This window comes from Micromonospora sp. NPDC049044 (assembly GCF_040649215.1).
Lineage (GTDB): Bacteria > Actinomycetota > Actinomycetes > Mycobacteriales > Micromonosporaceae > Micromonospora.
The window spans coordinates 60332-118002 of sequence record NZ_JBEZFA010000015.1; the positions used below are offsets into that span (position 1 = coordinate 60332).

General features: G+C 69.9%; 52 protein-coding genes and 1 pseudogene (1 of these 53 cut by a window edge). 24 read left to right on the top strand and 29 right to left on the bottom strand.

The genetic code is table 11. The features are described from left to right. The 3 genes and pseudogenes from AB0B85_RS15105 to AB0B85_RS15115 all read right to left on the bottom strand — a co-directional run. Positions 1-1038 (bottom strand): annotated as a pseudogene (locus tag AB0B85_RS15105) (hypothetical protein); the annotation flags it as partial. A 91-nt stretch (positions 1039-1129) separates the two neighbouring features. Further along, on the bottom strand, positions 1130-2485 hold the full coding sequence (locus tag AB0B85_RS15110; protein WP_357407478.1) for an FG-GAP-like repeat-containing protein: 1356 nt from the start codon (positions 2483-2485) through the stop codon (positions 1130-1132). Between the two features lie 796 nt (positions 2486-3281). After that, the gene (locus AB0B85_RS15115) at positions 3282-3578 is read right to left on the bottom strand and encodes a hypothetical protein (protein WP_357407480.1); all 297 of its coding nucleotides are present in this window, start codon (positions 3576-3578) and stop codon (positions 3282-3284) included. A gap of 16 nt (positions 3579-3594) precedes the next feature. On the opposite strand from AB0B85_RS15115, the gene AB0B85_RS15120 reads away from it, so the two are divergent. The 7 genes from AB0B85_RS15120 to AB0B85_RS15150 all read left to right on the top strand — a co-directional run bounded on the left by AB0B85_RS15120 (position 3595) and on the right by AB0B85_RS15150 (position 7844). After that, positions 3595-3783 carry a hypothetical protein gene (locus AB0B85_RS15120; RefSeq protein ID WP_357407482.1) on the top strand — a complete coding sequence of 63 codons (189 nt, stop codon included), beginning with the start codon at positions 3595-3597 and terminating at the stop codon, positions 3781-3783. Positions 3784-4042: 259 nt separating this feature from the next. Next, the gene (locus AB0B85_RS15125) at positions 4043-4420 is read left to right on the top strand and encodes a DUF2089 domain-containing protein (protein ID WP_357407484.1); all 378 of its coding nucleotides are present in this window, start codon (positions 4043-4045) and stop codon (positions 4418-4420) included. Continuing rightward, the gene (locus AB0B85_RS15130) at positions 4420-4677 is read left to right on the top strand and encodes a hypothetical protein (protein ID WP_357407486.1); all 258 of its coding nucleotides are present in this window, start codon (positions 4420-4422) and stop codon (positions 4675-4677) included. The genes AB0B85_RS15125 and AB0B85_RS15130 overlap by 1 nt, the downstream gene beginning before the upstream one ends. 11 nt (positions 4678-4688) lie before the next feature. Next, on the top strand, positions 4689-5111 hold the full coding sequence (locus AB0B85_RS15135) for a hypothetical protein (protein ID WP_357407488.1): 423 nt from the start codon (positions 4689-4691) through the stop codon (positions 5109-5111). A 260-nt stretch (positions 5112-5371) separates the two neighbouring features. Further along, complete coding sequence (locus tag AB0B85_RS15140) at positions 5372-6043, top strand: hypothetical protein (RefSeq protein WP_357407490.1); 672 nt, start codon at positions 5372-5374, stop codon at positions 6041-6043. A 70-nt stretch (positions 6044-6113) separates the two neighbouring features. Next, positions 6114-7394 (top strand): MFS transporter, encoded by a 1281-nt coding sequence (locus AB0B85_RS15145; protein WP_357407492.1) that lies wholly within the window; start codon positions 6114-6116, stop codon positions 7392-7394. A 60-nt stretch (positions 7395-7454) separates the two neighbouring features. Continuing rightward, entirely contained in the window at positions 7455-7844 is a 390-nt protein-coding gene (locus AB0B85_RS15150) for a hypothetical protein (protein WP_357407494.1), read from the top strand. Positions 7845-7873: 29 nt separating this feature from the next. On the opposite strand, the gene AB0B85_RS15155 is transcribed toward AB0B85_RS15150, so the two are convergent. The 4 genes from AB0B85_RS15155 to AB0B85_RS15170 form a co-directional block, all read right to left on the bottom strand. Beyond that, on the bottom strand, positions 7874-8074 hold the full coding sequence (locus tag AB0B85_RS15155; protein ID WP_357407496.1) for a hypothetical protein: 201 nt from the start codon (positions 8072-8074) through the stop codon (positions 7874-7876). Positions 8075-8735: 661 nt separating this feature from the next. Then, complete coding sequence (locus AB0B85_RS15160) at positions 8736-9515, bottom strand: DUF6518 family protein (RefSeq protein WP_357407498.1); 780 nt, start codon at positions 9513-9515, stop codon at positions 8736-8738. A gap of 110 nt (positions 9516-9625) precedes the next feature. Next, positions 9626-9748: a hypothetical protein gene (locus AB0B85_RS15165; protein ID WP_357407499.1), complete on the bottom strand. Its 123-nt coding sequence runs from the start codon at positions 9746-9748 to the stop codon at positions 9626-9628. 47 nt (positions 9749-9795) lie between these two features. Beyond that, the gene (locus tag AB0B85_RS15170; protein WP_357407501.1) at positions 9796-10377 is read right to left on the bottom strand and encodes a TetR family transcriptional regulator; all 582 of its coding nucleotides are present in this window, start codon (positions 10375-10377) and stop codon (positions 9796-9798) included. A gap of 80 nt (positions 10378-10457) precedes the next feature. On the opposite strand from AB0B85_RS15170, the gene AB0B85_RS15175 reads away from it, so the two are divergent. The 3 genes from AB0B85_RS15175 (at position 10458) to AB0B85_RS15185 (ending at position 13060) form a co-directional block, all read left to right on the top strand. Beyond that, complete coding sequence (locus AB0B85_RS15175; protein ID WP_357407503.1) at positions 10458-11231, top strand: oxidoreductase; 774 nt, start codon at positions 10458-10460, stop codon at positions 11229-11231. Position 11232: 1 nt separating this feature from the next. Beyond that, positions 11233-11601 (top strand): VOC family protein, encoded by a 369-nt coding sequence (locus AB0B85_RS15180; RefSeq protein WP_357407505.1) that lies wholly within the window; start codon positions 11233-11235, stop codon positions 11599-11601. Positions 11602-12022: 421 nt separating this feature from the next. Next, a complete protein-coding gene (locus AB0B85_RS15185) occupies positions 12023-13060 on the top strand; it encodes an acyl-CoA desaturase (protein WP_357407507.1) in 1038 nt (345 codons plus the stop codon). Between the two features lie 111 nt (positions 13061-13171). Here the strand turns inward: AB0B85_RS15185 and AB0B85_RS15190 are convergent, their stop codons facing one another. The 3 genes from AB0B85_RS15190 to AB0B85_RS15200 all read right to left on the bottom strand — a co-directional run bounded on the left by AB0B85_RS15190 (position 13172) and on the right by AB0B85_RS15200 (position 14881). Continuing rightward, the gene (locus AB0B85_RS15190) at positions 13172-13897 is read right to left on the bottom strand and encodes an alpha/beta hydrolase (RefSeq protein WP_357407509.1); all 726 of its coding nucleotides are present in this window, start codon (positions 13895-13897) and stop codon (positions 13172-13174) included. A 265-nt stretch (positions 13898-14162) separates the two neighbouring features. Then, positions 14163-14546, bottom strand: coding sequence for a hypothetical protein (locus AB0B85_RS15195; RefSeq protein WP_357407511.1), 384 nt, complete (start codon positions 14544-14546; stop codon positions 14163-14165). Positions 14547-14695: 149 nt separating this feature from the next. After that, complete coding sequence (locus tag AB0B85_RS15200) at positions 14696-14881, bottom strand: hypothetical protein (RefSeq protein ID WP_357407513.1); 186 nt, start codon at positions 14879-14881, stop codon at positions 14696-14698. Positions 14882-14946: 65 nt separating this feature from the next. On the opposite strand from AB0B85_RS15200, the gene AB0B85_RS15205 reads away from it, so the two are divergent. Beyond that, a complete protein-coding gene (locus AB0B85_RS15205; protein ID WP_357407515.1) occupies positions 14947-15309 on the top strand; it encodes a nuclear transport factor 2 family protein in 363 nt (120 codons plus the stop codon). 235 nt (positions 15310-15544) lie between these two features. Here AB0B85_RS15205 and AB0B85_RS15210 read toward each other — a convergent pair whose 3' ends face one another. Further along, entirely contained in the window at positions 15545-15937 is a 393-nt protein-coding gene (locus tag AB0B85_RS15210) for a hypothetical protein (RefSeq protein ID WP_357407517.1), read from the bottom strand. A 798-nt stretch (positions 15938-16735) separates the two neighbouring features. On the opposite strand from AB0B85_RS15210, the gene AB0B85_RS15215 reads away from it, so the two are divergent. Beyond that, positions 16736-21043 (top strand): fibronectin type III domain-containing protein, encoded by a 4308-nt coding sequence (locus tag AB0B85_RS15215; RefSeq protein WP_357407518.1) that lies wholly within the window; start codon positions 16736-16738, stop codon positions 21041-21043. Positions 21044-21164: 121 nt separating this feature from the next. On the opposite strand, the gene AB0B85_RS15220 is transcribed toward AB0B85_RS15215, so the two are convergent. Further along, positions 21165-22406: a helix-turn-helix domain-containing protein gene (locus AB0B85_RS15220; RefSeq protein WP_357407520.1), complete on the bottom strand. Its 1242-nt coding sequence runs from the start codon at positions 22404-22406 to the stop codon at positions 21165-21167. Between the two features lie 372 nt (positions 22407-22778). Between AB0B85_RS15220 and AB0B85_RS15225 the strand changes: the two genes are divergently transcribed. The 4 genes from AB0B85_RS15225 (at position 22779) to AB0B85_RS15240 (ending at position 26396) form a co-directional block, all read left to right on the top strand. After that, positions 22779-24137 (top strand): hypothetical protein, encoded by a 1359-nt coding sequence (locus AB0B85_RS15225; protein ID WP_357407522.1) that lies wholly within the window; start codon positions 22779-22781, stop codon positions 24135-24137. Positions 24138-24177: 40 nt separating this feature from the next. Then, positions 24178-24714 carry an NUDIX hydrolase gene (locus AB0B85_RS15230; protein WP_357407524.1) on the top strand — a complete coding sequence of 179 codons (537 nt, stop codon included), beginning with the start codon at positions 24178-24180 and terminating at the stop codon, positions 24712-24714. A 493-nt stretch (positions 24715-25207) separates the two neighbouring features. After that, on the top strand, positions 25208-25750 hold the full coding sequence (locus tag AB0B85_RS15235) for a PIN domain-containing protein (RefSeq protein ID WP_357407652.1): 543 nt from the start codon (positions 25208-25210) through the stop codon (positions 25748-25750). Continuing rightward, entirely contained in the window at positions 25743-26396 is a 654-nt protein-coding gene (locus tag AB0B85_RS15240) for a hypothetical protein (protein ID WP_357407526.1), read from the top strand. The genes AB0B85_RS15235 and AB0B85_RS15240 overlap by 8 nt, the downstream gene beginning before the upstream one ends. A 32-nt stretch (positions 26397-26428) precedes the next feature. Here AB0B85_RS15240 and treZ read toward each other — a convergent pair whose 3' ends face one another. From treZ to glgX, 3 genes are read right to left on the bottom strand one after another with little or no spacing between them, the layout of a single operon-like run. Continuing rightward, positions 26429-28153: a malto-oligosyltrehalose trehalohydrolase gene (treZ, locus tag AB0B85_RS15245; protein WP_357407528.1), complete on the bottom strand. Its 1725-nt coding sequence runs from the start codon at positions 28151-28153 to the stop codon at positions 26429-26431. Continuing rightward, the gene (gene treY / locus AB0B85_RS15250) at positions 28150-30456 is read right to left on the bottom strand and encodes a malto-oligosyltrehalose synthase (RefSeq protein WP_357407530.1); all 2307 of its coding nucleotides are present in this window, start codon (positions 30454-30456) and stop codon (positions 28150-28152) included. Before treY ends, treZ begins: the two co-directional genes overlap by 4 nt. A 1-nt stretch (position 30457) precedes the next feature. Next, positions 30458-32575: a glycogen debranching protein GlgX gene (glgX, locus tag AB0B85_RS15255; RefSeq protein ID WP_357407532.1), complete on the bottom strand. Its 2118-nt coding sequence runs from the start codon at positions 32573-32575 to the stop codon at positions 30458-30460. Between the two features lie 501 nt (positions 32576-33076). Here glgX and AB0B85_RS15260 point away from each other — a divergent pair. Beyond that, positions 33077-34348, top strand: coding sequence for a glycosyltransferase family 4 protein (locus tag AB0B85_RS15260; protein ID WP_357407654.1), 1272 nt, complete (start codon positions 33077-33079; stop codon positions 34346-34348). 433 nt (positions 34349-34781) lie between these two features. Continuing rightward, positions 34782-35426 (top strand): maleylpyruvate isomerase N-terminal domain-containing protein, encoded by a 645-nt coding sequence (locus AB0B85_RS15265; protein WP_357407534.1) that lies wholly within the window; start codon positions 34782-34784, stop codon positions 35424-35426. A 309-nt stretch (positions 35427-35735) separates the two neighbouring features. On the opposite strand, the gene AB0B85_RS15270 is transcribed toward AB0B85_RS15265, so the two are convergent. The 5 genes from AB0B85_RS15270 to AB0B85_RS15290 form a co-directional block, all read right to left on the bottom strand. Next, complete coding sequence (locus tag AB0B85_RS15270) at positions 35736-37019, bottom strand: citrate synthase (RefSeq protein WP_357407537.1); 1284 nt, start codon at positions 37017-37019, stop codon at positions 35736-35738. A 251-nt stretch (positions 37020-37270) separates the two neighbouring features. Further along, positions 37271-39367, bottom strand: a complete 2097-nt coding sequence (locus tag AB0B85_RS15275) for a sulfatase-like hydrolase/transferase (RefSeq protein ID WP_357407539.1) — start codon at positions 39365-39367, stop codon at positions 37271-37273. Then, the gene (locus AB0B85_RS15280; RefSeq protein WP_357407541.1) at positions 39360-40790 is read right to left on the bottom strand and encodes a class I SAM-dependent methyltransferase; all 1431 of its coding nucleotides are present in this window, start codon (positions 40788-40790) and stop codon (positions 39360-39362) included. Before AB0B85_RS15280 ends, AB0B85_RS15275 begins: the two co-directional genes overlap by 8 nt. Before the next feature lie 16 nt (positions 40791-40806). Continuing rightward, on the bottom strand, positions 40807-40956 hold the full coding sequence (locus AB0B85_RS15285) for a hypothetical protein (RefSeq protein WP_007459587.1): 150 nt from the start codon (positions 40954-40956) through the stop codon (positions 40807-40809). 152 nt (positions 40957-41108) lie between these two features. Next, positions 41109-42917 carry a glycoside hydrolase family 15 protein gene (locus AB0B85_RS15290; RefSeq protein ID WP_357407543.1) on the bottom strand — a complete coding sequence of 603 codons (1809 nt, stop codon included), beginning with the start codon at positions 42915-42917 and terminating at the stop codon, positions 41109-41111. A 119-nt stretch (positions 42918-43036) separates the two neighbouring features. Here AB0B85_RS15290 and AB0B85_RS15295 point away from each other — a divergent pair, with 119 nt between their 5' ends. The 3 genes from AB0B85_RS15295 to AB0B85_RS15305 are packed head-to-tail and all read left to right on the top strand — an operon-like array spanning position 43037 to position 45780. Beyond that, positions 43037-44251, top strand: a complete 1215-nt coding sequence (locus tag AB0B85_RS15295) for a D-arabinono-1,4-lactone oxidase (RefSeq protein ID WP_357407545.1) — start codon at positions 43037-43039, stop codon at positions 44249-44251. Next, positions 44251-44625, top strand: a complete 375-nt coding sequence (locus tag AB0B85_RS15300) for a sensory rhodopsin transducer (protein ID WP_357407547.1) — start codon at positions 44251-44253, stop codon at positions 44623-44625. The genes AB0B85_RS15295 and AB0B85_RS15300 overlap by 1 nt, the downstream gene beginning before the upstream one ends. A gap of 36 nt (positions 44626-44661) precedes the next feature. Beyond that, positions 44662-45780: an FUSC family protein gene (locus tag AB0B85_RS15305; RefSeq protein WP_357407549.1), complete on the top strand. Its 1119-nt coding sequence runs from the start codon at positions 44662-44664 to the stop codon at positions 45778-45780. A gap of 10 nt (positions 45781-45790) precedes the next feature. Here the strand turns inward: AB0B85_RS15305 and AB0B85_RS15310 are convergent, their stop codons facing one another. The 5 genes from AB0B85_RS15310 to AB0B85_RS15330 all read right to left on the bottom strand — a co-directional run bounded on the left by AB0B85_RS15310 (position 45791) and on the right by AB0B85_RS15330 (position 51827). Continuing rightward, a complete protein-coding gene (locus tag AB0B85_RS15310) occupies positions 45791-47044 on the bottom strand; it encodes a dolichyl-phosphate beta-glucosyltransferase (protein WP_357407551.1) in 1254 nt (417 codons plus the stop codon). Then, positions 47041-49209 carry a glycosyltransferase family 39 protein gene (locus AB0B85_RS15315; protein WP_357407553.1) on the bottom strand — a complete coding sequence of 723 codons (2169 nt, stop codon included), beginning with the start codon at positions 49207-49209 and terminating at the stop codon, positions 47041-47043. Before AB0B85_RS15315 ends, AB0B85_RS15310 begins: the two co-directional genes overlap by 4 nt. Before the next feature lie 44 nt (positions 49210-49253). Continuing rightward, the gene (locus AB0B85_RS15320; RefSeq protein ID WP_357407555.1) at positions 49254-50759 is read right to left on the bottom strand and encodes a HAMP domain-containing sensor histidine kinase; all 1506 of its coding nucleotides are present in this window, start codon (positions 50757-50759) and stop codon (positions 49254-49256) included. Then, entirely contained in the window at positions 50737-51483 is a 747-nt protein-coding gene (locus AB0B85_RS15325) for a response regulator transcription factor (protein WP_357407557.1), read from the bottom strand. The genes AB0B85_RS15320 and AB0B85_RS15325 overlap by 23 nt, the downstream gene beginning before the upstream one ends. Positions 51484-51596: 113 nt before the next feature. Continuing rightward, positions 51597-51827 carry a hypothetical protein gene (locus AB0B85_RS15330; protein ID WP_357407559.1) on the bottom strand — a complete coding sequence of 77 codons (231 nt, stop codon included), beginning with the start codon at positions 51825-51827 and terminating at the stop codon, positions 51597-51599. A gap of 198 nt (positions 51828-52025) precedes the next feature. Between AB0B85_RS15330 and AB0B85_RS15335 the strand changes: the two genes are divergently transcribed. From AB0B85_RS15335 to AB0B85_RS15345, 3 genes are all read left to right on the top strand, one after another. Next, on the top strand, positions 52026-52973 hold the full coding sequence (locus tag AB0B85_RS15335; RefSeq protein ID WP_357407561.1) for a serine/threonine-protein kinase: 948 nt from the start codon (positions 52026-52028) through the stop codon (positions 52971-52973). 70 nt (positions 52974-53043) lie between these two features. Beyond that, complete coding sequence (locus AB0B85_RS15340) at positions 53044-53469, top strand: OsmC family protein (protein ID WP_355033508.1); 426 nt, start codon at positions 53044-53046, stop codon at positions 53467-53469. Between the two features lie 302 nt (positions 53470-53771). Beyond that, positions 53772-54626 carry a hypothetical protein gene (locus tag AB0B85_RS15345; RefSeq protein WP_357407563.1) on the top strand — a complete coding sequence of 285 codons (855 nt, stop codon included), beginning with the start codon at positions 53772-53774 and terminating at the stop codon, positions 54624-54626. A 55-nt stretch (positions 54627-54681) separates the two neighbouring features. On the opposite strand, the gene AB0B85_RS15350 is transcribed toward AB0B85_RS15345, so the two are convergent. The 4 genes from AB0B85_RS15350 to AB0B85_RS15365 all read right to left on the bottom strand — a co-directional run. After that, positions 54682-55128: a response regulator gene (locus tag AB0B85_RS15350; protein WP_145782537.1), complete on the bottom strand. Its 447-nt coding sequence runs from the start codon at positions 55126-55128 to the stop codon at positions 54682-54684. Positions 55129-55197: 69 nt separating this feature from the next. Continuing rightward, positions 55198-55545: an STAS domain-containing protein gene (locus tag AB0B85_RS15355; protein WP_357407566.1), complete on the bottom strand. Its 348-nt coding sequence runs from the start codon at positions 55543-55545 to the stop codon at positions 55198-55200. A gap of 115 nt (positions 55546-55660) precedes the next feature. Next, the gene (locus tag AB0B85_RS15360; RefSeq protein WP_357407568.1) at positions 55661-56698 is read right to left on the bottom strand and encodes a cobalamin-dependent protein; all 1038 of its coding nucleotides are present in this window, start codon (positions 56696-56698) and stop codon (positions 55661-55663) included. After that, on the bottom strand, positions 56695-57671 hold the 3' portion of the coding sequence (locus tag AB0B85_RS15365; RefSeq protein WP_357407570.1) for a SpoIIE family protein phosphatase. The gene runs 805 nt beyond the window's last position; only the last 977 of its 1782 coding nucleotides appear in the window; its start codon lies off the right edge, out of view; it ends in the stop codon at positions 56695-56697. Before AB0B85_RS15365 ends, AB0B85_RS15360 begins: the two co-directional genes overlap by 4 nt.

Genomic DNA, 57671 nt, shown 5'->3' on the forward strand with positions numbered 1-57671 from the left:
TCCCGCGTTGGAGTCCATGTTGTTCGGGTAGTACACCATCGTCCCGTCCGGCCGGATACCCAACGCGTCCGCGTGACCGTCACCCGACACGTCCGCAGCCATCACCTTGTCGAACTGCTGCCACTGCGTGCCGATCGGAGTCCCCTCGGTGAAGGGCTTGTTACCCGCGTTGGAGTCCATGTTGTTCGGGTAGTACACCATCGTCCCGTCCGGCCGGATACCCAACGCGTCCGCGTGACCGTCACCCGACACGTCCGCGGACATCACCTTGTCGAACTGCTGCCACTGGGTGCCGACCGGAGTTCCGGTGGTGAAGGGCTTACCACCCGCATTGGAATCCATGTTGTTCGGGTAGTACACCATCGTGCCGTCCGGCCGGATGCCCAACGCGTCCGCGTGACCGTCACCGCTGACGTCGCCGACGGTGCCGCCGATCGTCGGGGGCAGCGGCGCGACCGTCCACCAGCTCGTCTGCTTCTTGGCGCCGGCCCAGCTGAAGCTGAAGTGGATGTGATTGGTGTGGCAGCCGCTGGCCGAACCATCGCAGGAATAGCTCTGCCAGCCCGCCGAGGACTCGTACGACTTCCAGATCTGCCGGTTCCAGATCAGGTACATGATCCCGAGCCGCCGCGCGTTGGCGTGCTTGTTGCCGTACTTGTCCGTGGCGAGGAGCCAGTTCAAGATGTCGTTCGCCTGGGCCTTTTGCGTGGAATTGTTGATGTCCAGCATGTAGTCCAGCGCGCGCCCTTCCTTGTGCTCGCTGGTTCCGCCGACATCGCACGCCCGACCGATCCCGTACGAGTGCGCCTTGTACGTCGCGTTCAGCAGGTTCTTGAAGGCGACGACGCCCGGCTTCGGCGTCGGGTCACAGGTGTCCTGGCCGTCGTACGAGGCGTAGCCGTCGATCGACTTGCCGAAGTCGGGCGTGGACGGAGCAGCGGAGACCGCTGCGGCGTTGCCCAGCACAGCGGCGAGCATTACCGAGGCCGCCAAGCTCGCCGCGGCGAGCGTGGAAGTCTTCTTCCTAAAGAGACGCATCTCCCGGATTCCTTTCGGATTTTTCTCTGATGGGGGTCGCACTACCGTCGGCGGTCAAGATGCCACCGACATAAGAGGAGCTGCGAATCGGCTAGGCGATACGGTTGTAGATCTGCCAGCCGTTTCCGATCTGCTTGCCGTTGATGAACGGCATACCACCCGCGTTGCTGTCCATGTTGTTCGGGTAATACCACAGCGACCCGTCAGGCTTCGTCGCCACGACATCAGCATGACCATCACCGCTGATGTCGCTGGCGACAATCCGATTGAAGTCCCGCCAACCCGGCCCGACCAATGTGCCGTCGGTGAACGGCATACCACCGGCATTGCTGTCCATGTTGTTCGGGTACCACCACATCGTTCCGTCGGGCTTCGTCGCCACGATGTCGGCATGCCCGTCACCACTGACGTCGGCCGCGACAACCCGGTCGAAGTCCTGCCAACCCCGCCCGATCTGCTGACCATTGACGAACGGCACGCCACCGGCATTGCTGTCCATGTTGTTCGGGTAGTACCACAGCGTCCCGTCGGGTTTCGTGGCCAGCACATCAGCATGACCATCACCACTGACGTCGGCCGCGACGACCCGATTGAAGTCCTGCCAACCCCGCCCGGTCTGCTTACCGTTCACGAAGGGCAGCCCACCGGCATTGCTGTCCATGTTGTTCGGGTACCACCACAGGGTCCCGTCGGGCTTGGTCGCGACGACATCAGCATGACCATCACCACTGACGTCGGCCGAGGCCACACGATCGAAGTCCTGCCAACCCTTACCGATTTGCTTGGCGTCGACGAACGGCAGGCCACTCGCATTGCTGTCCATATTGTTCGGGTAGTACCACAGCGTCCCGTCAGGCTTGAAACCCAACAGGTCCGAGTGGCCGTCACCACTGACATCGCCCACGCTGCCGCCCGGTGATCGTGCCTGCTGACCCCACAGCACGCTCGAGATGATGTCTCCGTCCCTGGCCTGCGGCTGATAGGCGTAGGGCGTTCCCGAGACCTGCACGGCCTGACAGACCTCACCGATGGGATCGGTCATCCAGGTGCCAGGTCTCACCCTGAGCATCTTGTCGAGGAAGCTGTTCGTCGCGTACACCGGATTCATGATCTGTTCCACGGTGCCCCACCCGGCCGACGGGCGTTGCTGATACAACCCGACGCTGTCGCGGTCGCCGTACGTCAGATTGCGAATGTCGCTCTCCACGATGGTCGTGGTGATGGCAATCGTCGCGGCCCGCCGCGCCATCCCCCGACTCTTGACCCTCGCGACTATGACGCGGGCACACGACACCTGGTATGCCGTTATCGAGTGGGCCAACTTACCGGTGAGGCGACCGTTCAACGCGGTCGCGGTCTGGCCGTCGGCAGCGGTAGGTCCGGCCGGATCGCAGGCCGCCGTGTCGGCGGCGAATGCGGGAGCGGGCACCGCGGTGAACGCTCCCATTACTAGTAGTGCGGATAATGGCACCGAAAGGACTCGGTGTAATGCTGCACTTCGCATAACTGTCCTAAATTCAACCTGAGCAGTCGACACACGTCCGCCGGGTGCCCTGTTTCCAGCAGACGCGTCCAAGGGTTCCGTCCGCCCCCGCGCAGACGGGCCGCCAGATCTCCAATCCGGGCAATAGGCTCGAGGGATGCACCACGACATCAGCCACGCCGACCTGCGACGTCTCCTGCCGTAAACTTCGGCTTATGGAAACGCCGTCGACGTAAGCTGGCGTTTATGGCGGACCTCAGCATCACCGCGACGGTCCATCGAGTCAACGGAATGTCAACTTCATGACGCAACGATGAAAAACTCCCCGAAACCCGCTCTCGGGGCAGCAATCGTCGACTCGCTGTGCTATCGGCCCGTCTGCGGGCCGCGCCTCGCCGACACCTTGACGGCTGGTCCTGGTAGGACGACTGTGGTTCGACAGTCCCGGCTGGCGCTCGCGTCAACGCGGCCGGACACCCCGGAGGACGGTGACACCCCGGTCAGTGCCGAGTCCGAGCACCAGGACGCCTCGCGTCCGGGGACGAGGCACCGGAGGTGCGGGTGGAACACGTCGGGCGGCAGGCCGGGCAGTGGTCGACCGGTTCGCCGTGCTGCTGGCGGGGTGATCGGCACGGCGATGGTGCCGGCACGGCGATGGTGCCGGCACGGCGATGGTGGCCGGCGACGGCATCGCCCGACTGTCGCCGCCGCCGACCACCACGACGCCCGTCCCACGCTGACAGCGGTGAGACGCTCGTGATCAGAGAGCCAGTTTGACTCCGGCTGCCGCGCACACGGCGGTGAGGTCCTGGCCGGCCTTCAGGTAGGCCGGGTTGTCGGCGGCGGACGCCGGGTCTGCCGCCGCCGCGGCCTTGGTCGCCTCGGCGCCGAACGGCCGGAGGGCGGCGGCGACCTTGCTCTCACCGCCGGTCGAGGCCAACGCGGTCACCTGCTTCCCCAACTCCGTCAGGATCTTCTTGAAGTCCGCCGCCGACGGCCCACCGGCCGTGGCGATCTTCACCAGTTCGGCCTTGAGGTCGTCGCTTACCTTCTTCATCGACGTGCAGAGTGCCTTGTCGCTCGCGGTGCCCGTCGCTGCTGACGTCGCCGGCGCGGCGGTCGGGGAGGCAGGCGCCGAGGTGGCGGCGGACGTGCTGGCCGACGGCGTCGATCCGGCGGTCGTCGCCGTATCGGGGTCACCGCAGGCGACCAGAGCGGTGGCAGCGGCAAGGATCAACGCTGCGGAAGCAATTCGGGAGTGATTCACGGAGCGCACGCTAGCCGACGTGGCGTACACCCTGCAGGCGCACGGCCGGGCCGTCGTGGTCGGTGAGACGACACGGGGTGGCGCACATCCGACGGCCCGCCACCCGGTCACCGCGCACATCCTGGTGACAGTGCCGACCGCCCTCCATCCCGCGTGGCCCCGGGAGACCCACCGTCCGCCACCCACGGCCCAATCTTAAGAAAGTTAAGATCCCACTCTTGGAAGTTGGGGATTCTTAAGATACAAATTCAGGTATGACAGAACAGGCGATGGACTGGCAAGAGTTGACCAGCCTGACGCGAGGGCAGCCGTTCGTCATCGAGCGGGTCCGCCTGGCGAGCAACGGCGTCGCGATCGAGGGCGAGTTCGAGCTGCCGCAGCTGGCTCAGCTCAACGTCGAGGACCAGGTCTTCGTCACCGCGTTCGTGCGCTGCCACGGCTCGATCAAGGAGATGGAACGCATCTTCGGGGTGAGCTACCCGACGATCAAGTCGCGCCTCAACCGGATCACCCAGATGCTCGACTTCGTCGAGACCGACCCGGCGCCGTCGCGGGCCGACGTCATCGACAGGTTGCGCCGCGGTGAGATCACCGCACAGCAGGCGTTGGCCGAGCTGGACGACCAGCCGTGATGCCGCAGTTGGTGACCGTCACCGTCGACCGCCCGGACCGCCGGCCGCTGCGCTTCTGGGTTCCGGTGCTCCCGGTGACGCTCCTGCTCTTCCCGGTCGTGGTCCTGGTCGTGCTCGCGGCGATCGTGGCCTGCCTGGTGTTCCGCATCGGTGTGGTGCGGGCCCTCGGCGCCGGTTGGCGCGTCGTTTCCGCGCTGCCCGGCTCCCACTTCGACATCGAGCAGGGCCGCACGGCCGTGCTCGTGGCCATCCGATAGGAGAGGTTCGAATGACCGAACAACGTAGGGACATCCTCGACATGCTGGCCGCCGGCAAGATCACCGCGGAGGAGGCGGAGCAGCTCATCGCCGCGCTCGAACGGGGCCAGGCACCGACGGCGGCCGGTCACGACGTCCGACCGAAGGGCAAGGTGAAGTACCTGCGGGTGGTGGTGGACGCCACCGACAACGGCGAGCCGTCGCGGGTCAACGTGCGGGTGCCACTGCAACTGCTGCGCGCCGGCGTCCGGCTGGCGGCGCTGGTCCCGCCGCAGGCCCTGGTCAAGGCCAACGCCTCACTCAGCGCCTCGGGCGTGCCGATCGACCTGACGCAGCTCAAGCCCGAGCAGTTGGAGGCGCTCGTGGAGCACCTCGACGACATGACAGTGGAGGTGGACTCCCCCGATGCCACGGTGCGGGTCTTCTGCGAGTAGGCGTCGTCCGATCGGACGGCCCCTCGGAAGGGTGCGGGAACACCCTCCCGAGGTCTGCGCCCGCCGCAGCAGAGCACAGGTGAACTGCCAACCCGAAGTCTAGCCACGCACCGGCAACCAGCGGAGGGACCACTCGTCACGGGTGGTCCCTCCGCCGCGTCGCGCCGGACGGACGCATGTCGGCAATCCGTCGTTGTCCGGGCGTCGGGGCAATCCGTAGCGTCGCGGCTACGCACCGATGCCCAGCGGAAGGACTCCTCGTGATCGAACTCGTCGCTCCGCAGCTCGTCGTGAACAGCAGAATGATCTACTTCGGCTGGCTGCCGGCCAACCCGGACGCGGTGGCCGCCCTGGTCCCCGACGGGCTCACGCCGGCACCCAACCACCAGGTCTTCATGAACCAGTACGTCGTCGACGACGACGGGCAGACCTCCGGCTTCGGCGCGTACTCCCTGACGTACATCGGGCCGGACCTCTCCGGACTCGACGCACCCGACGGCGTCACGCCCGGCCGCTGGTGGACCCACTACGTCAATTCCAGCCCGGTCGTCCGGGCCTACGCCGCCGCCCGGGGCGTGCCGGCGACCCCGGGAAAAACCACAATCGAGGTACGCGGGCAGCGGCTGATCGCGACCACCGAGGCCGACGGCGTACCCGTGATCAGGACGACGGCCCGCGTCGGCCGCACCGGCGACGCCGTCAACCGGGGCCAACTGCGCTACCTGACCCGGCTTGACGGCCGGCTGCACAGCGGCAACTACCCGTTCGTCGCGGAGCCGGTCGACCCGTTCGCTGTCGAGTCGCTGGAGTTTCTCGAACCCGACCATCCGGTGTACACGCTGCGCCCGGCCGATCCGCTGAAGATCGTCTGGGGTTTCTACTCGCCACGCGCGTCGTTCGCCTACCCGGGCGGCGAGTCGGTGCTCGACTGAGCCGTCAACCGGTCGCGGACCTCTCCCCGCCATCGTGTGACAGAGGGCTGCTGGTGGGTAGCGTTCCACAATGGGAACTGCGTCGCCGCACCGACAACTGGTCACTGCCACGTACCTCGCGTCGGTCGTCTTCGGGGCCTTCTGGGGCACCTGGGGCTCGGCCGTGCCCCGTGTCCGCGACCAGGCCGGTCTCGACGACGCCCGGCTGGGCGCCGCGCTGCTGTTCATCAGCGCGGGCGCGCTGCCGGCGATGCTCCTGACCGGTCGCGCACTGGACCGCTGGGGGTTGCGGTGCACGGCCCTGACGGTGGTCGCCCTCGGCGGCGCGGGGCTCGCCGCCTCCGTCACAGCCGGCGGGCTCGTCGGGTTGTGCGCCGGGCTGACCACCGTGGGTGTCGCCAGTGGCGCGGTCGACGTCGCCATGCACTCCGTCGGCGGACGCGCCGAGCAGCGCTCCGGCCGACCGATCATCACCCGGACCGGCGCGGTGTTCTCCACAACCGTCGTCGTGTCCAGCCTCGGCACCGGCGCCTCGTACGCCCTCGGGGCGCCCACCTGGGTTCCGTTCGCGGCCGTACTGCTGGTGTCGGTGCTGGCCGGTGCCGCCATCCACCGCACGCTGCCCGCGGACATGTCCCGCCCGGAGCCGGTCACGCCGAGCACCACGAGCGGCTTCCGGATGCCTGTCGTACCCCTGCTCCTGGTGGGTGTCCTCGGTGCGCTCGCGTTCGCCAGCGAGAACGCCCACCAGAGCTGGGGTGCCGTCTTCATGGAGGACGTCCTTGGCACCGGGCCCGGCCTCAGCGCGATAGCACCTGCGGCGTTCGCCGCCGTCGTGGCGACTACCCGTTTCGCGGTCAGCACGCTGAATCCCGCGCACGCCCGCAAGGTCCTCGTCCTCGGGTCGGTCGTCGCGGCCGCCGGCGCGGCACTCCTCGCCCGCGCTCCGTCGGTGCCGGTCGCCCTGGCCGGGCTGGTCCTCGCCGCGGCGGGGACCGCCGCCCTGTTCCCCACACTGTTGAGCATCGTCTCGCGCAACGTCGTCGAGTCCTCGCGCGGGCGGGCGACCTCGATCGTGACGGCTGTGGCGTACCTCGGATTCCTGTTGGGGCCGGTCTACGTCGGACTGTGGGCGTCGGCGACCGGCCTGCGGGGCGCGATGGTCGCGGTGGCGGCGCTCGGCCTCGCCCTCGCCGCGTTGGCCCTTCCGCTGCTGGCGCTGAGCCGTTACGCGGTGACGCCCCGCCCGGCGGCGCAGGAGCAGGACGAGGCCTCTGTCACCTCGGCGCACAGCGCTGACCAGCAGGCTGCCCACGCCCTGCCGGCCGCCGGCCGACGCATTGACGTCTGACCCGCGCCAGGTCGACGGCGCCACGATCTCAGGTTGTCCGCAGATGGCATCATCGATCCGATGAACGTTCGTCGCCTGGCGGCCATCGACATGTACGGCAGCCGAGGAACCACCCGTCGACGGTGGATCATTCTGGCCGAGTTCCTCGTCGGCGTGGTGCTGATGGTGACGTGGGGCTGTTGGCTGCTGGCGTCAGCGAACGCCTTCGGCACCCGAGCGTTCGGCCTGTGGTTGGTGGGCGCGGGTCTCAACTACGCGCCACTGTCTCTGTACGCGCTCGCGCTGATGCGGCCCGGTGCCCTCGACGCCGAGTTGGCTGGCGTCAACACCGACGGGGAACTGCGCCGGTACACAGTGCTTCAGCTCTGGGTCTTCGTGCCGCTCACACTCGTCGTGTTCGCCATCCGCGGCGAACTCGCCCGGAGCAGGACACGGACGACAGCTCCCTGACCGCCGCACAAGCCAGTGGACACGGTTCGTCAACTCTTGGCCTTGCTGCGACGGACCCGCCGACGGGGCGTCTCGTCGCCGCCGGCGAGCCTGGTGAAGGTGAGCATGTTCGCCAGCGCCACGGCGATGATCGCGACGCCGACCTGGATCGCGAGCACTACCCAGTCCCAGCGCAGCACCCACACCCGCACGCCGGCTGCGTCGTCGACATGCAGCGCCCTGGCGACCACGGTGCCCCAGCACCGCCGAGCCGACGCCGATGACGAACGTGGCGAAGACGCCGATCCGCTGCCTCCCCGGCAGGATGAGTCGCCCGAGCAGGCCGACGAGCGCGCCGATGAGCACCGCGCCGAGATAGCCAGTTACCAGCATTGCCGTCTCCCTCCAGCAGTGCCGAGATACATGCCCGAATCTCACGTTCCCGGAAACCCCGCCCGGGGCATCGCCCGGCCGTGGCCGAGGTTTCCGGACTGACAGGGGCCGCGACCTCGGCAGAACCCCGGGCGGACAACTGATGTGGATGACCGGACCATTGAGCCCATGACCGCTGAACCACCCGCGTACGCCGTGCCGGGCGTCGAGTCCGAGGACCCTACCGACACCCCTGGCTACTTCTTCTGCCGCGTCGACCGACTCGCCGGGTTCCCCCCGGTCGCGGCGGCGATCGGCCGCGCCCCGAGCGTCCTGCCGGCGATCTGCTCGGACGACAGCGCGATGCGGGAGGCTTTCGCCCAGAGCCGCGGCGGGCTCTGCCGGCAGCTCTGGGTCGGCACCGACGACGGCCTGCACTGGGAGTTGAGCTTCGGCGACGGCGTGAAGTTCATCGTCGACCCCGGTGACGAGCCGGTGGATTTCCTCCGGGACGCTCTCGTGGCGCAGCCGGACGTCAGTTCAGCCGAGCACTACTGCGACGAGAACCTCACTGTCGAGACGACCCGGGTGCTGCGCGCCGACGAGATGGCCGCCTACTTCGTCGACACTGTCGTCGCCGCCCACCGCGAGTTCGCCCGCAGCCGGGGCATCGACCTGCCGTACTGAGGCACCGGCGGACGAGACGGTCCCGCCGGCCACCGCGAAGCTCACCAGGATCATGCCGGCCAGCGGCACGGCCGCCGCGACGGCGAGGGCCCGACGTCGATGCGAGCCGCCGGTCAGCACCACGATCAGCAGACCCAGCGCGCTGTCGATGACCACGTTCCACCACACGCCGGCCCCGTAGTCGGGGTCGGTCGCCTTGCCGGCGAACCGGGCGGCCTCCTCGAAGAACACGGCGGCCGGCAGCGCGACCCCGACGACCTGCCGCCACCCCGCACCGCGCGCCCACGTCCCGCCGGTGCCGAAGACCACTCCGGCGAGCACGCCGAAGACCATCCAGACCAGCGACGACGGTGCCCAGAGCACCGCCAGGTCGTCGCCCTGCAGGAGCGCCGCCGCCAGGTAGTAGCTGGGCACCGCGACGACGAGCAGGACGGTGGCACCGACTGCCGAACGCCGCCACCCGGACCGCACCCAGAATCCGAAGAAGAAGGCGGCGACCGCCCAGGTCGCTGTGGAGTTGCCGAGTTCGGCGACGGGAAACGGCAGCCATTTGATCCAGCAGAAGTCGAGAAAGCCGAGCAGGAATCCGCCCACCACGGAGGCGAGCGCCACCGTCCGATCGCCAGGTCGCATGGCGGCAGAGCATACCGAGTATGCCCATGCTGACCTGGTCGGCCCCTCCCCCACCACGCCAATAGCCGGCCACCGGGTAACGCTGGTCGCGCCACGCCGGCAGGCGCCGGCTACGCGCGGGCGACATCGGCGATGACGGTACGCGCCAACGGCCGGCACCGAACCTCGGCCGGCACGATGCTGTCCGCGTCCGGGAAGGCCCGCTTGTCAGCGACGCCGGCACCCTCAGGCACGGCTCAGCCGAAGGCGGCATCGAGGCCGCGACTGGGTGGCGTTCCCGCTAAGCGCGCACCTTCGGCGTGCCGTGGCGCAGGCCGTCGAAGAGGATCGCGGTGATCTGCCGGGCCTCCTCCTGCCATCCGTCGGTGGCGCGCATCTCGCAGATGCCGCCCATCGCGCGCAGCAGAGTCCGCCCGGTGACGTCGTCGCGGACGGTGGCCGCTGCCGCTCCCGCGGCGAGCAACTGGTCGAGTGACTGGGCCATCCGGGTGCGGGCGTCGTCGAAGACTGGGGAGTCCGTGATCATGATGCTCTCCAACGCCTCGGCCATGCCCTTGCCGATGGCGGCGTGGTCGACGAGCAGCAACAGGAACCGCCGCAGGGCTTCATCCGGGGTGTGCTGACCGAGGAGTTCCGCGGGGGCGGCGCACAACTCGTCGACCTCTTGGCGGTAGACCGCCTCGATGAGGGCTTCGCGCGTGGCGAAGTGACGGTAGAGCGTTCCCACCGAAACTCCCGCCTGCCGCGCGATCTCCTCCACGCCGGTGTCAGCCTCGCCGGCGAGGAACATCTCCCGGGCCGTGATCAGCAGCGCCTCGCGGTTGCGGCGGGCGTCGGCGCGCAGCGGCCGTGACGGTGACAACAGATCCTCCATAACCTGAGTCCGACTCCGCTTATGGTACGTTTCCGGAGTCCGGTTCACCTTACCGCAGAGGAACACACATGACCTACTCGGAAGATGGCCTGGACGGCCTTCGCGTGCTGGTCACCGGCGGCAGCCGTGGCCTCGGCGAGGCCACCGTCCGCCGTTTCGCCGCCGCCGGAGCAACTGTCCTGACCGCCTCGCGGGGCACGCCCCCGGAGGACCTGCCGGCCACCCACTTCCCCGCCGACCTCGCGACCGAGGACGGGGTGGCCGAACTCGGCCGGCTGATCATCGACCGCGTCGGCGGGGTGGACGTGCTTGTCAACAACGCCGCTGGTGCGAGCGCACCCATGCCGACGCTGCAACGCTCCGACGCGTCCTGGTATTCGGACCTGGAGATGAACCTGCTCAGCGCCGTCCGGCTCGACCGGGCGCTGGTCCCGGGCATGGTCGAACGACGTTCCGGCGTCGTCGTCCACGTCTCCTCGATCGCCAGCCGGCTGCCGCAGCGCACCGAGGCGTCCTACGCGGCGGCGAAGGCGGCACTGAACGTCTACAGCCGGGAACTGGCCACCGAGGTGGGCCCGCACGGGGTCCGCGTGGTGTGTGTCCTGCCGGGCTTCGTGGCCACGGCCGGCGCCGTCGGGCACCTGACTCACATCGCTGACCAGCAGGGCATCGGCCTCGAAGAACTCAAGCAACAAATCGTGGAGCACCTGAAGGTTCCGATGGGCCGGCCCGGCGATCCTGACGACGTGGCCGAGATGATCGTCTTCCTCGCGTCCCGACGCGCGAAGTGGATCACCGGCGCGGAGTTCCGCGTCGACGGCGGAATCATCCCGGTGATATGAGATGACCTTCAACCTTGCCGCCATCATCATCGACGCCGCCGACGTGGACGCCGAGAGCACGTTCTGGCACCGGCTACTCGGCGGCTCGATCACGACAACCGAGAACCATCACTTCCTGCGCGTCGACGGGTTCCCCGCAGTCGTGATCCAGCGAGCTCCGGGACACGTTCCGCCGGCTTGGCCGCAGGACGGCGCCCAGCAGTTGCACGTGGATCTGACCACCGATGACCTCGTCTCAGCGGACAGAGTGGCGCTCGAAGCCGGCGCACGTCGACTGCGTCCGGCCGACGACGCCGACCTCGCCACCCACCGGGGCGGTCGTGTCTACGCCAGTCCCGCCGGACATCCTTTCTGCCTGCGGCCGGTCTGACACCTCTGAAGATCTCGGCGGGCGATTCGCCTGGCCGGAGGGTGTCGCCAACGCTTGGTACCTGAGCGGCGGCTTGATCATCATTGGGCTGCTCGTCATGGTCGTGGGCTTCGTGAGGGAACGACGGCGACGTTCCGAGGGCTGACGTCGATCCAGGTCGGCCCGCCTGGTCGCCGGGTCATCGAGTCAGGCCAACCAGCGTGGCCAGTCGCGCCCCGCTGGCCGACGCTGACGCACTGCTCGCGTATCAGTTGCCATGAGCTGCCGGTTTCCTCGTGAAAAAGCACGGCTGTGCGGGAGACTGGGCGCATCAGCGGCGGTTTGCTGGTTTCGATCTCTGGCGGACCACGGACGACGTGCGCGAGTGCCTGCTCATGGTTGACGGCGGAGACGGCGAGCTGATCGGCGAGGGGTGGCGACGGTGAGTGACACGGATCTTGGCACCCGCAATGACCGGGGCAGTGAGTACGCCGACCTTTCCCGCCTAGTCCGAAGCGCGGGTCTCCTCGACCGACGACCCCGCCGCTACGCGGCCCGGGTGACGGTGATCCTGGCGTGTCTCGTCGTGCTGGGCGTGCTGTTCGTGCGGCTCGGGTCGTCGTGGTGGCAGATGGCCACCGCGGCCGGCGTCGCGGTGCTGCTCGCGCAGTTGGCGTTCCTCGGTCACGACGCCGGGCATCAGCAGATCTTCCGCTCCCGTCGGGCGAACGACGTGGTCGGCCTGGTGTGCGCCAACCTGGTGACCGGGATCAGTTTCGGGTGGTGGGTCGACAAGCACAACCGCCACCACGCGAATCCGAACACCGAAGGCCGCGACCCCGACCTCGCTGTGGCTCCGCTGTCCTTCACTCCGAGTCAGGCTGCGGCACAGCGCGGCCTGGGGGCGCTGTTCGTCCGGCACCAGGCGGCGCTGTTCTTTCCCCTGCTGCTGGGGGAGGGTGTGCACCTGCACGGTGCCAGCGTCCGAGCGGTCTTCCGCCGCGGCGGACTCAAGCGCCGACGAACTGAGGCCGGCCTGCTCGTCCTGCATTTCGCTGGCTACCTCGCGGCCGTGTTCCTGGTGCTGAGCGTGCCGCAGGCGATCGTGTTCATCCTGGTCAACCAGGCCATCTTCGGGCTCTACCTGGGCAGCTCCTTCGCCCCGAACCACAAGGGCATGCCCATCCTGTCCGCAGCCGACAACCTCGACTACCTACGCCGACAGGTCCTCACCTCCCGCAACGTGCGCGGCGGCCCGCTCATCGACGCACTCCTCGGTGGGCTCAACTACCAGATCGAGCACCACCTCTTCCCCAGCATGCCCCGACCCAACCTCCGCCACGCCCAGCCACTGATCCGCCAGTTCTGCGCGGAACACGGCGTCGCCTACCGCGAAACCACCCTCATCCAGTCCTGGGCGCAGGGGCTGGCACACCTACGGGCAATGGGCAACGGATCGACCCGACCGGGCAACGGCTGAAACGGTGAGGGCCGAACTGCTCAGCGGGAGGCGGCAACGTCGAGCAGACTCCTCGCCAGCTCCTCCGGGCTGTCGCGCAGGAGCGATCTGAGCAACTGGTAGCCGGTCCGGTCAGCGCGGCAGCGAGCGCAGCGCCTCCACCACGGCGTCGGGTGCCCGCAGCGGCACGAAGTGGTCGGCGCCGGGTATTCGCACGAGGCGGCAGCCGGGGATGCGCCGCGCGGCCTCGACGCAGGACGGGACGAACGACGGGCGTTCGAGATCGCCGAGCAGTAGCACGCAGGGAACAGCAACGTCCTCCAGCCGGGACCACGCGTCGCCGTCATCGACGAAGGTTTCGCCCCAGTTGAGCCAGAACCGGACCGCCGAACGCAGCAGATCGACGACGAGCGGGTCGCGGCCGGCCCGGGCCCACCGGGCGACACCCTGCTCGACGAAGGTATCCGGGTCGGCGCTGTCCGGCTCGTCGTCAGGATCGTGGGACGGCGGGGTGCCGGAGATGCCCGGGCAGGCCAGCACCATGCCGCGAACCCGATCCGGTTCGGCGAGGGCGAGGTCGAGCGCGGTGCCGCCGCCCATGCTGCAACCGACGAACAAGGCCGGCCCGACGTCGAGCCGGTCGAGCACCCGACGCAGGTCGTCCACCCGGGAAAATCGCCCAGCCGGCGGCGCGGAGCGGCCGAAGCCCCGCACGTCGTACCGGATCAGCCGGTGTTGCCCGGCGAGCCGCTCCCAGACGGGGTTCCAGATGCGTGAGTCGCCCACGCCCGGGTGCAGTAGCACGACCGGCGGCAGGCCGCCCCCGGTGTCCTCGGCCCAGACGGACCCGTCCCTCACATTGATCAACTGCCCCACGGCGACGAGCCTCCCACACGGGCGGCGCTCAAGCGCGGGGATAAAGACTCGAGAGTCGACACTCCGTCGAAGGCCGAACTGCTCGTGCGGGCGCTGATGGGCGCGGCTGGTCACCGCTGCGCTGGGCAGGAGGTCTCCGGTATGAGGTTCTTGCCTGGTCGCAGCGCCCCACACCGGAGACGACCTCTGTTACCGATTACTGCCACGCCGTGACCTCGACGCTGCCGCCTGACTTACGGAAAGCGCCTCAGCAGGAACCGTGCCAGTTCACCTTGGTCACGATTACCTGAAGATAGAAGATGTTGCCGCGTGGAGTGGCGCAGTGCGTGATGACCGTCGACTCGTCCTGCCACGTGTTGTGGTATTCCAATTCGACATTCGCGGTCGTGTAGTTGTAGAAGGTCTTCGTCGGGGCGCTTCCGGTCCACGGGCCGGTGGTCACCAGGGACGGGGTCTCCGTCGGGCCGGTGTTCACGGGAGCCCAGTTCGGCCAGGCACAGAAGGTGCCCTGCTGGCAGTTGCCGGGCGGCCACGGCTCATCAGCCGGAACGGCCGCCGAGGCCGACGCGGCGGGAATGGTGGCCAGCAGGCCTGCGGTGGACAGGGCAATTGCGAGGGACTTCAGTCGCACAGAATTTCTCTTCTCCCCAGAGGACTCGGTCGATGAAAGTTACCACCGGGAAAGTTGAAAGATCAAGCATCTGATCCACTGTCGTCAAAGCTATGAGTCTCCTGTGGATCCGCTGAAATTGCTGGCAATCGCGGGTCCGTAACTGTCCGTCAGCCGGTGAGGCCGTCGACCGTGGCCAGTCGCGCCACACCGGCCGGCGCCGGCTGCGCGCGGGCGAGGTCGGCGATGGCGGTACGCACCAACGGCCGGCACCGGACCTCGAGCCGCGCCGCGTCGGCGGCGCTTGCCGCACCCGGGGGCAGCAGGGGCGGCCGGGAACAGCAGCTCCCACCCACCGCCCACATTCTGCTGACCGCGAAGTGACTTCCGTGAGGTCTGGTCCACCAACCATGCTGGCTCGATGGATTCGCCGGAACTCGCAACGTCGGAGCGGCTGCTCACGAACCTCTACGCGGCATTCAACGAGCGTGACATCCCCGCACTGCTAGCCGCCATGACGCCGGACGTGTCGTGGCCAAATGGCTGGGAGGGCGGCATCGTTCACGGCCGCGACGAGGTGAGCGCCTACTGGCGCAGGCAATGGGACCAGCTCGAACCGACCGTCATGCCGACCGCGTTCGCCGCGGAGGCCGACGGGCGAGTCGTCGTCACCGTCCACCAGGTCGTCCGCGACAAAACCGGAGCGAAAATCGCGGATCACACCGTCACGCATGTCTACCGATTCGGCGACGGCTTGGTGGCAGAAATGGAAATCCGAGCCTAAAGACGAGATGCGGGTGCCGTCGATCAGCCAACGGATCACCAGGACGGCCTGTTCGAAGCAGCCCCACACTCATAGCGACGCAGAACCTCGATGAAGGTGATCCCGGGAAGACCACCTTCATACCGAGGTTCTGCGTCTTCTCGTTGCCCCGCAACGGATCCGGACGCGTCCGGACCGCCGATCGAGCCAGCTAATCCAAGTCATTAAACCCTTACTCGGAAGGGCCGGTGGAGGATCAACAGGGGGTCAGCTGCCAAGTCACCTTCGTCACGTTGACCGGTATATACAGGTCGCCCCCGGTCCCGCCGGCAGGAGCGCAGTTCTTGAAGGGCATCGACGAGCCGAAAGTGAACCCGGATATTACGGCGTCGCGGCCTGTGCCGTTGTAGAAGTTGAATCCCTGGATGCTGCCGGTCCACTCGCTGTTGGTCGTCAGAGACGGCGTCTCCACGGGACCCTGCGGCGGGTGATTCCAGTTGGGCCAGATACAGAGCATGCCCTGCGGGCAGTTCCCGGCCCCCCAGCCTTGTATCGACACTCCGGGTGCTGCCGCCGAGGCGGCGGGGGCGGCGGCCAGCACGCCTGCAACGGATGCAGCGATGGCGATGGCGATGGATTTCAACAGCACGGTTCACCTGCTCTTAGATAGACGTTTGTCGTTGTAAATTTACACTACCGGCGGAAAATTGACAGGTCAAGCACCTGAAACGATGTGCCGGTCGAGGAGGGCCAGGCAGGCGTCGCTCCTGCCCACAGGCCGGTCAGCGGGTCAGGCCGACGAGCGTCGCCAGTCGCGCCACGCCGGCCGGGACCGCCGGGGGCGAGGTCTGGGTGCGCACCGATCCACGCCTCGTCAGCGAGTGGGCGCGGTGGTTCTGACCAGCTGACGGACGTCGTTTCCCCGCGTGCCAGCGGCTGGATCCCGGCCGCGGTCCGCGAGGACGACGAGTTGACGCTGATGCTCGCCACCCGCCCACAACGGCCCTGACCTGCACCGAGGACAACGGCGGCGAGCAGGGGTGGCCGCGCGGCGATCCTCGCAGTGCCTCCGCCGGGCTCCGGGAGTTCGTCCTGTCGCGATGTCCTCGATGGACCGAGGAATCCGGACCAAACGCGTAGGGCGCAATCGCCGCTCCCGGAAGATCCCGTGTTGCCAAGGTGGGCCAAAGATGTTCAATTCCCACCTTCGAAGCAAATGGCACGTTGCGCATTCCGGGGTCGCTCGACCTCAGCCGAGCCTGCTAGCTTCAGCCCGATCCCGATCTTGATCAGGGATAACGGTTACCATTAGAGGGGGTTCTTGTTGTCCCTGTCGCCATTAAAGAATCGGCGCATCGCAGCAGGCGCTGTCGCCACACTGATAGCAGCCATTGCGATCTCGTTTCCAACGCGAGCCCAGGCCGTTGACGCCTTACCGGCGCAGGGCATGTCGGCCGCAGCGGTCAACGCAATGTTCACGGCATACGGAAACGCCGGAGGTCACTGGACTGGCGGCGACCGCACTTTCTCCGTGCGCCTGCCGGACGGTCGGCTGGCCTGGCTCTTTTCCGACACGTTCCTCGGCAGCGTGAACGCCGACGGCTCGCGTCCGTCCAACTCACCCATGGTCCACAACACGCTCGTGGTGCAGAGCGGCACGACGCTGACCACGACGCTGCACGGCGGGACGTCGTCGGCGCCGAAATCGTTGATGTGTGATGACAGCGTGGGCCTGGGCTGTTGGGTGGCCGGTGCGATAGTTGAGGGCAGCAATCTCCAGGTCCTCGTCAACAGGTACGCCGCGATCGGCCCGGGCACGTTGGATGTCGCGCCCACCGGGAACGCCCTCGTGACGTTGAGCCTCCCCTCGCTGGCTGTTACCGGGGTCCGGGAGCTCCCCATGAGCCCTCGGATCACCTGGGGGCAGTCGCTCGTAACCGACAACGGTTACACGTACATCTACGGATCCGAACACGCCCCGGACTTCAAGTTCGCGCACGTCGCCCGCGTTCCGGTCGGCGGCCTCACCGGGCAATGGCAATTTTGGAACGGATCCGGGTGGGCCACGGCGGAGAGTTCTTCGGCACGGGTGGCAAGCGGGGTTGGCACCGCATTCTCGGTCAGCAAGCTGGACGGCCGCTTCGTCATCATAACTGTGGACAGTCATCTCGTCTTCAACAACTCCATCGTTGCCTACAGCGCTGACTCTCCGATGGGGCCGTTCTCCGAACCGCGCGAGCTCGCACGGGCCCCTGAGGCAGGAAACTCGCCGCCGACCATCGTCTACGACACCTCGTTGCATCAGGACCTCGCTCGGGAGGGCAAGCTACTCCTGTCATACAACGTCAATGCCCTGAACACCGATGACTCCAAGGCGGACGTGTCAATCTATCGCCCAAGGTTCATCGAGGTGGACTGGCCGCTGCCCGCATCAAACCCAGCAGGTGTGCCGGCTGCCCCCAGCGACCTCACGGCGCAGGCGGACGCTAACGGCGGAATCCACCTCGCCTGGCGGGCCCCGGCCGGCCAGAACCTGAAGTACTGGGTCTATCAGCGGGACACCACCGCTCAGCAGATTCAGTGGGTGCGACTGCCCGCCTCCGTCACCACGCCCAGTATCGACCTCTCGCAGCTGCGCGGCGGCCATACCTACGAATACCGGATCACCGCCGAAAACGGGATCGGCGAAGGTCAGGCGTCCTCGGTAGCCGCCGCGGTCGTCACCGTGCAACCTCCGCCGGCACCCACCGGTCTGACGGCAGTCTCCCAGTCAACTGGTGACATCATCCTCAACTGGCAGCCGGCCGACCGATCCTGGTATTACGAGATCGAACGGCTCGACGTCACCGCTGGCAAGACGGAGTGGCTCCCGCTCGCCCACCCGGACGGGACCGCCACCACGCTCACTGTCAGCCTGCTCGAACACCAGAACCGGTACGATTTTCGGGTCCGTGCGGTCGGTGGGGGCGGTAAGGGCCCATGGTCGGCGACGGCGAGCGCCACGGCTCAATATTCTGTGCCTGCGGCACCGAGCGGGTTGGTCGCGACCGCTCAAGCCAACGGCGACGTCAAGCTGGCGTGGACCGCGCCCCCGGGCCAGGTGTGGCATCGCGTGTACCAACGTGACGTGACCGCAGGCGAAAGCGCGTTCACCGCCTGGCCTCTTCCGGTCATCGACGCCACGACCGCGACGGCGACCTACCTCGCGCACGGTCACCAGTACGAGTTCAAGGTCGCCGCCACCAACAAGGGCGGCGAGTCTGCGCACTCCACTGTGGCGCGGGCGACCGCTACCTTCCCGCTGCCGGGGGCGCCGACCACCCTGCGGGCCACGTCCGGTGACGGCAAGGCGACTCTGACCTGGCAGGCTCCGGGCGGGAACGTCTGGTACCGGATCTACCAACGAGACGTCACGGCCGGCGAAGCTGCTTTCACGGCCTGGCCGTACCCGGTGACCGAAGGTACCTCCGCAACCGCTCTCTACCTCGCCAACGGGCACCAGTACGAATTCAAGATTTCTGCCACCAACAGTGCCGGTGAGGGTCCTGCAAGCAATGTCGCGGCCGTTACCCCTGCCCCGGCGATGCCGACTGCTCCGACCGGCCTCGCGGCAGTGGCGAAGCCGAATGGCACGATCCAGCTCACCTGGCAGGCGCCCGGTACCAATGTGTGGTACCGAATCTACCAACGCGACGTGACGGCGGGCGAAACGACGTTCAAGGCCTGGCCCTATCCGGTCACGGAAGGAACCACAGCCACTGCGGAGTACCTGACGCACGGGCACAGGTATGAGTTCAAAGTTGCTGCCACGAATGCGGCAGGGGAAGGACCCAGCAGCGCAGCCAGCAGCGCCACCGCAACATACGCGCCGCCCGCAGCGCCGACCAATCTTCGCGGTGTCGCCATGGGCGAAGGAAAGATCGAGCTGAACTGGGACCCACCGTCGCCGAACACATACTCGGTCATCTACTGGCGAGACGTCACCGCGGGACAGACGGCGTTCACCCGCCTCGAATACCTCAGCAGCCAGCCTTCCATCACCATGGAGTACCTCACCCAGGCGCACACCTACGAGTATCAGGTCGCGGCCACGAACGCTGGCGGTGAGGGGTCACGTTCCTCGGCGGTGCGGGTCACGGCGTACTACAGCCTGCCCGCGGCACCGTCGAATCTCACTGCTCGGGCAGGCGACGGGCAGGTCACCCTGAACTGGACCCGTTCCCCCACGCCCAACGCCCAATACATCGTCTACCACCGGGACACGACAGCCGGGCAGTCGTGGCAACGTACGCCCTTGCCGATCGACAACGCCACGATCACGATGCAGTTCCTCGACAACGGCCACTCGTACGACTTCCGGGTGACGGCCTCCAATGCGGGCGGGCAGAGCCCGCCGTCCAACACCGTCTCGGCGAGGCCACTACCTCCACTACCCGGGCCACCCTCGAACCTGACCGCCAGGGCTGGTGATGGCGAGGCCACGCTCAGCTGGAGTGCCAGTTCTTTCCCGAACGCCTACTACCTGATCGAATACCGCGATGTCACCGCCGGTCAGAGCTGGAAGCGTGCCGAATATCCGGTTCCGGGTGGCACGTCGATCACCATGGGCTTCCTGCACAACGGGCACCAGTACGAGTACCGGGTCCGTGCCAGCAACGTCGCCGGCGAGAGTAGCCCGTCGAACGTGGCGAGCGTACGACCCATGCCGCCCCGACCCCAGGCTCCTTCCAATCTCACCGTGACGGCGGAGGGCTGCGCCTCCGTCAGTCTGAGTTGGACACCGAGTCCCAGTTCGAACGTGTACCACTGGATCGAGTACCGAAATGCCACCACAGGGCAGGCCTGGACCCGAGGGATCTACCCGATTATTGGCAAGTCGACGATCAAGATGGATCTCCTCACCAACACTCACACCTATCAGTTCCGGGTGCTGGCAGACAACATCAGCGGCGACAGCCCGGTGAGCAATGTTGTCAGCGCTCGACCCATGGCGCCCTCGCCCAACCCGGCCCGGTGGGTGGATGCCACCGGGGCTCCTGGACGGGTCGACGTGATCTGGTCACCATCCACCACTACCGGCTGCGGCGCTCCCTATTACCAGGTCCAGGTCCGCAACAGGTGGGAGCAGGGTGACTGGAGAGTTCTCGGCAACACGACCGACACGAAGTGGACCTGGTACAGCCTGAACAGCAGCGACCTCCACGAATTCAGGGCTGTTGCCATTAACGAGACAAGCTGGAACTATGGCGGCTCTGACGTTGACAGCCCTCTTTGGATACCGACGTCGTCGACGGTGACTCGCCCCATCAACGTGCTCAACGGCAGCAACGGGTCAGCATCCGCCTGGGCCATCAAGTACAACACCCCGTGTTACCTGGACTCCTTGCAGACCGTGTGCATGGGGAAGTCCCCCGGCGGCAGGCAACCGATGACCGTTGGCGACATCCTTCACTATCCAGATTCTTTGCAGGATTTTCGAAGCGATCTCCAGGCGGAGGCCAGAGACAGAACGTGTCTGCTGGAGAGGCTCGGCCGATCGACCGCTCTCAACTTCGGACCAGATCTCATGCGGCATGAAGCTGTGCACTCTGTTCAGTGGAGCGGTTACACGAGCGTGGCCCACTACACGGTGGCCTATGGGATGGCGACGGCAGTCTCAAAGCTCAAATTCGGCAACAACTACGCAGGAAACTGGTTCGAGACGGATGCCAATCTGTATCACGGCGGTTACGAAGAAATCGTCTGTATTCCCTGACCGGTAGCACCGGGCAACCATGAGGGAGTCCCTGAGCCAAGCGCCGACCCTTCGAGGCGCCACTCAGGGGCTCCCTCAGCGTGTGGCACCCCACGAGCGGCCGCCCCGAGGCGACGGAGTCTCACCGGGTGAGGCCGACCAGCGTCGCCAGTCGCGCCACACCGGCCGGCGCCGGCTGCGCGCGGGCGACATCCGCGATGACGGTACGCGCCGACGCCCGACAACGAACCTCAGCCGGCGCGATTCTGTCCGCGTCCACCAGGGCGCGGGCCGCCCCGCGCACGTCGCCCAGGTGCAGGTACGCCCGCGCGACGTCGACCAGGTACGCCCCCCGATACTCGGCCGGCAACCGCCGCCACCCCTCCCGCCGCACGATCAGCGCGTGCCGCCGTACCGCCTCGGCAGCGTCACCCCGCGCGGCTGCCACCAGCACCCGCGCCACCTCGACGGCGACCGGACCGAAGCTGGTGCGGTGCGTGTCGTCGTACCCCCGAAGGTTTGCGGCGACGCCCGCGGCCCGGTCGGTCAGCTCGTCGGCGCGGCGGTGCTCGCCGCATCCGGCGGCGGCCAGCGCCGCCTGCACCAGCAACGTCCCACCCAACGCCCACTCCCCCGGCGACCCCGCCGCCGCGAACGCACCCCCGCCCCGCTGATCATGGAGTCGACGGGCGGTTCGATCTCCACCACACCCGCCAACCGCATGATCAACGGGATGGCGTCGGGAGACGAGGCGGTTGGCCGCTGGTAGGGCCGCGGTCAGGGCCAGGGGGTCGCGGTTGTTGGCGCGGAGGGCCTGGGTTACCGAGATGGTGGCGCTCGCCGCCTGGAGCGGGTCGTCGCCGGCGGCGGCCATCGCGCGGTCGGCAGCCAGCCAGGCCAGGTCGGCCTCGCCGAGCTTCACCAGCAGGGACGAGGTGATCCGGTACGCGTGCACCAGCAGCTCTGGTTCCTGCGCAGCCTGGGCGGCGTCGAGCAGGCCCGGCAACAGGCGCACCAACTGCCCGTAGTGCGCGTGTTGGTAGGTCAACCACGCATGCCCGACCTGCCTGCACAGTTCGTCCGTCCGCGGTGGAGCCTGCGGGATGTCGTAGCGGGCGAGCGCGGCCCGGATGTCGTCCACCCCGTCCGGCGTGCCCGCCGGAGTGCTCCGCGGCTGGCCGAGCAGCACCTCCGGGTCGACCCGCAGGACGTGGGCCAACTCCTGGATCACCGAGTACCGGTCCAGGGGGCGGGCACCCCGCTCGATCTTGTCCACCCAGCTCTTCGACCTGCGCAACCGGTCGGCGAGCATCTGCTGGGTCATCGACCGCCGGACCCGCCAGCTCGCCACCCGGCGGCCGATCGGGATGTCATCGCTTGTCACGCCGCCACCGCCGGTCCGGGACCGCGCGGGTCGTGTCATCCACGGGTACGCGCTCCGCCTCGGCCTGAGCCAGGAGGCGCTGCTTGGCAGCCTCCCGCTCGGCCGCCTCACCCTGCTCGCCCCTGTTCGCTGACGCGTCGCCCTGCATAGCCACCTCCTACAACCCGGGGCGCGACGCTCAGACTTCGCCGTCACCCAGGACACCTGCGATCAGCGAAGCGGGCTGCCGATCGACGGACCAGATGGCAAGTAGTGCGCTCGATTGCGCTGCTCAGGACGTGGGTTGCGCAGGGTTGCGCCGGTCCCCATAGGACTTCGGCAACCCATAGGCTCATAACTGTTGGTAGTTGACCGATGCCTGGAGGCGGAACGATGGCACGACCGGTGACGAACGCGGCGTTCGAAGGGCTTCTGCTGGCCGCCGGTTACGCCAACTCTCACGCTGCTTTTGCCCGACAGCTCAATCACACCGGCCGCGACCAGGGCACCTGGCGGTACGACGCGGCCAGCGTCTACTGGTGGTTACGCGGTCGCCGGCCTGGCGAGCACGTCCAAGCCGCAATGGCTGAGACCCTAGCCCGCAAGCTCGGTCGCTCGGTCGGCGTAACCGAGCTGGGCTTTGGCGCGGCCGAGAGCATCGGCATGTGTGTCTACCCCGCGACCGTCGATGGGGCGATCGATACCGCCGAGCTGATCTGGACGAGGTTGGCCAAGCGCCTCAGCCAACAGGACAGTGGGGTGTTCGACAGCGGCAAAGCGCTAGAGGCAGCGCTTAGCTGGCGGTATGACCTGCCCGACAAGGCGGTCAGCCGGAGCAGCCGGCAACAGGTCACCTCCACCGACGTTCAATCGCTGTACGCGCTGGCCGACCATTTCACCGATCTCGACCGACGTCACGGCAGCGGCTCTCCGCGTACCCGTGCCGTCATGGCCGACTTCCTGGCGCGTCAGGTCGCACCCATGCTGCACGGCACCTACACCGATGCCGTGGGGCGCGACCTCATGCGCGCAGCGGCAACGCTCTCTGGCCAACTCGCCTTCATGTCCTACGACGCGGGCGAACATGCCCTGGCGCAACATCACGCGACGCTCGGCCTGCGGCTCGCCAAGGCCGCTGATGACCGCCTCTACGGCGCTCACCTGCTGGCGAACCTGGCCACTCAGGCGGTGTTCCTGGGCCACGGTCGGGAGGCGGCCCGGCTTGTCGAAGCAGCCATTGACGGGGTCGGTAGCGCACCCGCCGCAGTTCTCGCTCGTCTGCATGCCACCGCAGCTACCGCCTACGGACAGTCAGGCGAACGACGTGCCTGTCAACTCGCCCTAACTAGGGCTGAGCGTGCGCTCGATCGGGCGGACCCAGATCTCGGCCCGCGCTGGGTTGGCTACTTCAGCCCAGCCCACCTCGCCGGGGCCGCACTCAGGTGCCTGGGCGACCTTCATCTGTACACGCAGGCCCTTCGGCACGCTCCCGAAGCGCTCAACCTCGATAGCCAAAACACTCGGACGCGTGCCCTGCACACCACCCTCGTTGCCATTACTTATGCCCGCGCTGGGGACACCGACGCCGCCTGCGACTGGGCCGCCAAGCTCGGGCAGCATGCTGCGGGAATCCACTCGGCGCGTGTCCGACAGCGCGTCCGGGAACTCGCTATCACGTTCAGCCCGCAGCAGGCATCACCCCAGGTCAACGAGGTCCTGCATACTCTCGCGGCCATGCCGGTAGCCATATAGAGCAAGAGCGCACCTAGACACATCCGCTAGCGTCACCGAGGTGACTTGGACGGAGCCCGCCACGTGGTACGCGAACTTGGCTTCCTTCTACGCCGCCGCTGCGGCCCTCATCACCGACCCGGCTGGCAGCGTGCTGCTGGTCAAGCCCACGTACCGCGACCACTGGGCGTTCCCTGGCGGCTACGTGGACGAAGGCGAATACCCACACGACGCCTGCGTCCGTGAGGTGCGAGAAGAGCTGGGAATGACTCTGATGGTCGGCAACCTTCTGGTAATCGACTGGGCGCCGTCCGCCGGCCATCGACCTCGCGCGATTATTAGCTTCACGTTCGACTGCGGGTCTATTGCCAACCTCGACAGCGTCACCTTGTTGGAACAAGAGTTGGAGGACGTTGCCTTCTTCTCGGGCGAAGAGGCCGAGCGGCGGCTTCCCGACAACGTCGCCGCACGAGTTCCGGCGGCAATACGTGCACGTGATCTATCTGCCCCACTTTATCTCGCTGGAGGCGCGACCGTCTTCGTGCCTGCCGGTAGGGTACAAGGCCACAAAACCGGACCCACGCCACAGACCTCATAAATCAAGATTGCGGGGCGAATCGCAAGCCGGCCGAACAGCATTAGCATCTAAACGAGTCACACATACTCATACATATGAGCGAGCCTCAGGCGGGCGGCCCGACACCGGGACCTGCTCCACGACTTGTCGACTTCATCCTTCCGTTCTGCCCTAGAAAGGCCGGATCCCTGCGACCTGTTGCCCGGAGTGCGAACTTCATTTAGGTTGAGGCGTGTGGAATTTCCTTCGGTCGGGCCAAAGTGGCATAGCTACAGCTTCCGCCCTCGATGATCTTCTCCGTGATCTGAATCGTATAAGCCTGAGCCCCCCTCTGGACCCGGTCGTGGCGGCCAACTCTTATTTGATCTGGGCAGAGCGGGCCGAGCAACAATTATTGACAAGCTTTGAACGCTCTACCGTTGCGCGCCACCTACATTCTGAACGATACTGGCGCATCAGATCCCTTAATGCATTAACTGCCCGTCCCGCACCTCTAATACGGGGCGAGATCGAGATGCAGCGGCAATACATCGAAGATTTGCTAGGTCAACTACGACGGTACATTTCCTTACTGACGTTCCCGACGGACCATTGGACGGTGGTGCTGGATACAAACGTGTACATACACGGAGAACTATTCCATGAAGTCGAGTGGCAACGACTAAGCGAGTCGCGACGGGCTACGGTCGTTATGCCACTCGTCGTCCTTGACGAGCTGGATCGCGTGAAGGATCGCGATCAGGAGTTCGGGAGACGAGCACAGAGCGTATTGAAAGCCCTGGACCGGATCACGGAAGGTAGGGAGTGGGTCGCCCCAATTCCGCTAAGACAAAATGTGTGGCTTCAACTCCTGAATGAGCCCCCGGGCCATCAGCGCCGAAAGGGGCAAGACGATGAGATCGTCAGGCAGGCCAGCTACTTCGCACAGTTGAACGACAACCGTCTCGTAGTTGTGACTCGAGACCGGGGCATGCGACTTCGCGTTCAAGCTGCAGCCCTGAATAGTCAGTCGTTGCCAGCGAACCTCGAAAGGATACGGGCGGATACTGATGAGTGAACGGAAGAACTATCCTGTTCAACAGGTACCCCGAGACGAAAGCGGACGACTCGAATTGCTAGCGCTACGTCCGCCTCTCTGGGAGTACTTACTTTTTGGTAACGCGCTTTACCGTTCGCGCGACGTGCATGAGGCGCGCTGGCGTGATTATCAGCTGGGCTATGCCCTCCATATTGGCCCTGTTGTTAAGGCGGAGCAGATACCGGACGTGATGAGCGAGCGCTTTTCCCATGTGGGTGCCATTGCAGCAAACCTGGAAGCCGTAGCATCGCCATACGCCCAAGCGCGAGCGTTTGGCGCACCAGGAGAACCGGGAGACCCTGCACTCATCGAGCACATGGCATCGCGACTTATAGACATCTATGCGCTCTTGCTTGGCTGGGTGGAGGAAACGAGATCACTACGCGTACCTGAATGGGCTGAGAACCTCAAGGCTCTTGCAATTGCATACGCTGCACAACCAATCCAACGGACGCACGAGTTTGTAGACGAGTTCATTGCCAGGCTAGAACGAGCCATCGCCAATTTGGTTGACGGCAACAGCAACTACGAAGAAATTTCGATACGCGTTACGTTCGAAATTCCCGATGATGTTGCGCGACAGTTCAGCAGAGAGCTCAAGCGAGTCAAGCCGCATTTCCGCTAGTAGGATCGGACAGATGGACCTGGCCGGCGCCCTCACAGCGCCACGATCGCCGCAGTCTCCGCCGGCAACTCGATTCGGTCACGCATCACCGTGACCCCCTCCCCCGTAGCCAGCAGCACCCGCCGCGCCACCCCAGGCAGCGACACCCCCTGTCCCCGCCCAGCAAAGTTGGCCACGACAAGCGTGTCCCCCCGCCGCATCACCAGGAACTGGTCCCCGTGCTGCACCGACACCTCATGCATCCGAGGATCCGACAGGTCCGAAGATGACCGACGCAGGGCAATCAACCGCTGGTAGAACGCCAGCATCGAAGCATGCTCAGGCTTGTCCAGCTCAGCCCAGTCCAACCGCGACCGAGTGAACGTCTCCGGGTCCTGCGGATCCGGCACGTCCCCCTCCGGCCACCCGTGCGAGGCGAACTCCCGCCGCCGCCCACTACGCACCGCGGAAGCCAACTCCGGCTCCGGGTGCGAGGTGAAGAACTGCCACGGCGTAGAGGCAGCCCACTCCTCCCCCATGAACAGCATCGGCGTGAACGGTGCCGTCAGCAGCAACATGGCCCCCACCCGCAGCAGCGCAGGCGACAACGAGGCAGAGATCCGATCCCCGGTAGCCCGGTTCCCGATCTGATCATGGTTCTGCAAATACGCGACCAGCCGATGACCAGGCACCCGCGAATCCAGCGGCCGCCCGTGATGCCGGTTGCGGAAGCTCGACCAGGTCCCCGCGTGGAAGAAACCACCCGTCAGCACGTCCGACAGCGTCTCCAGGGAGCCGAAGTCCCCGTAGTACCCCTGCCGCTCCCCCGTGAGCAACGTGTGCAGCGCGTGGTGGGCGTCGTCGTTCCACTGGGCGTGCAGCCCGAACCCACCGGCCTCGCGAGGCGTGATCAGCCGTGGATCGTTGAGGTCGGATTCGGCGATCAGCGACAACGGCCGCCCCAGGTGCGTCGACAACGACTCGACGGCGAGAGCCAGCTCTTCCAGGATCGGCACAGCTCGCGAGTCGGGCAGGGCGTGCACGGCGTCCAGGCGTAGGCCGTCGACGTGGTAGTCGCGCAACCACATCAGCACGCTGTCGATGATGTAGCGGCGCACCTCGTCGGAGTGCGGGCCGTCCAGGTTGACCGAGCGCCCCCAGCTGTTCGATTGCTCCGCGAGGTACGGGCCGAACTGCGGCGCGTAGGCCCCGGAGGGCCCGAAATGGTTGTAGACAACGTCGAGGATCACCCCCAGCCCGCGGGCGTGGGCGGCGTCGACGAACCGTTTCAGGCCGTCGGGGCCGCCGTAGGGCTGGTGGGGGGCAAACCAGCAGACGCCGTCGTACCCCCAGTTGTGTTCGCCGTTGAAGGCGTTCACCGGGAGCAGCTCGATCAGGTCGACACCGAGGTTCACCAGGTGGTCGAGGCGGTCGATTGCCGCGTCGAAGGTGCCCTCCGGGGTGAACGTGCCGATGTGCAGCTCGTAGAGGATGCTGCCGGGCAGTTGCCGGCCGGTCCACGAGGTGTCGGACCACGTGTAGGCGGAGTGGTCGTAGCGGCGGCTGGGCCCGTGCACACCAGCAGGCTGCCACGGGGAGCGGGGGTCGGGCAGTGGGGTTTCGTCGTCGTTCAGCAGAAAGGAGTAGTCCAGGCCGGCGTCGGGCACGTCGACCCGCCACCAGCCGTCGGCGGCGGCGCGCATCTCGTGGTCGGCGTCGCCGGTCAGGCGGAGCCGCACGCGGGTGGCGTCCGGTGCCCACACGGAGAATTCGGTCATGACGCAGCCTCCACGGCAGCGGTGGGAGGAGCCAGCAGTGCGACGGGATAGTCGGACAGAAGGTCGTCCAGAGGGGTCTCCCCGCCACTGTAGACCCGGCCGGTGAACAGGTCCTTAACCTCGTTAACGGGAAGCGACAGTGCGGTGTCGCACCAGCCTCCGGCGCGGGCCAGGCCCAACGGCAGCCGGGTCGCCACGGTGATCGCGCCGCCCCTGTCGAACGCCACGGCGTGCCGCCCCTGCGGTCCGTGCGCGGGCACCGGCCGGTAGCCGGTGAACAGCTCCGGGTGCGCCCGCCGCAACCGCAGCGTCCGCGACACGACGAGCAGCTTCGCCGCTCCGTCGGTGTCGATCGGGGGACGCCAGCCGCCGTCGATGCGCGCCAGCAACTCTCGGCGTACGTCGAAGTCGACAGGGCGGCGGTTGTCCGGGTCGACAAGGGAGTTGTCCCACAACTCGGTGCCCTGGTAGGTGTCCGGCACGCCGGGCATGGTGAGCTGCACGAGTTTCTGCCCGAGCGAGTTGCACCAGCCGGCGGGGGCGATCGCGGCGGCGAGTTCGCTCAGCTCGTCGTGCAGGCTCGGGTCGTCGTACATCAGGTCGATCACCGCGTGCATGGCCTGCTCGAAGGCGGGGTCCGGGTCCGCCCAACTGGTCGAGGCCGCGGCCTCCCGGGCGGCCTTCTCGACGTACGCGTGCAGCCGTTCCCGTTCGATCGGCCACGCGCCGACGGCGGTCTGCCACAGCAGGTGGGCGAAGGCCGGGTCGGGCAGCGGCGCGTACTCCATCCAGGTTTTGACCTGCTCCGCCCAGCGGCCCGGCAGCTCGCTGAGCACGGCGAGGCGGGCCCGCACGTCCTCGCCGCGTTTGGTGTCATGGGTGGAGACGGTGGTCATGCTGGCCGGCCAGCGGACCTGCTGGGCGGCGGCGAAGCGGTGGAACTCCGCAGGCGGCACACCGAAGTGGGCGGGGTTGTCGCCCACCTCGTTGAGCGCCACGAACCGGGTCCAGCGGTAGAACGCGGTGTCCTCCACACCCTTGGCCATCACCGCGCCGGTGAGCTGCGGGAACCGCTGCGCCAGCTCGTCGTCGGGGTCGCGCAGGCGGCGGGTGACCGCGTCCAGGGCGGCGGCCAGGTCGGGGCGGCGGCGACCGGCCTCGGAGCGGGCCGCGGCGAGGTGCCGGGCGCCGTGCGGCGGGTAACCCCGGTAGACGGCGAACGCGGCGGCCAGCTCGGCGAGCGCCGCGCGGGCCGCCTCGGTGGGCACCTCGGGGGCGAGCGCGGCCAGCCGGGTCAGCTCGGCGGCGAGCAGCCCGGTGGCGGCGGCCAGTTTGGTGGCGTGGGTCAGGTCCTCCCAGGAGGTGTGCCGCCCGGTGAGCTGGGTGTCCAGCACCGTGAAGTCGCCCTCGGCGTCGGTGTCGACGAACAGCCCGCCGACCGCGGCCAGGGCGTCGTAGCCGGTGGTGCCGTCCACCGGCCAGTCCGGCAGCTCCTCGCCGCACTCCAGGATCTTCTCCACCACCAGCCAGGCGTCCGGCGCGGCCTCGCGCAGCCGGGCCAGGTAGCCGGCCGGGTCGCGCAGGCCGTCCGGGTGGTCGACGCGGATGCCGTCGACCTCCCCGGCGGCGGCCCAGCGCAGGATCAGCTCGTGGGTGGCGGCGAACACCGCCGGGTCCTCCACCCGCAGGCCGGCCAGGTCGGCGATGGCGAAGAACCGGCGGTACGTCAGCTCGGCGTCCCCGCGCCGCCAGGAGACCAGCTCGTAGTGCTGCCGGTCGTGCACCTCCCGGGCGGTGCCGTCGCCGGTGCCGTCGGCGACCGGGAAGCGGTGCTCGTGGTAGCGCAGCTCGTTGTCGACGACCTTGAGGTCGTCCAGGGCGGCCGGGTCGTCGGCGAGCACCGGCAGCAGCAGTCGGCCCCGGTCCCAGTCGATGTCGAACCAGTCGGCGTAGGACGAGTCGCGGCCCCGGCGCAGCACGTCCCACCAGGGCGGGTTGGCCGGAGGCACGGCGACCCCGGCGTGGTTGGGCACGATGTCGACGACCAGGCCGAGCTGCCTGTCCCGTAGCGCGGACAGCAGGCGTTGGCGGGCGGCCTCACCGCCCAGCTCCGGGTTGACCGCCCGGTGGTCGACCACGTCGTAGCCGTGCTGGGAGCCGGGGGTGGCGGCCAGCAGCGGGGCGGTGTAGAGGTGGCTGACGCCGAGGGCGGCGAGGTAGTCGACGATCGCGGCTGTCGCGTCCAGGTCGAAGCCGGGGCGGACCTGGACGCGGTAGGTGGCCCGGGGAGGGGTGGCCGGCATGTCAGATCATCCTCTCCAACACGACGAGGGACCGGTCCGGCACCCGGATGGTGCCGCCCGCGCTGATCACCGTGGCGTCGCCCGGCTCGGGTTCGGCAGTGCTGATCACACGTTCCCACTTCTGGCCGTACTCGCTGCCCGGCATGGTGAAGTCCAGCGGCGCGTCGTGGGCGTTGAAGCAGAGCAGGAACGAGGCGTCGTGGTGTTTCTGGCCGTACTGGCCGCGTTCGCGGATGCCCTCGCCGTTGACGAACAGTGCCACCGAGCGGCCGAAGTCGTTGCCCCAGTCCTCGCCGGTCATCTCCCGCCCGTCCGGGGTGTGCCAGGCCAGGTCCGGCAGCGGCTCGTCGATGCCGCGCCCGTTCACCGGCAGGCCGGTGAAGAACCGGCGGCGGCGGAACACCTGGTGCCGTTTGCGGAACGCGGTGAGCGTCTGGACGAACTCCAGCAGCTGCTCGTCGACGTTGTCCCAGTCCACCCAGGCCAGCTCGCTGTCCTGGCAGTAGACGTTGTTGTTGCCGTGCTGGGTGCGGCCCAGCTCGTCGCCGTGGCCGATCATCGGCACCCCCTGCGACAGCATCAGGGTGGCCAGGAAGTTGCGCCGCTGCTTGGCCCGCAGCGCCAGGACCGCCTCGTCGTCGGTGTCGCCCTCGACCCCGCAGTTCCAGGACCGGTTGTGGCTCTCGCCGTCGCGGTTGTCCTCGCCGTTCGCCTCGTTGTGCTTGTCGTTGTACGACACCAGGTCGTTGAGGGTGAACCCGTCGTGCACCGTGACGAAGTTGATGCTGTGGAACGGGCGGCGGCCGTCGTCCTGGTAGAGGTCGGCGGAGCCGGAGATGCGCGACGCGAACTCGGCAAGGGTGGCCGGCTCACCGCGCCAGAAGTCCCGCACGGTGTCCCGGTACTTGCCGTTCCACTCCGTCCACAGTGGTGGGAAGTTGCCCACCTGGTAGCCGCCGGGGCCGACGTCCCACGGCTCGGCGATCAGCTTCACCTGGCTGACCACCGGGTCCTGCTGGACCACCTCGAAGAACGTCGACAGCCGGTCCACCTCGTAGAACTCGCGGGCCAGGGTGGCCGCCAGATCGAAGCGGAACCCGTCCACGTGCATCTCGGTCACCCAGTACCGCAACGAATCCATGATCAGTTGCAGGGAGTGCGGGCTGCGCACGTTGAGGCTGTTGCCGGTGCCGGTGTAGTCGACGAAGTAGCGGCGGTCCTCCTCGCTGAGCCGGTAGTAGCTCGGCGCGTCCACACCCTTGAAGCTCAGCGTCGGGCCGAGGTGGTTGCCCTCGGCGGTGTGGTTGTAGACCACGTCGAGGATGACCTCGATGCCGGCCGCGTGCAGCGCCTTGACCATGCCCCGGAACTCCTGCACCTGCTGGCCGAGGCGGCCCAGCGCCGAGTAGCCGTGGTGCGGGGCGAAGAACCCGATGGTGTTGTAACCCCAGTAGTTGCGCAGCCCCAGGTCGTGCAGCCGGTGGTCGTGCACGAACTGGTGCACCGGCATCAGCTCGATCGCCGTCACCCCGAGCCGGGTCAGATAGTCGATCATCGGCGGGGAGGCGATGCCCGCGTACGTGCCGCGCAGCTCCTCCGGGATGTCCGGGTGGCGCATGGTCAACCCGCGCACGTGCGCCTCGTAGATCACCGAGTGGTGGTAAGGGGTGCGCGGCGGCTTGTCGTTGCCCCAGTCGAAGTACGGGTTGACCACCACCGACTTCGGCATGAACGGCGCCGAGTCGGTCTCGTTCATCCGCTCCGGCTCGTCCATGTCGTAGTCGTAGACCGCCGGGTCCCACTCGATGTCACCGTCGATGGCCTTCGCGTACGGGTCGAGCAGCAGCTTGTGCGGGTTGCAGCGCAACCCGTTGGCCGGGTCGTACGGGCCGTACACCCGGTAGCCGTAGCGCTGCCCCGGCTCGATGCCCGGCAGGTACGCGTGCCACACGTACGCGTCCACCTCGCGCAGCTCGACGCGGCGCTCCGCGCCGGTGTCCCACTCGTCGAAGAGGCACAACTCGATCCGCTCGGCCACCTCGGAGAAGATGGCGAAGTTGGTGCCCATCCCGTCGTAGGTGGCGCCCAGGGGATACCGCTCGCCCGGCCAGACCTGCATGTTGCTCCTTAGCCCATGGTTGTGCCCGCACCGGCCGACGCATGCCCGCGCGCACGCAGGTAATGCCCCCGGCCCGGCAGCGCCAATCCATCCTTTCAGGCGGTGCCGGAAAACCACCTGTCTGATGCGGGCTACACCCTCAGGTGTCCTCCGTCACGATGACCCTTTTCGAGGTGCGTTCTCGGGCCCGATGCACTTTCCTTTACCGGGGACAAGCGTTCGCGCGCGTTCCGCATGGCCCTCCGCCACCCCTTACACCTCACTCCGCCGCCACTGACGTCGGCGTACCACCATGCCTGGACGGAGATTGATGTGACCCCGCGGGTCGACGAGCAGCACACAGCCACCAAGGACCGAGCCCACCGGCCCACCCTGACCTCCCGGTCACCGCTCCCGACCCAGTCCGGTCACCTCGCGCAGCCCGGTCTCTCCGTGCAGCCCGGCGCGACAGTGCCGGCGCAGCCCGGGGCCGGGGTGCCCCCGCAGACCCGCCGCATCCTGATGCTGTCGTGGGAGTACCCGCCGGTGCTCGTCGGCGGCCTCGGCCGCCACGTGCACGCGCTGTCGGTGGCCCTGGCCGCCGCCGGCCACGAGGTCACCGTCGTCACCCGCCACACCGAGGGCGCACCCCTTGAGGAGTACGCCGACGGCGTGCGCGTGCTGCGCGCCCCCGAGGACCCGGTGACGTTCCCCCTCGCCACCGACTCCCTGCTGGCCTGGACCATGGCCTTCAACCACACCCTCACCCGCACCGCCCTGCGCGCCACCCAAGCCGGCTCGTACGACGTCATCCACGCCCACGACTGGCTCGTCGCCCACACCGCGATGACGTTGCGCGACCACCTGGACATCCCGCTGGTCAGCACGATCCACGCCACCGAGGCCGGGCGGCACCAGGGCTGGCTGCCCGAGGAGATGAACCGCACCATCCACGGCGTCGAGCAGTGGCTCACCAGTGAGTCCAACCGGGTGATCGTCTGCTCCGGGTACATGCGCGACGAGGTGAACGCGCTCTTCGACGTACCGGCCGGGCGGGTCGACGTGGTCGCCAACGGGGTGGAGCCGCACCGCTGGCGGGTGCCCGCGAGCGCTGTCGCCGCCGCCCGGGCCCGGTTCGCCGGGACCGGCCCACTTGTCACCTTCGCCGGCCGCCTCGTCTACGAGAAGGGCGTGCAGCACCTGATCGCCGCGCTCCCCTGGCTGCGCGAGCGGCACCCCGGGCTGCGTGCCGTGATCGCCGGCGACGGCCCGTACCGCGCCGAACTGGAGGCCGAGGTGCACCGCCGTGACCTCGGCGGCATGGTCACCATGCCCGGCTTCCTGGGCGGCACCGACCTGCCGGCGTTGATGGCCGCGTCCGACTGCTTCGCGGTGCCGAGCATCTACGAGCCGTTCGGCATGGTCGCCCTGGAGGGCGCCGCGGCCGGCGCACCCCTGGCCGTCGCCGCAACCGGCGGCCTCGGCGAGATCGTCGAACCGGGCACGACCGGGATGACCTTCCGCCCGCACGACCCCGACGGGCTCGCCGACGCGGTGCACGCGCTGCTGTCCGACCCCGACCGGTCCCGGGTGATGGCCCGCCGGGCCCGCCGGATGGTCCACGACCAGTACGGCTGGTCGGCCATCGCCCAGCGCACCGCCGCCAGCTACGCCGCCGCCATCGCCACCGACGCCGCGTTCACCGCCGAGCGGGCCGAGCGGCGGATGTCGCAGGGCCGGGCCCTCCCGGCGCTGCCCGAGGGCAACCTGCTGGCCGCCGCCGGCCTGCGCTGAGCTGCGCTGACCTCAGGGTCGTGCCGCCCGGCGGGCGCGGTGCGCCTTGATCATCTCGCGTTCCTTGAAGTCGGGGTGTCCTAGCGTCCAGGACACCCCGACTTCCTGTAAACGGAGTCGACTATGCGCTCGCGGCCGCCGAGCGTGCCACGACGACGCCGGTCGGCCCGGTACGCGGGCCCCGGCGCGGCGCGCGAGCCCCGGCGCAGCGCGGGGCGTCCCTGCGCGGCCCACCGCCCCGGTCCACCGCTCCGGCCTACGACCTCGATCCGGAGTCGGCGACCAGGCCTGACCCACAACCTCGATCCGGGCCTGCCGAGCCGAGCCCCGATCCACCACCCCGGCCCACCACCGCAGTCCGTGACCCCACCGCCCGACTGCCGCCGCGTCTCGCCGCGCGGCAGGGACCCGTCGGGACTGTCAGAATGTGCCGATGTCTCGCCCTGTCGACGCCCTGGATTCCGCGTTCCCGGTTGCCGCTTCGATCGCTCTGGACCTGATCCGCCGCCCTGAGGTGTCGGAGCAGTGGTCACGCCCCAGCGCCCTGCCGCACCTGTCCATCGGCGGTCTGGCCTGTCACCTGGGACGTCAGGCGATCCGGGCGGCGGAACTGCTGCCGACGCCGACCGACCTGCCGGTTCTGGAGTCTGCCGACGATCACTACGAGCGAGCCGCCTGGGTTACCGAAGGAATCCCCGACGAGGCCACGGTCGCCGCGAGCAACGACGAGGAGGACGCCGCCCGAGGTACGGCTGACCTGCACGCCCGCTCCGCCGCCGCGCTGAAGGAGGCGGGCGACCTGCTGGCGCGCGGCGCGGCCCGGGACGTCGTACCCATTCCGTGGCAGGGCTGGGCCCTGCGGCGCGCTGACTTCCTGCTCACCCGCCAGTTGGAGATCGTGGTCCACTCCGACGACCTCGCGGTGAGCATCGGCGTACCCACGCCGGAGTTCCCGGCGGAGGTCTTCGACCCGGTCCGCGACCTGCTGGTGCGGCTGGCGGTACGCCGCCGAGGTCAGTCCGCGCTGATCAGCGCATTGAGCCGCAGCGAGCGGGCACAGGACATCTCCGCCTTCTGACCTCGCTAGGTCGGCGATCGGCCGTTGATCGACTCGGCTTTCATGAAAGCGCGGTATTCCGGCGCCGCCGATGCCCCGACTTGCAGGAAGCCGAGTCGATCAAGCGCGACGCGGCCGAGCCGGGGCCGACACGCCGCGACCGACGAAGGCGACAGGCCGACACGGCCGACGCGACCGACGCGGCCGACGAAGGCGACAGACCGACGCGGCCGACGAAGGCGACAGGCCGCCGACCCGAGCGGGTCGACGGCCTGCGGTGGTGCGTAGAAGCGCGGTGGTGCGAGAAGCTGGGGCGCGAACGGGCGGAGGTCAGCGCTCGTTGAAGGGGACGTAGTCCCGCTCGGGTGCGCCGACGTAGACCTGCCGCGGGCGGCCGATCTTGGTCTCCGGGTCGCTGATCATCTCGCGCCACTGGGCGATCCAGCCGGGGAGCCGGCCGAGCGCGAAGAGCACGGTGAACATCTTGGTCGGGAAACCCATGGCCTTGTAGATCAGGCCGGTGTAGAAGTCCACGTTCGGGTAGAGCCGACGGGAGACGAAGAAGTCGTCCGCGAGGGCGATCTCCTCCAACTCCATGGCGATGTCCAGCAGCGGGTCCGGCTTGGCCATCCGGCCCAGCACGTCCTGCGCGGCCTTCTTGACGATCGCCGCACGCGGGTCGTAGTTCTTGTAGACCCGGTGGCCGAAGCCCATCAGCTTGACGCCGTCCTCCTTGTTCTTCACCTTGCGGACGAAGGAGCGGACGTCGTCGTCACCGGCGTGGATCTGCTCGAGCATCTCCAGCACCGCCTGGTTGGCGCCGCCGTGCAGCGGGCCGAACAGCGCGTTCACGCCGGCGGAGACCGAGGCGAACAGGTTGGCGTTGCTGGAGCCGACCAGGCGGACGGTCGACGTGGAGCAGTTCTGCTCGTGGTCGGCGTGCAGGACGAAGAGCATGTCCAGCACCTTCGACATCACCGGGTCGACCTCGTACGGCTCCGCCGGCACGCCGAAGGTCATCCGCAGCAGGTTGTCCACGTACCCGAGCGAGTTGTCCGGGTAGAGCAGCGGCTGCCCGATGGACTTCTTGTAGGCGTACGAGGCGATGGTGGGCACCTTCGCCATCAGCCGGACCGTGGAGATCTCCACGTGCTCGGAGTCGAACGGGTCCAGGCTGTCCTGGTAGAAGGTCGACAGGGCGCTGACCGCGGACGACAGCACCGCCATCGGGTGGGCGTCCCGGGGGAAGCCGTCGAAGAAGCGGCGCATCTCCTCGTGCAGCAGCGAGTGCCGCCGGATCCACTCGGTGAACTCGGTCAGCTGCGCCTCGGTCGGCAGCTCACCGTAGATGAGCAGGTAGGAGACCTCCAGGAAGGAGGACTTCTCGGCCAGTTGCTCGATCGGGTACCCCCGGTAACGCAGGATCCCCGCGTCGCCGTCGATGTAGGTGATCGCCGATGAGGCAGCGGCGGTGTTGACGAAACCGGGGTCGTACGTCGTCATCCCGGTTTCCTTCAGCAGCTTGCTCACCCCGATACCGGCGGGGCCCTCGACCGCTGGGTGTACCGGCATCGACAGCTGCCCACCGGGGTGATCGAGCTTGACTTCCGTCATGTGGTTCCTCGCTTCGCCGGCAGATCTACGTTGAATTGCCTTCGCTTCTACCGTAATTGCGGCTCCGGGGACAACGCCCGCCGTGGTTCGGCGGTGAGGTATGCGTCACCCGATTCCCGACCGGGCCGCCGGGAAACCCACCGTCCCGGTAGTCGGGACCGGAGCCGGAGGCAGCACCGAGGCGGGCCGAAGGCAGCACCGGGACCGGGGCCGAAGGCAGCACCGGGACCGAAGGCAGCGCCGGGGCCGGGTCAGGACAGCGCGAGGCGCCGCAGCGTACCGTCCGTCGCGACCTGGAAGACGTCGAGCTGGTTGCTGCCGGCGTGGAACAGCTTGTCGTCGGTGAGCAGCGCCGCGAAGCGGCGTCCGCCGGGGTCGGGCGGCACCACCGGGACGACGGCCCCGATCCGGCCGTTGACGGCCACCGCCAGCAGCGTGCCGTTCGGGATCCGGTCCGGCACGTCCCCCCAGACGAGCGCCGGGAGGGTGCCGGTGTCCGGGTCCGTGGCCTTGAACGCGGCCAGGTCGGCGACCCGGGCGTCGCCGGCGGCCGGGCCGGCGCGGACCTCGGTGCCGACCAGCGGGTGCGGTGACGGCAGCGGCGGCGGGGTGGGCACCCCACCGGGGAAGGTGACCGGTTCGCCGGGGCGGTCGTAGAAGTGTTTCGTGCCGTCGGTGCGGGGGGCCTGTCGGGCGGAGCGGCCGTCGACGCGCCAGGGCAGCCGGAGGTTGGCCTCGTCGGCCACTGTCGGCAACAGGTCGACGTGTTCCCAGTTGCGGTCGTCCACCCGCCCAATCTGCTGCCGGGGCTCCTTGACGAACGTCGGCACCCAGGCGACCTCACCGGCGGCGGCCTTGATCGCGTCCATGCCCCGGCCCTGGGCGCCGGGGCGGAAGCTGACGCCGTGGTCGGCCGTGACCACGACGAGGGCCTGGTCGTAGAGACCGCTGGCGCGCAGCGTCCGCAGGGTTTCCCCGATCAGCCGGTCGGTGTAGCCGAGCTGGGCGAGGTGGCGTTGCCGGGCCAGGTCGATCCAGCCGGCGCCGTCGTTGGGCAGGTCCTCGGGGGCGTCGTAGCGGGCCCCCGACGGCAGGTACGCCCACGGCGAGTGCGGCATCAGCAGGTGCAGGAAGTGCAGGGTGGGGCGGGGCGTCGGCTTCAGGCCGGCCAGGAAGCTGGTGAACCGGGCCGGTTGGTTGTCGTCCAGGGTGTCCCAGCGGAACGTCGGGTCGGCCGGCACCGGCTCGGCGGCGTCCAGACCGGCCTCGGCCCGGGTCTGCTCCCGGTAGGAGTCCTCCGGGTCGACGGCGCTCTCCGTCGGCCCGGCGAGTTGGCCCAGCAGCTTGCCGGTTTGCCGGACCAGCACGCCGAGCCCCTGTTCGGGGGCGACCGGTTGGTCGCAGCGGCTGGGCGGGCACAGGCGGGTGATGCTCTCCTCGGCGCGGATGTCGTACAGGCCGCCGAAGGCGGTGAAGATGTTGTCCGGGTACTGCGAGTAGTGCGGGGCGACCGGCTTCGCCGGGTACCGGCCGGTGAGCATCGCGGGCAGCGCGTTGGGGGTCCAGCCGCTGACCCCCGTGGCGTTGCGGTACCAGGTCGAGCCGGCGGCCAGCTCGGCGAAGTGCGGGTACCGCGTGGCGTCGATCCGCCCGTCCGTGCCGAGCAGGCTTACCAACGGCAGCTCGTCGAGGATCAGCATGACCACCGGCGGGTGCGCGCCGGTGCCCTGCGCGGTGCCGGCCGCGCCGCCGTCGCCGCGCGGCAGCACCACCGCCGAGGTGGGTGAGACAAGCAGGAACAGCGCCACGAACGCCACCGGCCCGGCGGCGGCCAGGCGCAGCACCCGGCCCGGCGCCCGCCACCGCCGGTACGCGGCCACGCCGCCGGCCCCGACCAGCACGGCCACCAGCAGCAGGGGTACGCCCCGAAGCGGCGTCACGTGCCGGCCCACCTGCACGGCGAGGGCAGCGAGCAGCAGCCCGACCAGCCCGGTGTGGGTGGCGGCGCGAACGGTCCGGCCGGCCAGTCGACTGAGCGCGCCGAGCACCGCCACCACGCTGGTGGGCAGCACCGTCACCAGTGCGGTCAGCAGCAGGATCTGGGCCGGGCCGGCGCGGTGGAACAGGAAGAAGTCGGGGCTGCGGCCGAGCACGTCCAGCAGCGGTTGGGTGATCACCAGCCCGACCAGGGCGACCACCTCCAGAAGCCGACCCAGCTCGCCCCGCCAGCCCCGGTCCCACCGCCCGGTAGTCGACCCGTCCGATCGACCGGCGTCCCGGGCCGACTGGTCGTCCGGGCTCGACTGCTCATCGGGAGCCGACGGGCCGTCGGGGGCCGGTTCAGCCACTCATCACCGTCCGGTAGAGCGTGCGGGTGCCCGACGGCAGTTCCAGCCGTTCGGTGACCCGGCAGCGAGCGGCGAGCAGCGCCTCGAAGGTGTCGCGTCGGTAGTCCGGGAAGAATCCTGCGGGTTTGTTGGCCAACAGCCGGGTGGCCATCGGGTCCTCGGGGTGGACGAACTCGACCACCACCGCGCCACCGGGCGCGGTCAGCCCGGCCAGCCAGTCGACGACCTCCGGCAGCGGCACGTTGCGCCCGATCGCCAGGTGGTGCACGACGGCCAGGGCGAGCACCACGTCGGCGGACGCGCGGTCGGCGAAGCCGGCCCGTTCGACTCCCCGCCAGCCGCCGCCCGGTGACGGGTCGGCGAGGTCCAGCACCAGCGGCAGGATCCGGCGTTGCCCCTCGGCGCGCAGCTTGCGGTACAACTCGTCGACCACCGCCGGGTCCTGCTCGACGGCGACCACGTAGTCGGCGTGCCCCACGGCCAGCCGCGAGTACCGGCCGTCGTTGGCGCCGAGGTCGAGCACCAGGCGGGGCCGGGTGCCGGCGGCCACCGCGGCGGCGACGAACTGCTCCTTCGCCACCCGGTCCCGCGCCGAGTAGCCGCAGGTGTGCTGGTAGTCCGACCAGTGGCTGCCGGCCGGGCGGTGGTCGAGCTTGCCGACCAGTTTCCGGATGCCCCGTACGGTGGCCAGCAGCAGCTCCCGGGAGAAGCCGGCGGCCCGTAGCTGGTCGCGGACGTCGGTGGTGCTGGCGGCGGCGTTGCGGCGCTGCATCGCGCCGTGCAGGTGCAGGTGGGTCAGCACGCCGGGCCGCAGTCGGCGGACACCGCCGAACAGGGGCCGGAGTTCGTCGGCCTCGATGCCGTCGACCCGGGCGCGCAGCCAGGGTTGGAAGTCGACGCCGAGGTGGGCGGTGAGCAGCAGCGGATAGAGCACGGTCTGGCAGAACTGGCGGTAACCGGCCCACGGCTCGCCGTCGCGGACCGGTTCGAAGGAGCCGATGTCGATGAAGACCGGTTCCGCGCCGCGCCACTGCAGGTTGTACGCCGAGCCGTCCTTGGTGGTGAAGCCCTCGGCGAGGGCGGCCTCCAGGATCTCCAGGTGCAGCAGGGCGGCGTCGCGCAGCATGCTGAACGACCACTCGTACGGGTGGGAGACGAACGGGATGCGCTCGTGGCGCAGCACGGCGGCCCAGGGTGCGCCGGTCGCGGCGGGCACCAGTGTCGACGGGGCGTCCTCGGTGGCGCAGACCTTGCGCGCGGCGACCAGGGCCGGGAAGAACGTGCTGCCGGCCAGGGCACGCCAGTGCTCGGCGGCCCGCGGGTCCAGCCCGCGCAGCACCTCGTCACCGACGTGGAAGACCCGGTTGGCGGGGTCGCGGAAGGAGGCCGGCTCGGGTCGTACCTCGGTGGGTGAGATCGCCATCGTCGGACCGGTCCGCTCAGCGCTGGTCGGTCGGTTGCCGGCGGAACCGGTCGACGAGACGTCGCCAGTAGAGCTTGGCGGCGACCGCGGCGCCGGCTACCCCGCCGACGACCGCCTGCACGATCAGGCTGCCGGATCCCGCGTCCAGGTAGGCCAGATGTATCACCGATCGCTCCTCGCCGTCTCGAAACCGGCGTCCCGGCCGTACACCGGTGAGGCTTTTGACCCAGAAAGCCGGACTTGTCCCTCACCGTACGCCGATCGACATCCGTGTCGCGGGCACATTGGCGGACTCTCAGCCTCGCCACAGGATGTGATTCACACGCTCCGGTCCGCCCACGCGTGCAGGGCGTCGCGGTCGCCGGCAGCGTCGAGGTTCAGGGCCGCCTCGATCAACGCAAGGTGGGTGAAGGCCTGCGGATAGTTGCCCAGCGCGGTGCCGGCGGCGTCGACCTGCTCGGCGTACAAGCCGAGGGGTCCGGCGTACGCGCACAGCTGGTCGAACAACTCTGCCGCCTCGTCGCGCCGCCCCGCCAGCACCAACGCGGAAACCAGTTCGAAGGAGCAGAGCAGGAACGCGCCCTCCTCGCCGGGCAGGCCGTCGTCGATCGCGTACCGGCGGATCAGCGCCGGTGCGACGGCGAGGTCCCGCCGGACGCGGTCGATGGTGCCGACCACCCGCGGGTCGTCCCCGGGGAGGAACCCGACCAGGGGTATCCGCAGCAGCGAGGCGTCGAGGTGCGTCGAGTCGTACGCCAGCACGAAGCTGTCGATGCCGGTGTCGTAACCGCGCGCGATCACCTCGGCGTGGACGGCGTCGCGGTTGGTGCGCCACCTGTCGACGGGCGCGTGGTCGTCGCCGAGCAGCTCGGCGAGGCGGATGCCCCGGTCGAGGCAGACCCAGGCCATCACTTTCGAGTTGACGTAGTGCCGGCGCGGTCCCCGGATCTCCCAGATGCCGTGGTCGGGTTCCCTCCACCGGGCGGCCATCGTGTCGACGTGCCGGCGCAGGACCCGCCACTGCACACCTGTCAACTCGCCGGTGAGCTGCTGGTACGACAGCGCGGCGTCGAGCACGTGCCCGTACGTGTCGAACTGCACCTGGTGGGCGGCCTCGTTGCCGACGCGCACCGGGCGGGAGCCGGCGTAACCGTCGAGGTGGTCGAGGACCCTCTCCTCGCCGGTCGCCCCGTGGATCCCGACGAGCGGAGGCAGGTCGGCGCCGGCGCCGGCGCAGGTCGTCAACAGGAAGCGCAGGTAGCGACGGCCCTCCTCGGCGTGGCCCAGCCGGAACAGAGCGAGCAGCAGCAGCGCGGCGTCGCGGTGCCAGGTGAAGCGGTAGTCCCAGTTGCGGACCCCGCCGATCTCCTCGGGCAGCGCGGCGGTGGGCGCGGCGAGCAACGCCCCGGTCTCGTCGAAGGACAGGCCCCGCAGGACGGTGGCGCTGTGCCGTACCTGGTCGCTGCCGTGGCCGGTGTAGTCCGCGCGGTCGGACCACTCGCGCCAGGTCCGGCAGCTCTGCGCCATCAGCTCGGCGGAGTCGACCGCCTCGGCCGGGCCTGTGCCGTAGTCGAGCAGCACGTCGACCGTCTGCCCCTCGTGCAGCACCGCCTCGGCCCGGAGCTTCGCCCCGTCGACGCGGAACGGCAGCGTCGAGCGGAGCCCCAGCCCGGCGTCGGCCGCCACCCACCGGTCGCCGTCGCGGTGCCACCCGACGGCGTGGGCGCCGTAGCCGGTGCGAGGCGTCACCTCGGCGCGTACCCGCACCGAACCCCGGCGCACGGTGAGGCGGCGTACCAGCAGCATGCCCGCGCGGAACGGCTGGGCGGCGTCGCCGGCGCGGACCGCCAGGAAATCCTGACCGACCGCGCTACCCCCGGTTGCGTGGTGCACGGTCTCCAGCACCAGCGTGCCGTGCAGGTACCGGCGGACCGGCTCGGCACAGCCCTCGACCGCGAGCGTGAACGCGCCACCCACGCGCCTGTCCAGCAACCGCGCGAAGACCGCGTCACCTTCGAAGTGCGGCACGCAGAACCAGTCGACGGTGCCGTCCGCGCCGACGAGCGCCCCGGTGTGGGTGTCGGACAGGAACGCGTACGAGTCGATCGGCGGCACAGAGCTGGGCAAGCCGGGAGCCGGCACGGGACTGGTCAAGCCGGGGACCGGCACGCGGCGCGCTTACCCGGCGCGGGACCCGGGAAACAGCCGTCGGCGACTACCGGTCGCGCCGCCGGGTAGTCCCCCGCATGCGACGGTTCGTCAACTGGTCCGGCAGCCTCTCGTTCACCCCGAGGGAGCACGCCGAGCCGACCGACGAGGACGCGGTACGGGACCTGGTCGTCCGCGCGCGGGAGGCCGGCCGGACGATCCGCCCGGTCGGGTCCGGTCACTCGTCCAGCCCGTTGGCGCGTACCGACGACATCCTGCTCAGCGTGGACCGGCTCGCCGGTGTCATCGATGAGGACCACGACCGGGCCCGGGTGCGGGCGGGCACCAAGCTCAAGACCCTCGGCGAGGGGTTGTACGACGCCGGCCTGGCCATGGACAACCTCGGCGACGTGGACTACCAGTCGATCGCCGGCGCGACGGCCACCGGCACGCACGGCACCGGCCTCGGCTTCGGCAACCTGTGCACCCAGGTGACCGGCGTCCGCCTGGTCACCGGCACCGGCGACGTGCTGGACATCTCGGCCGACGACAACGCCGACCTGCTGCCGGCGGCCCGGCTGTCGCTCGGCGCGCTCGGGGTGGTCACCCAGGTCACCCTGGACGTGCAGCCCCACTACGAGCTGCGCCGGCGGGCGTGGTGCGCCCACGTCGAGTGGACCCTCGACCATCTCGCCGAGTTGCAGCACACCAACCGCAACATGGACTTCTACTGGTACCCGCGCAGCGACCAGACCCAGATCCGCACCCTGAACCGGGTCGACGGCGGCGCCGACGAGCGGGTGTGGGCCGCGCCCCGGGTGCCGGACTCCGGCCCGTGGGGAGCGCCCCACGAGATCCGGTCCGGGCCGAGCCACCGCACCATCCCCCAGGAACGGGACCTACGGTTCGAGGAGATCGAGTACATGCTCCCCTCGGAGGCGTTCCCGGCCTGCTTCGCCGAGGTCCGGGCCCGGATCATGCAACGGCACCGGAAGGTGGCCGGCTGGCGGGTGCTGGTGCGCAGCATCGCCGCCGACGACATCTGGTTGAGCAACGCGTACGGCCGGCCGACCACGACCATCGCCTGCCTGCAGAACACGTCCCTGCCGTACGAGGACTACTTCCGGGACATGGAGGCGGTGTTCCGCCAGTACGGGGGCCGACCGCACTGGGGCAAGAAGCACTGGCTGACCGCCCGCGACCTGCGGCCCCTCTATCCCCGCTGGGACGACTTCCAGGCGGCCCGCCACCGGCTCGACCCCGACGGTGTGTTCCTCAGCCCCGACCTCGCCCGACTGCTGGAGGACACCTGATGCCCGACGTCGGCGCCTGCCTCTGGGTCGTGCCGGGCGGGCACATCCCGTTCCCCAGCAACGGCCCGGAGCCGGAGTTCACCGGCTTCGACCAGATCTGCGTCCTGAACGCCACCGACCGGCGCGCCGACGTCGAGCTGCACCTCTACTACGAGGACGCCGAGCCGGTCGGCCCGTACGCCCTGCCGGTGGACGCCCGACGGGTGCGTCACGTCCGGGTCAACGACCTGATCGACCCGGAGGCGGTACGGCTGGACCGGCCGTACGGCGCCCTGCTGCGGTCCCCGGTGCCGGTGGTGGTGCAGTTCCTGCGCCAGGACACCCGTCTGCCGGGGGTGGTGGCGCTGGCCGCGACCATGGCCTACCCGGCCTGACAGGTTCGCGCCCGGTCGCGTCGGGTAACCGCGACCATGACACCGACGGCCGGGTCGCCCGGAGGGCTGCGTGCCCGGCTCGTGGACGCCGGTCGGGGCGGCTATCGGCGCTTGCAGACGTACCTCATCGTGGCGTTGCAGGCCGGGCTGGCCGCCGCCCTGGCCTGGGTGGTGGCCAGCCGGGTCCTCGGAAACCCGGAACCGACCTTCGCGCCGGCCGCCGCCGTAGCCGTCATCGCGGCGTCCCTGGGTCGGCGCGCGCACCGCGCGCTGGAACTGGTCGCCGGGGTGGTGCTCGGCATCGGCGCGGGTGATCTGCTGATCGGCTTCTTCGGCACCGGGCCGTGGCAGACCGGTGTGATCGTGTTCCTGGCGATCGCGGCCGCGGTGCTGGTGCGCGGCACCGGGGCGCTGATGACCCAGGCCGGCGGTACGGCGGTGCTGATCGCCACCCTCACCCCGACCGCGCCCGACCTGGAGTGGCCGCGCACGATAAACGCACTGGTGGGCGGGGCTGCCGGCCTGTTGGTGATGCTCGTAGTCCTGCCGATCAACCCGCTGCGGACGGTACGCCGGGCCGCCGAACCCGCCCTGGACCTGTTCGCCCGGGAGATGACCGCATCGGCGCAGGCCCTCGCGGAGGCGGACACCGGGCGCGCGCAGGCGACGCTGGAGCGGATGCGCGCCGCCGACCCGACCCTCAAACGGCTCACCGAGGTGGCGAACGCCGCCGACGAGGTGGTCCGGTTCTCACCGGTGCGGTGGCATCGACGACGGGCGATCGCCGCCTACCGCGGCGGGGTGACCCACATGCAGCGGGCCTTCCGCAACAGCCGTGGTCTGGTCCGTCGGATCGGCACCACGTTGCGCGACGAGGAGCCGGTGCCGGCCGACCTGCCGGCGGCGGTGGAGCACCTGGGCGAGGCGGTCCGGCTGCTGAACCGGGAGTTCCTCGCCGCCCAGGAGCCGGCGCAGGCCCGCGCACGGGTGCTGCGCGCGGTCCAGGAGGCAGGTGGGGCGTGCCGGCAGGGTCTGGGCTTCTCCGGGACGATCGTCGTCTCCCAACTGCGTACCGCCGCCAACGACCTGCTGCGGGCCACCGGCGTGCCCCGCGACGAGGCACGCCGGCTGGTGCGTGAGGCCGCCGCCGACTGAGCGCCGCCGCTCAGCCGCGCCGGTGGTGCATGCCCAGGCGCAGCAGCACGAAGCGCAGCACGGTCGCGGCCAGGTTCGCGGCCACCAGCACGGCCAGCTCCACCGGCCGGGCGGGTGCGTGGTGCACGGCGTGCAGCACGGCCAGCGACCCACTGGTCAACGCGAGGCCCAGGCCGAAGGCGAGCAGCCCTTGCAGGTGGTGCCGCCCGACGTGCCGACGCCCGGTGATGCCGAACGTCAGCCGCCGGTTCGCGGCCGTGTTCGCGACAGCGGTCAGCAGCAGCGCCAGCAGGTTGGCCGGCTGCGCGCCGAGCGCGCCCCGGGTGGCCACGAACAGCGCCAGGTACGCGAGGGTGCTGGCCACCCCGACCGCCGCGAACCGTGCCACCTGGCGGGGCAACCCGACGGGCACCTGAGCCGTCGAGCCGGCCACCGGCACCCGACCGGGCGGTACGGTCAGCGGCCCTCGGCCCCACTGGGCACGCAGGGCGGTCAACGGCAGCGCGCCGGTCAGCAACGCCCGGCCCAGCCGACCCATCCCCCGCAGGTCGGCCAGGGCGGTGGCGACGATGTCGACCCGGCTGTCCGGGTCGTCGACCCAGTCCACCGGCACCTCGTGGATACGCAGCCCGGCCCGCTGGGCGAGCACCAGCAGCTCGGTGTCGAAGAACCAGCCGGTGTCGCGCACCAACGGCAGCAGCTCGACGGCGACGTCGGCGCGGATCGCCTTGAACCCGCACTGCGCGTCGGAGAACCGCGCGGCCAACGCACCGCGCAGCAGCAGGTTGTAGGCCCGGGAGATCACCTCCCGCTTGGCCCCGCGCACCACCCGGGAGGTGCGCGCCAGCCGGGTGCCGATGGCCAGGTCGGAGTGGCCGGAGATGAGCGGCGCGACCAGCGGCAACAGCGCCGCCAGGTCGGTCGACAGGTCCACGTCCATGTACGCCAGAACCGGCGCGGACGACGCGGACCAGGCCGCCGACAGTGCCCTCCCCCGCCCCTTGGCGTCCAGGTGCAGCACCTCGACACCGGGCAGCTCGCCGGCGAGGCCGTGGGCCACCGTCAGGGTGTCGTCGACGCTGGCGTTGTCGGCGATGGTGATCCGGAACGGGTACGGGAAGTGCTCGCTCAGGTGGGAGTGCAGCCGCCGTACGCACGGCCCCAGGTCGGCCTCCTCGTTGTGGACCGGGACCACCACGTCCAGCACCGCACCGGCGGCGGGTCGGGCCTGGACGGCGGCGCGGGGGCCGCTGAGCGCGGTCACGACGCGTCCTTGCCGGTGCTCAGGTCGTAGACGGTGACACCGTCGACGGTCTGCGCGGTGAAGTTCTCCGTGACCCAGGCGGCGATCTCCTGGGAGGCGGAGCTGCCGCCGTTGGCCCGGAAGCCGCCACCACCGACGAAGTAGTGGATCCTGCCGTCGGCGACGTGACGCTGGAACTGCGCGAGGGTCGGTGACGGATCACTGCCGTTGAACCCGCCGATCGGCATCACCGGGTCACCGGTGGCGAGCTGGTAGCCGGAGGCGTTGTTGGAGCCGACAGTGGCCGCGACCCAGGTGTAGTCGGCGCTGTCGCGCTCCAGCAGCTCACGCAGGGCGGCACTGGGCTCGCGGCCGTCGAGGAGCCCGCCCATTCCTGCTCCGCCGGGACGTCCCTGCCCACCGGGCGCCCGTCGGCCATCGCCAGGGGCGGTCGGCGTCTGACCGCCGTTCTGACCCCCGCCCGGGAACTGGCCGCCAACCGGGAACTGGCCGCCGCCGGGGAACTGGCCCGGGCCGGGGAATTGGCCGCCGGTCGGGGGTTCCATGCCGCCCGGGGGTCGCCCGCCGGGGAAGCCGCCGCGCCCGAACCCGCCCGCCACGGACGGGCCGGCGCTGGGGATCGACCCGGTGTGCGGCGTCGCCGCGGTCTGGACCGCGTACGCCACCGGGCCCGCGAGGGCCGCCGCCGCGCCGAGGCCCAGGACGACCGGCACCAACCGGCGGGGAATCCGGGTGACCAGCAGGATCAGCGCCGCGCCGAGCAGGCCGGCGACCAGCACCGTGGTGCGCAGCCACGGGTACCACTCGGGGCTGCGCCCGAGCAGCACCCACGCCCACCAGACGGTGACCGCGAGGGTGCCGGCGAGGGTCGCCGTGGCCGCGAGGGGACGCCACCGCTGCCAGCGCGAGCCGGCCGGCGCGTCGTCACCCGGTGCGGGCTGTGGGTGGCGCTGCCGCCAGAGCAGTGTCACGCCGATGCCGACCAACGCGCCGATCGCCGGGGCGAGCGCCACCGTGTAGTAGGCGTGGAAGATCCCGGACATGAAGCTGAAGATCAGTCCGGTGACCAGCACCCAGCCGCCCCACAGCAGCAGCCCGGCGCGGGTGCGGTCGGTGCGGGCCGCGCGACCGGCCACCAGCAGGCCGGCCACCAGCAGGATCAGCGCGGCCGGCAGCAGCCAGGAGATCTGACCGCCGATCTCGCTGCCGAACATCCGCAGCACGCCGGTCTGACCGGAGAACGGGCCACCGCCGCCTCCGGGCCGCCCGCCACCGCCGCCGACGCTGCCCACCTCGTCGCCGGTTATCCGGCCGAGGCCGTTGTAGCCGAGGGTGAGTTCCAGGATGCTGTTGCCCTGCGACCCGCCGATGTACGGGCGGGCGCTGGCCGGGACCAGCTCGACGAGCGCCACCCACCAGCCGGCGGAGACCAGCACCGCCAGGCCCGCCAGCAGCAGTTGCCGGACCCGTCGCCACAGCCCGGTCGGCGCGGCCAGCAGGTACACCCCGGCGAAGACCGGCACCACCAGGAACGCCTGGAGCATCTTGGTGAGGAAGCCGAAGCCGACCAGCACGCCGACCAGCACGATCCACCGGGTGCTGGCCGTCTCCAGCGCGCGCACCGTGGCGTACGCCCCGGTGACCAGCAGCAGGACCAGCAGCGCGTCGGGGTTGTTGAACCGGAACATCAGCGTCGCCACCGGGGTGACCGCGAGGACCGCTCCGGCGATCAGAGCGGCGGACGGCCCGTACCAGCGCTTCACCGTCGCGTGGAGCACACCGACCGAGGCGACCCCGCAGAGCGCCTGCGGCACGAGCATCGCCCAACTGTTCAACCCGAAGATCCGCACGGACAGTGCCATCAGCCACAGCGACGCGGGGGTCTTGTCGACGGTGATGGAGTTGGCGGCGTCCGACGAGCCGTAGAGGAACGCCTTCCCGCTCACCGATCCGGCCTGCGCGGCCGCCGCGTAGAACGAGTTGGCCCAGCCGGAGGCGCCCAGGCCCCACAGGTAGAGCAGGCCGGTGGCGAGCAGCAGGACCACCAGCGCGGGCCGGGCCCAGGCCGGCGAGCGGCGCGTCGGCGGCGGGTCCTCCTCGGGGCACGTGGCCGTCGGCGACTCGGGTGCGGCGGGTGCCGTCAGCAGGCTCTCGGTTCTGTCCATGCGGTCAGCCTCGGCGGCCGGGCTGGCGGGACGCCGTGCGCCGACTATGTGTCAGCTGTGGGATTCGGCAACCGGACGGTGAAGACGGTCCGCCCTGGGCGGCTTTCCACAGCGACAGTGCCGTGGTGGGCCTCCACGACGGCCGCCACGATCGCCAGACCGAGGCCGGTGCTGCCGTGCGCCCTGGACCGGGAGCTGTCGCCGCGCGCGAACCGCTCGAACAGCTCCGGTTGCAACTCCGCCGGCACCCCGGGCCCGTCGTCGGCGACGGTGAGCACGGCGCTGCCCGCGTCGAGGGCGAGTGTGGTGGTGACGGTGCTGCCGGGTGGGGTGTGCACCCGGGCGTTGACCAGCAGGTTCGCCACCACCTGGTGCAGCCGCGCGGCGTCGCCGGGCACCCGGATCGCCACCTCGGGCAGGCCGAGCTGCCAGCGGTGGTCGGGGCCGGCGACGTGCGCGTCGCTCACCGCGTCCACCACCAGGGCGGTCAGGTCGACCGGGTCGACAGCGAGCGGCCGGCCGGTGTCGAGGCGGGCCAGCAGCAGCAGGTCGTCGACGAGGCTGGTCATCCGGGTGCTCTCCGACTCCACCCGGCGCAGCGCGTGCGCCACGTCGGCGGGAACCTCGTCGCGGCCACGGCGGGCCAGCTCCGCGTAGCCGCGGATCGCCGCCAGCGGCGTGCGCAGCTCGTGGCTGGCGTCGGCGACGAACTGGCGTACCCGGGTCTCGCTGGCCTGCCGGGCGCTCAGCGCGTCGGCGACGTGGCCGAGCATCCGGTTCAGCGCCGCGCCGACCTGGCCGACCTCGGTACGCGGGTCGGTGTCCGCGGCCGGGACCCGGACGGCGAGCGCCACCTCCCCACGGTCCAGGGGCAGCTCGGTGACGCGGGTGGCGGTGGCGGCCACCCGGTTGAGTGGTCGCAGGGTCGCCCGCACGATCAACGCACCGGCGGCGCCGGCGATGACCAGCCCGACGGCGGCCACCCCCACCTGCGCGGCGACCAGCGCCCAGACGGTGTCCTGGACGCCGGAGAGCGGGACCGCGACGACGCGTACCCGACCGTCCCAGTACTGGCGGGCCACGGCCCGGTAGTCACCGCGATCGCCGAGGTCGACGGTGCGCGGTCTGGCGTCGACTGGCAGCTCCGCCAGCGCGGCGACCTCCCCCACCGGCACGGACTGCTCGTCGGGGAACGGATCGGCGCCGGAAGCGCTGGTGGTCAGGGTCCGGGCGGCGGTCACCCGGCCCTCGGCGATCTCGGCGACCACCGCGCCGGACGGCAACCCGGGTGGGATGCCCGGTCCGTTGCCGGGAAAGGCCGGCCGTCCCGGCCGGTCGCCCCGCATCGCCGTCGCGGGGGCCAGCTGGGCGTCGAGCCGGTCGATCAGGAAGTGCCGCAGCGCCACAGTGGTCAGGCCACCGATCGCGACGCTGACCACCGCCAGCAGCGCGAGCAGGGCGAACACCAGTCGGGTACGCAGGGAGCGGCCGGCCAGCCAGCGGCGGGCGGCGCGCAGCCCTCGGCGCTCACTCGGCGGGTTTGAGGACATAGCCCGCGCCGCGCAGCGTGTGGATCATCGGCGCCCGACCGGCGTCGATCTTCTTGCGCAGGTACGAGATGTACAGCTCCACCACGTTGGCCTGGCCGCCGAAGTCGTAGTGCCACACCCGGTCGAGGATCTGCGCCTTGCTGAGCACCCGGCGCGGGTTGCGCATCAGGTAGCGCAGCAGCTCGAACTCGGTGGCGGTGAGGGTGATCGGGTGGCCGTCGCGGCGTACCTCGTGGCTGTCCTCGTCGAGGCTGAGGTCACCGACGGTGAGCACCGCGTCCTCCCGGGTGGCGACGGCGAAGCCGGAGCGGCGCAGCAACGCGCGCAGTCGGGCGATCACCTCCTCCAGGCTGAACGGCTTGGTCACGTAGTCGTCGCCGCCGACGGTCAGCCCGGCGATGCGCTCCTCGACGGCGTCGCGGGCGGTCAGGAAGAGCACCGGCACTGTGGGAGCGTGCTCGCGCAGCCGGCGCAGCACCTGGAAACCGTCCAGGTCGGGCAGCATCACGTCGAGGATCACGGCGTCCGGCCGGAACTCCCGGGCGGCGCTCAACGCCGCCATGCCGTTGCCGGCGCTGCGGACCTGCCAGCCCTCGTAGCGCAGTGCCATCGACAGCAGGTCGGTGAGTGTCGCCTCGTCGTCGACCACCAGCACCCGGACCGGTTCGCCGTCGGGGCGACGCAGCTCGATCCGGCTCGGCGCGGCCGGCCCGTTCGTGATCATGGGCCCCATCGTGGCCGCGACGTCTGTGCCCCGCCCCTGCGGGAGCTGTGAGCCGGCTGTGCGGCCGGGCCGACGGGACGCCGGCGTCGCCACCGGTCAGCCCCGCCTCGTGGTCACTCGGACACCCCGTACGCGTCGGTGCGCACGAACCGCATGCGCCAACCGCCCGTGTCGTCGGGGCTGTCGCGTTCGTAGAGGTGGTCGGGGCCGGGCTGCACCGGCCCGGTGCCGTCCGGGTGCCGCATGATCCAGCGCGGTGGTGGGGCGCCGTCCGACCCGCTCGGCAGCAGGCGGACCAGACCGTCCGCCGGCCCGCCGACGAAGCGTACGGTGACCTCGCCCATCGCGGCGCCCCCTCGGGTGAGCGTGCCGGCACGATCAGTGACGCGGCTCTGGCTCGCAAGCTACCGCACCCGCCGCCGTCGGCGCAGCGCGCTGCGCGCGCAGGCCGCCCCGAAAGCCGCTTCGGTTTGCCCAGCTCGGCGGTCGGGTACCGCGACCGGAGCACCCGCCGTCGGCGGAGCGAGGGCGAGGAGCGGTCGATGCGCACACTGGACGGGCGGTACCAGCTCGAGCAGCGCATCGGCGTGGGTGGGATGTCCGAGGTGTGGCGGGCACACGACCAGGTGCTCGACCGGCCGGTCGCGGTGAAGCTCATTCTTCCCGGTTCCGACGACCAGGACGGCCCGGTGGACCGGATCCGCGCGGAGGCCCGGTCGGCCGCCCGCCTGGTGCACCCGAACGTGGCGAGCGTGCACGACTTCGGCACCGCCTCGACCTGGCCGGGCCGGCCGATGCCCTACATCGTGATGGAGCTGGCCGAGGGCGAGACGCTCGCCGCGCACCTGCGGACCGGGCCGCTGGACTGGCGGATCGCCGTCCGGGTCTGCGCCGAGGTCGCCGCCGCGCTGGCCGCCGCGCACGCCGAGGGCATCGTGCACCGCGACGTCAAACCCGCGAACGTCATGCTGACCCCGTCCGGCGTGAAGGTGCTCGACTTCGGCATCGCCGTCCCGGCCGGGGCACCCGATCCGACGCCGGCCGGGATGGTGTTGGGCACCCCGGCGTACCTCGCGCCCGAGCAGTTGGAGCGGGCACCGGCCACCCCGGCCGCCGACATGTACGCCCTCGGCGTGCTGCTCTACTACTGCCTCACCGCCCGGTTGCCGTACCACGCGGCCACCATCAACGAACTGCTCGGTGTACGCCGCTGCCAGCCACCGGAGCCGCTGCCCGAGATCGACGGGATGCCGCCGGAGGTGGCCGAGCTGTGCCACGCCTGCCTGGCCGACGATCCGGCCGGGCGGCCGAGCAGCATGGTGGCGGCGCTGCTGCTGGCCGAGGCCGTGGACGCCCGGGTGTACGTGCCGATGATGATCCCGACGCCCAGCCGGCCGGTGCCGACGTCGGCGTGGACCGAACGGGCCGCCGCCGAGGCGACCGAGGCGGTGGTCCTGCTCGACCAGGCGGAGGGGGCCGCCGGGCGCTGACCGGTGGCACAGCCGCGTTTCGGCGGCCGGCGGCCGGGTAGCCGACCTGCCGAGGGACGGGAGAAACGCGATGCCGGATCAGAGTTCCTGGCTGCGTGAGGCCACCGCGACCGCCGAGGGCGGTCACGTACGCACCGACGATGGCGGGCTCTCCACCCCGCTGGCCTCGCCACTGGCGGCGCACTGCACGGGGCTGAGACCAGAGCAGTTGCTGGCCGCGGCCTTCGCCTCCTGCCTGCACCACGCGGCGGTGGAGGCGGCCGGGGAGATCACCGACGAGGCACACACGGTGCAGGTGCGGGCGGAGGCGAAGCTGGGCCGCGACGACGACGGTCTCTACCGGGCCGACGTGCACGCCTCGATCTCGTCGGCCGGCCTGAGCCGCGACCAACTGGCCGATCTGGTGGAGTACGCGGACCGGCTCTGGCCGTTCTCCAGCGGCGACGCGAGCCGGCATCGGCTCACCGTCACGCCGGCGGAGAACGGTCGGCACTGAGGTCGAAGCCCAACCGGCCATCGGCAGATCGTGCTCGAAGGTGCGCCGACGGATGGGCGGTCCAGCTGAGGTGGCGTCGGCTGTTCGGATGATCGCCGGGCCGGAGCCTGAGGCGCGGCCGGTGGGTGGCCGTGGAGACCTTATCGGCCTGCCAATCGCAAATGCCGGTCTGGCCCGATGCGCGAGGTTGATTGGTCTTGCACCACCTTCGCCCCCTGGAATCCCCAAGATCGGGACAAATTGTGGCGCAGGCCACCGTACCGACGGGCGATATCGAGCAATTGGGTCTTTAGCCTCGTCAGGTGCATCCCGACGACCCCTCCGACCAGAAGCTGACCGACGCGTGTCCGACCACCTGGTCGGGCGACGTCGCCTCAACCGAACGGACGATCGGCCGGCACCGCGTCCCCGAATCGCCCCGGCGTCCCCTGCTGGGCTCGACCCCGATCCGGGTAGCCCTGGCCACCGGCGTCACCTGCTGCCTCAGCCTCGTCGCCGTCGCCACCGCCCGGGGCAACGTGGACGACCCGGCCCGGCCGGTGGAGCCGCTCGCCGAGGCGATCGCCGAGCGCGCCACCGTCGCCGACGAGCGCGCCTCCCGGTCGCTCGACCGCGAGCTCGCTCCCCCGCGGGTCCTGCCCAGCCCCACGGCGACGCCCACCCCCGCACCCACCGTCGCCCGCAAGCAGGCACCCAAGAAGCCGGTCAAGCCGCGCCGCCCCCGACCGGTCGCCGGCCTCGACCAGGCCCAGATGGACAACGCGAAGATCATCGTGGACGTCGGGCGGGACATGAAGATGCCGCGCCGCGCCCTGGTGGTGGCCCTGGCCACCGCCATGCAGGAGAGCAACCTCTACAACCTGGCCAGCGACGTGCTGCCCGAGTCGGCCGACTACCCGAACCAGGGCAGCGGCTCCGACCACGACTCGCTCGGGTTGTTCCAGCAGCGACCCAGCAGCGGCTGGGGCACGGTGGCCGAACTGATGCGCCCCTCGTACGCCGCACGGGCCTTCTACAGCGCACTCAACGAGATCCCCGGCTGGCAGGACATGAGCGTCACCGCCGCCGCCCAGGCCGTGCAGATCTCCGCCTACCCCGACGCGTACGCCCAGCACGAGGAGCGGGCGACCACCGTCGCGGCGGCGCTGACCACCTGAGAGCGACCGCGCGGGGCGGCGGCTAGACGGCCGCCGCCCCGGCGGTGTGGATGCCTCAGACGCGCTTGGGCAGCACGACCACCCGGCCGAAGAACTCGTCGATGCGGCGAACCACGTCGTTGAAGTCGTCCAGGTCGATCGGCTTGGTCACGTACGCGTTGGCCTGCAGGGTGTAACTGCCGACGATGTCGGTGTCCGCGTTGGAGGTGGTCAGCACCACGATCGGGATGGTCCGCAGGTCCTCGTCCTGCTTGACCGCACCGAGCACCTGCCGGCCGTCCATCCGGGGCATGTTCAGGTCCAGCAGGATCACGTCCGGGCGGCGGGCCTGCTGGTGCCGGCCCTCGGCGCGGAGAAACTCCATCGCCTCCTCGCCGTCGCTGACCACGTCGATGACCTTGTCGACGTCGGAGTCCGCCAACGCCTCCTCGATCATCAGTACGTCACCGGGGTCGTCGTCGACCACCAGGATGCGTACCGGCTGCGGGCTGTCTGCGCCCATCACTAACCTGCCTCGGGTCGGCGGTAACGGGACCTGACGGTCACCGCGCTGGCGGGGAAATCTAGCCCATCAGAGGGCGGTGTGGGACGCGGGGTCGACCGATTCCGGCTCGTAGCGCAACACGTCGGCCAGACCTGTCATCCGCAACACCCGGTCGACGCGGCCGGTGGCGCCGACCAGCCGCAGCCAGCCGCCGTCGGCCGCGGCCTCATTATCCCCCCTGACGAACACGGCCATCCCTGTCGAATCGCAGAAGGTGAGGTCGGTGAGGTCGAGCAGCACCCGGGACTCACCAGCGGCCCTGAGGCGATCGATCTCGGCGGTCAACTGGGGAGACGTGCCCATGTCCAGCTCACCCGCCAGACGCAGGCAGGCGCCACCACCGTCGCGTTCGACGTAGCTGACGCTGAACGTCACCGTTCTCCCCCTTGCTCCACCAACCGGTGGGACATTTGCAGTGCGGCAAGTATACGCAGGGTCGCCCCGAGAACCGCAGGGCGCGGTGATCGACAGCGGCGGAAACCGGGGTTGCTCAGCGCACCCCGTCGGCGAGCGCGACGCGCCCCAGGGCCACCATCCGCTCCGCCCGGGGGAAGTCACGCAACGCGACAGCGTAGTGCTCCAGGGACCGGTCCACAGCCGCCGCCGGCACCCCGCGACTGGCCAGGATCCCCGACAGCCACGCGACGAACTCGGTGAACAACGAGGCGTCGTCGACGTAGACCGCCGCGGCCAGGAAATCCACAACGTGACCCAGGTCGCTGACTGTGGAGTCGAGCTGACTGGCGGTGTAGGTGCGCGTCACCGGCACCCGCTCCCGCAGGTCGGCCAGCGCGCTGTCGATCAGCTCGCCACGACGCCGCACCAGGCTTGCGTACTCGTCGTCGGCCAGGTGCTCCAGCCGGGCCGGCGGCACCCGCCGCAACGCCCGCTCGTCGGAGATCAGCTCAGCCGCCGACGGCGCGTCCGGCGCCCAGGCCACCCCGAGCCGACGCGCCCACCGGCCGTCCGCACCGAACCCGCGCCCACCCACCACCACAGGTACGTCCGACCGGCGGCAGGCCTCGATCATCCGATGGGCGTGCGGCAGCCGCATCGGCAGCGCGCACGCCAACGCGACAGCGTGCGCGTCATAACGGTGCAGGTACGACACGAGGTGAGCCGCCGGCACACTGGCCCCCAGGAACGTCACCTGCCAGCCGCGCAACCGCAGCACCTCGGCCACCAGCCGGGGCGGCAACGCGTGCCACTCGCCGTCCATGCACGCGACGACGACCCGCCCGCCGCTCGGGCGCGGGTTGGCGTGCGTGGCGACCGCCGCCACCACCCGTTCGCTGACATGGGTGGCCGCGTGCTCCTGGGCGACGCTCCACTCGTTGCGCGCCCACCGCTCCCCCACCTCGGTCTGGGCGGGCGCGACCAGGTCCAGCAGCACCCGCTCCGCCGGCACGCCCGCGTCGAGCAGCGCGATGGCCATGTCGACAGCGGCGTCCTCGTCGGCGTCGGTGAGGCAGTCCAGGTAGCCGATGTACGCGTCGCTCGGGATGACGGCCGCGGTGGCGGCGGTCACGCGTCGATCTCCCCGGGCGGATCGGTGCGCAGCGGTGCGGGCACCGAGTGCAGATGCCGCGGCGTACGCCCACCCGGGCCGGCCGCCCGCAACGCCAACACCGCGATGTCGTCGTGATCGCCCTGCGCCAGCCAGTCGCAGGTCACCTGCTCGACCCGCTCGGCCAGGGCCGGCGCCGGCATCCGTTGGCAGTCGGTCACCGCGGCGACAAGCCGTTCGGTGCCGAACTGCTCGTTGCCCCGGCGGCCACCACGGGCCTCGGTCACCCCGTCGCTGTAGAGCAGGCAGGTCTCGCCCGCTGCCAGCCGGACGGTCACCTCGCCGACCCGAGGGTCGGGCACCACGCCGATCAGCATGCCGCGCAGTGGCACCGACTCCACCTCGCCGGAGGCGCGCAGCACAAGTGGCGGCAGATGCCCACCGCCGGCCATGGTGAGGGTGAGGCCACCGTCGCGGTGCGGACGGGCCACGCCGAGCACGATCGTGGCGAAACGGCCCTGGCCGTGCGCCTGGGTCGTCTCCAGCAACGCGTCGTTGAGCAGCCGCAGCAACCGCCCGGGGTGCGACTCCAACCGGTGCAGCGCCTGCAGGCACTGGCGCAACTGGCCGGTGAAGACGGCCGCCTCGACCCCCTTGCCGGACACGTCGCCGAGAAAGAACACCGAGCCGCCGTCGGCGAGCCGGTGCGAGCCGTAGAAGTCGCCACCGATGCGAAGCCCCGCCTGCGCGGGCCGGTACGCGGTGCCCCACTGCACGCCCACCGCCTCGGCTGGCTCGACCGGCAACAGGCTGCCCTGAAGAGTGTCGGCGACCTCCGTCTGGTCGCGGTAGAGCAACGCGGTGGTCATCGCGGCGCCGGCACGGGCCGCGAACGCCCGGATCAGCTCCGCGTCGGCCTCGTCGTAGGCGTCGGGGGCGCGACGGGCGACCAGCAGCACCCCCACCGGTGCGTCCCGGCCCGGCAGCGGAACGA

Coding starts and splice junctions, on each gene's coding strand:
- AB0B85_RS15110 (WP_357407478.1), bottom strand. CDS start 2,485: ATGGGAGCGTTCACCGCGGTGCCCGCTCCCGCATTCGCCGCCGACACG.
- AB0B85_RS15115 (WP_357407480.1), bottom strand. CDS start 3,578: ATGAAGAAGGTAAGCGACGACCTCAAGGCCGAACTGGTGAAGATCGCC.
- AB0B85_RS15125 (WP_357407484.1), top strand. CDS start 4,043: ATGACAGAACAGGCGATGGACTGGCAAGAGTTGACCAGCCTGACGCGA.
- AB0B85_RS15130 (WP_357407486.1), top strand. CDS start 4,420: ATGCCGCAGTTGGTGACCGTCACCGTCGACCGCCCGGACCGCCGGCCG.
- AB0B85_RS15135 (WP_357407488.1), top strand. CDS start 4,689: ATGACCGAACAACGTAGGGACATCCTCGACATGCTGGCCGCCGGCAAG.
- AB0B85_RS15145 (WP_357407492.1), top strand. CDS start 6,114: ATGGGAACTGCGTCGCCGCACCGACAACTGGTCACTGCCACGTACCTC.
- AB0B85_RS15150 (WP_357407494.1), top strand. CDS start 7,455: ATGAACGTTCGTCGCCTGGCGGCCATCGACATGTACGGCAGCCGAGGA.
- AB0B85_RS15160 (WP_357407498.1), bottom strand. CDS start 9,515: ATGCGACCTGGCGATCGGACGGTGGCGCTCGCCTCCGTGGTGGGCGGA.
- AB0B85_RS15175 (WP_357407503.1), top strand. CDS start 10,458: ATGACCTACTCGGAAGATGGCCTGGACGGCCTTCGCGTGCTGGTCACC.
- AB0B85_RS15180 (WP_357407505.1), top strand. CDS start 11,233: ATGACCTTCAACCTTGCCGCCATCATCATCGACGCCGCCGACGTGGAC.
- AB0B85_RS15205 (WP_357407515.1), top strand. CDS start 14,947: ATGGATTCGCCGGAACTCGCAACGTCGGAGCGGCTGCTCACGAACCTC.
- AB0B85_RS15215 (WP_357407518.1), top strand. CDS start 16,736: ATGTCGGCCGCAGCGGTCAACGCAATGTTCACGGCATACGGAAACGCC.
- AB0B85_RS15225 (WP_357407522.1), top strand. CDS start 22,779: ATGGCACGACCGGTGACGAACGCGGCGTTCGAAGGGCTTCTGCTGGCC.
- AB0B85_RS15235 (WP_357407652.1), top strand. CDS start 25,208: ATGCAGCGGCAATACATCGAAGATTTGCTAGGTCAACTACGACGGTAC.
- AB0B85_RS15240 (WP_357407526.1), top strand. CDS start 25,743: ATGAGTGAACGGAAGAACTATCCTGTTCAACAGGTACCCCGAGACGAA.
- treZ (WP_357407528.1), bottom strand. CDS start 28,153: ATGACCGAATTCTCCGTGTGGGCACCGGACGCCACCCGCGTGCGGCTC.
- treY (WP_357407530.1), bottom strand. CDS start 30,456: ATGCCGGCCACCCCTCCCCGGGCCACCTACCGCGTCCAGGTCCGCCCC.
- glgX (WP_357407532.1), bottom strand. CDS start 32,575: ATGCAGGTCTGGCCGGGCGAGCGGTATCCCCTGGGCGCCACCTACGAC.
- AB0B85_RS15260 (WP_357407654.1), top strand. CDS start 33,077: ATGCTGTCGTGGGAGTACCCGCCGGTGCTCGTCGGCGGCCTCGGCCGC.
- AB0B85_RS15265 (WP_357407534.1), top strand. CDS start 34,782: ATGTCTCGCCCTGTCGACGCCCTGGATTCCGCGTTCCCGGTTGCCGCT.
- AB0B85_RS15270 (WP_357407537.1), bottom strand. CDS start 37,019: ATGACGGAAGTCAAGCTCGATCACCCCGGTGGGCAGCTGTCGATGCCG.
- AB0B85_RS15280 (WP_357407541.1), bottom strand. CDS start 40,790: ATGGCGATCTCACCCACCGAGGTACGACCCGAGCCGGCCTCCTTCCGC.
- AB0B85_RS15295 (WP_357407545.1), top strand. CDS start 43,037: ATGCGACGGTTCGTCAACTGGTCCGGCAGCCTCTCGTTCACCCCGAGG.
- AB0B85_RS15300 (WP_357407547.1), top strand. CDS start 44,251: ATGCCCGACGTCGGCGCCTGCCTCTGGGTCGTGCCGGGCGGGCACATC.
- AB0B85_RS15305 (WP_357407549.1), top strand. CDS start 44,662: ATGACACCGACGGCCGGGTCGCCCGGAGGGCTGCGTGCCCGGCTCGTG.
- AB0B85_RS15315 (WP_357407553.1), bottom strand. CDS start 49,209: ATGGACAGAACCGAGAGCCTGCTGACGGCACCCGCCGCACCCGAGTCG.
- AB0B85_RS15320 (WP_357407555.1), bottom strand. CDS start 50,759: ATGTCCTCAAACCCGCCGAGTGAGCGCCGAGGGCTGCGCGCCGCCCGC.
- AB0B85_RS15325 (WP_357407557.1), bottom strand. CDS start 51,483: ATGATCACGAACGGGCCGGCCGCGCCGAGCCGGATCGAGCTGCGTCGC.
- AB0B85_RS15330 (WP_357407559.1), bottom strand. CDS start 51,827: ATGGGCGAGGTCACCGTACGCTTCGTCGGCGGGCCGGCGGACGGTCTG.
- AB0B85_RS15335 (WP_357407561.1), top strand. CDS start 52,026: ATGCGCACACTGGACGGGCGGTACCAGCTCGAGCAGCGCATCGGCGTG.
- AB0B85_RS15340 (WP_355033508.1), top strand. CDS start 53,044: ATGCCGGATCAGAGTTCCTGGCTGCGTGAGGCCACCGCGACCGCCGAG.
- AB0B85_RS15350 (WP_145782537.1), bottom strand. CDS start 55,128: ATGGGCGCAGACAGCCCGCAGCCGGTACGCATCCTGGTGGTCGACGAC.